This window comes from Shewanella sp. 4_MG-2023 (assembly GCF_030548015.1).
GTDB lineage: Bacteria > Pseudomonadota > Gammaproteobacteria > Enterobacterales > Shewanellaceae > Shewanella.
In genome coordinates this window covers 115,343-173,013 of sequence record NZ_JAUORL010000007.1, presented here as the reverse complement: position 1 = coordinate 173,013, position 57,671 = coordinate 115,343, and the positions used below count along the sequence as shown (strand labels likewise).

At 42.9% G+C, this 57,671-nt stretch carries 48 protein-coding genes (1 of these 48 cut by a window edge); 35 read left to right on the top strand and 13 right to left on the bottom strand.

The annotated features are described in order from the left end of the window. Positions 1-23: 23 nt before the first annotated feature. From Q4546_RS06065 to plsB, 4 genes are all read right to left on the bottom strand, one after another. On the bottom strand, positions 24-290 hold the full coding sequence (locus Q4546_RS06065) for a hypothetical protein (RefSeq protein WP_102440139.1): 267 nt from the start codon (positions 288-290) through the stop codon (positions 24-26). Positions 291-331: 41 nt separating this feature from the next. Beyond that, the gene (locus Q4546_RS06060; protein WP_102440138.1) at positions 332-1,129 is read right to left on the bottom strand and encodes a VOC family protein; all 798 of its coding nucleotides are present in this window, start codon (positions 1,127-1,129) and stop codon (positions 332-334) included. 368 nt (positions 1,130-1,497) lie between these two features. Beyond that, a complete protein-coding gene (gene mtr, locus Q4546_RS06055; RefSeq protein ID WP_198589323.1) occupies positions 1,498-2,742 on the bottom strand; it encodes a tryptophan permease in 1,245 nt (414 codons plus the stop codon). Between the two features lie 11 nt (positions 2,743-2,753). Continuing rightward, a complete protein-coding gene (plsB, locus tag Q4546_RS06050; RefSeq protein ID WP_102440136.1) occupies positions 2,754-5,174 on the bottom strand; it encodes a glycerol-3-phosphate 1-O-acyltransferase PlsB in 2,421 nt (806 codons plus the stop codon). A 378-nt stretch (positions 5,175-5,552) separates the two neighbouring features. Between plsB and lexA the strand changes: the two genes are divergently transcribed. From lexA to Q4546_RS06020, 6 genes are all read left to right on the top strand, one after another. Beyond that, positions 5,553-6,170 (top strand): transcriptional repressor LexA, encoded by a 618-nt coding sequence (gene lexA / locus Q4546_RS06045; RefSeq protein WP_076538206.1) that lies wholly within the window; start codon positions 5,553-5,555, stop codon positions 6,168-6,170. Continuing rightward, positions 6,167-6,673 carry a cell division inhibitor SulA gene (locus tag Q4546_RS06040; protein WP_303445901.1) on the top strand — a complete coding sequence of 169 codons (507 nt, stop codon included), beginning with the start codon at positions 6,167-6,169 and terminating at the stop codon, positions 6,671-6,673. The genes lexA and Q4546_RS06040 overlap by 4 nt, the downstream gene beginning before the upstream one ends. Before the next feature lie 430 nt (positions 6,674-7,103). Next, positions 7,104-8,720: a cytochrome c oxidase subunit II gene (gene coxB / locus Q4546_RS06035; protein WP_102477281.1), complete on the top strand. Its 1,617-nt coding sequence runs from the start codon at positions 7,104-7,106 to the stop codon at positions 8,718-8,720. A 9-nt stretch (positions 8,721-8,729) separates the two neighbouring features. After that, positions 8,730-10,334, top strand: a complete 1,605-nt coding sequence (ctaD, locus tag Q4546_RS06030) for a cytochrome c oxidase subunit I (RefSeq protein WP_303445900.1) — start codon at positions 8,730-8,732, stop codon at positions 10,332-10,334. A 1-nt stretch (position 10,335) separates the two neighbouring features. Beyond that, entirely contained in the window at positions 10,336-10,899 is a 564-nt protein-coding gene (locus Q4546_RS06025; protein WP_102440132.1) for a cytochrome c oxidase assembly protein, read from the top strand. After that, a complete protein-coding gene (locus tag Q4546_RS06020) occupies positions 10,896-11,771 on the top strand; it encodes a cytochrome c oxidase subunit 3 (RefSeq protein ID WP_076538215.1) in 876 nt (291 codons plus the stop codon). Before Q4546_RS06025 ends, Q4546_RS06020 begins: the two co-directional genes overlap by 4 nt. Before the next feature lie 10 nt (positions 11,772-11,781). Here Q4546_RS06020 and Q4546_RS06015 read toward each other — a convergent pair whose 3' ends face one another. Then, complete coding sequence (locus Q4546_RS06015; RefSeq protein ID WP_076538217.1) at positions 11,782-12,009, bottom strand: DUF2909 family protein; 228 nt, start codon at positions 12,007-12,009, stop codon at positions 11,782-11,784. 10 nt (positions 12,010-12,019) lie between these two features. Between Q4546_RS06015 and Q4546_RS06010 the strand changes: the two genes are divergently transcribed. The 6 genes from Q4546_RS06010 to Q4546_RS05985 all read left to right on the top strand — a co-directional run bounded on the left by Q4546_RS06010 (position 12,020) and on the right by Q4546_RS05985 (position 17,560). Then, the gene (locus Q4546_RS06010) at positions 12,020-12,766 is read left to right on the top strand and encodes an SURF1 family protein (RefSeq protein WP_368506616.1); all 747 of its coding nucleotides are present in this window, start codon (positions 12,020-12,022) and stop codon (positions 12,764-12,766) included. Between the two features lie 99 nt (positions 12,767-12,865). Continuing rightward, complete coding sequence (locus Q4546_RS06005) at positions 12,866-13,420, top strand: hypothetical protein (RefSeq protein WP_102440130.1); 555 nt, start codon at positions 12,866-12,868, stop codon at positions 13,418-13,420. Continuing rightward, positions 13,420-14,400: a heme A synthase gene (locus Q4546_RS06000; protein WP_303445898.1), complete on the top strand. Its 981-nt coding sequence runs from the start codon at positions 13,420-13,422 to the stop codon at positions 14,398-14,400. The genes Q4546_RS06005 and Q4546_RS06000 overlap by 1 nt, the downstream gene beginning before the upstream one ends. Positions 14,401-14,414: 14 nt before the next feature. Next, complete coding sequence (gene cyoE, locus Q4546_RS05995; protein ID WP_303445897.1) at positions 14,415-15,320, top strand: heme o synthase; 906 nt, start codon at positions 14,415-14,417, stop codon at positions 15,318-15,320. Positions 15,321-15,432: 112 nt separating this feature from the next. Next, positions 15,433-16,065, top strand: a complete 633-nt coding sequence (locus Q4546_RS05990) for an SCO family protein (RefSeq protein ID WP_102440180.1) — start codon at positions 15,433-15,435, stop codon at positions 16,063-16,065. 484 nt (positions 16,066-16,549) lie between these two features. Continuing rightward, the gene (locus tag Q4546_RS05985; protein WP_303445896.1) at positions 16,550-17,560 is read left to right on the top strand and encodes a hypothetical protein; all 1,011 of its coding nucleotides are present in this window, start codon (positions 16,550-16,552) and stop codon (positions 17,558-17,560) included. 827 nt (positions 17,561-18,387) lie between these two features. Here the strand turns inward: Q4546_RS05985 and Q4546_RS05980 are convergent. Further along, complete coding sequence (locus Q4546_RS05980; protein WP_102439437.1) at positions 18,388-19,434, bottom strand: polysaccharide deacetylase family protein; 1,047 nt, start codon at positions 19,432-19,434, stop codon at positions 18,388-18,390. Between the two features lie 9 nt (positions 19,435-19,443). Here Q4546_RS05980 and Q4546_RS05975 point away from each other — a divergent pair, with 9 nt between their 5' ends. The 3 genes from Q4546_RS05975 (at position 19,444) to Q4546_RS05965 (ending at position 24,831) form a co-directional block, all read left to right on the top strand. After that, positions 19,444-20,781, top strand: a complete 1,338-nt coding sequence (locus Q4546_RS05975) for an MATE family efflux transporter (protein ID WP_303445895.1) — start codon at positions 19,444-19,446, stop codon at positions 20,779-20,781. A gap of 86 nt (positions 20,782-20,867) precedes the next feature. Beyond that, positions 20,868-22,793 (top strand): S9 family peptidase, encoded by a 1,926-nt coding sequence (locus Q4546_RS05970; protein ID WP_303445894.1) that lies wholly within the window; start codon positions 20,868-20,870, stop codon positions 22,791-22,793. Positions 22,794-22,878: 85 nt separating this feature from the next. Next, positions 22,879-24,831, top strand: coding sequence for a S9 family peptidase (locus Q4546_RS05965; protein ID WP_303445893.1), 1,953 nt, complete (start codon positions 22,879-22,881; stop codon positions 24,829-24,831). A gap of 152 nt (positions 24,832-24,983) precedes the next feature. On the opposite strand, the gene Q4546_RS05960 is transcribed toward Q4546_RS05965, so the two are convergent. Continuing rightward, positions 24,984-27,122 (bottom strand): TonB-dependent siderophore receptor, encoded by a 2,139-nt coding sequence (locus Q4546_RS05960; RefSeq protein ID WP_303445892.1) that lies wholly within the window; start codon positions 27,120-27,122, stop codon positions 24,984-24,986. A gap of 565 nt (positions 27,123-27,687) precedes the next feature. Here Q4546_RS05960 and Q4546_RS05955 point away from each other — a divergent pair. Continuing rightward, positions 27,688-28,767 carry a PepSY domain-containing protein gene (locus Q4546_RS05955; RefSeq protein ID WP_102439432.1) on the top strand — a complete coding sequence of 360 codons (1,080 nt, stop codon included), beginning with the start codon at positions 27,688-27,690 and terminating at the stop codon, positions 28,765-28,767. Between the two features lie 99 nt (positions 28,768-28,866). Here the strand turns inward: Q4546_RS05955 and Q4546_RS05950 are convergent, their stop codons facing one another. Further along, positions 28,867-29,454 carry a type II secretion system protein gene (locus Q4546_RS05950; protein WP_303445891.1) on the bottom strand — a complete coding sequence of 196 codons (588 nt, stop codon included), beginning with the start codon at positions 29,452-29,454 and terminating at the stop codon, positions 28,867-28,869. Between the two features lie 156 nt (positions 29,455-29,610). Next, positions 29,611-30,189, bottom strand: coding sequence for a Fe-S biogenesis protein NfuA (nfuA, locus tag Q4546_RS05945; protein ID WP_076538256.1), 579 nt, complete (start codon positions 30,187-30,189; stop codon positions 29,611-29,613). 192 nt (positions 30,190-30,381) lie between these two features. On the opposite strand from nfuA, the gene Q4546_RS05940 reads away from it, so the two are divergent. Continuing rightward, positions 30,382-33,006, top strand: a complete 2,625-nt coding sequence (locus Q4546_RS05940; protein ID WP_303445890.1) for a M14 family metallopeptidase — start codon at positions 30,382-30,384, stop codon at positions 33,004-33,006. A 23-nt stretch (positions 33,007-33,029) separates the two neighbouring features. Here Q4546_RS05940 and Q4546_RS05935 read toward each other — a convergent pair whose 3' ends face one another. Further along, on the bottom strand, positions 33,030-33,746 hold the full coding sequence (locus tag Q4546_RS05935; RefSeq protein ID WP_198589328.1) for a ComF family protein: 717 nt from the start codon (positions 33,744-33,746) through the stop codon (positions 33,030-33,032). Between the two features lie 204 nt (positions 33,747-33,950). Between Q4546_RS05935 and bioH the strand changes: the two genes are divergently transcribed. The 3 genes from bioH to Q4546_RS05920 all read left to right on the top strand — a co-directional run bounded on the left by bioH (position 33,951) and on the right by Q4546_RS05920 (position 35,884). Next, a complete protein-coding gene (gene bioH / locus Q4546_RS05930; protein ID WP_303445910.1) occupies positions 33,951-34,712 on the top strand; it encodes a pimeloyl-ACP methyl ester esterase BioH in 762 nt (253 codons plus the stop codon). 66 nt (positions 34,713-34,778) lie between these two features. Continuing rightward, positions 34,779-35,315, top strand: a complete 537-nt coding sequence (locus Q4546_RS05925; RefSeq protein WP_102439429.1) for a hypothetical protein — start codon at positions 34,779-34,781, stop codon at positions 35,313-35,315. A gap of 278 nt (positions 35,316-35,593) precedes the next feature. Continuing rightward, complete coding sequence (locus tag Q4546_RS05920) at positions 35,594-35,884, top strand: putative quinol monooxygenase (protein WP_102439428.1); 291 nt, start codon at positions 35,594-35,596, stop codon at positions 35,882-35,884. A gap of 109 nt (positions 35,885-35,993) precedes the next feature. Here the strand turns inward: Q4546_RS05920 and Q4546_RS05915 are convergent, their stop codons facing one another. Both Q4546_RS05915 and Q4546_RS05910 read right to left on the bottom strand, forming a co-directional pair. Next, positions 35,994-38,339 carry a Tex family protein gene (locus Q4546_RS05915; RefSeq protein WP_303445889.1) on the bottom strand — a complete coding sequence of 782 codons (2,346 nt, stop codon included), beginning with the start codon at positions 38,337-38,339 and terminating at the stop codon, positions 35,994-35,996. A gap of 243 nt (positions 38,340-38,582) precedes the next feature. Then, entirely contained in the window at positions 38,583-39,548 is a 966-nt protein-coding gene (locus Q4546_RS05910; protein WP_303445888.1) for a helix-turn-helix transcriptional regulator, read from the bottom strand. Positions 39,549-39,718: 170 nt separating this feature from the next. On the opposite strand from Q4546_RS05910, the gene Q4546_RS05905 reads away from it, so the two are divergent. From Q4546_RS05905 to Q4546_RS05880, 6 genes are read left to right on the top strand one after another with little or no spacing between them, the layout of a single operon-like run. Then, on the top strand, positions 39,719-40,666 hold the full coding sequence (locus Q4546_RS05905) for a DmsE family decaheme c-type cytochrome (protein ID WP_303445887.1): 948 nt from the start codon (positions 39,719-39,721) through the stop codon (positions 40,664-40,666). 15 nt (positions 40,667-40,681) lie between these two features. Then, the gene (locus Q4546_RS05900) at positions 40,682-42,673 is read left to right on the top strand and encodes an MtrB/PioB family decaheme-associated outer membrane protein (RefSeq protein WP_102531758.1); all 1,992 of its coding nucleotides are present in this window, start codon (positions 40,682-40,684) and stop codon (positions 42,671-42,673) included. Between the two features lie 44 nt (positions 42,674-42,717). Continuing rightward, positions 42,718-45,231 carry a DMSO/selenate family reductase complex A subunit gene (locus Q4546_RS05895; RefSeq protein ID WP_303445886.1) on the top strand — a complete coding sequence of 838 codons (2,514 nt, stop codon included), beginning with the start codon at positions 42,718-42,720 and terminating at the stop codon, positions 45,229-45,231. An 11-nt stretch (positions 45,232-45,242) separates the two neighbouring features. Then, positions 45,243-45,911, top strand: a complete 669-nt coding sequence (locus Q4546_RS05890; RefSeq protein ID WP_303445885.1) for a DMSO/selenate family reductase complex B subunit — start codon at positions 45,243-45,245, stop codon at positions 45,909-45,911. 46 nt (positions 45,912-45,957) lie between these two features. Beyond that, positions 45,958-46,620, top strand: coding sequence for a molecular chaperone (locus Q4546_RS05885; RefSeq protein ID WP_303445884.1), 663 nt, complete (start codon positions 45,958-45,960; stop codon positions 46,618-46,620). Positions 46,621-46,632: 12 nt separating this feature from the next. Continuing rightward, complete coding sequence (locus Q4546_RS05880; RefSeq protein WP_303445883.1) at positions 46,633-47,085, top strand: hypothetical protein; 453 nt, start codon at positions 46,633-46,635, stop codon at positions 47,083-47,085. A 141-nt stretch (positions 47,086-47,226) separates the two neighbouring features. Here the strand turns inward: Q4546_RS05880 and Q4546_RS19190 are convergent, their stop codons facing one another. Beyond that, positions 47,227-47,391 carry a helix-turn-helix domain-containing protein gene (locus Q4546_RS19190; RefSeq protein WP_368506617.1) on the bottom strand — a complete coding sequence of 55 codons (165 nt, stop codon included), beginning with the start codon at positions 47,389-47,391 and terminating at the stop codon, positions 47,227-47,229. Between the two features lie 341 nt (positions 47,392-47,732). On the opposite strand from Q4546_RS19190, the gene Q4546_RS05875 reads away from it, so the two are divergent. The 9 genes from Q4546_RS05875 to envZ all read left to right on the top strand — a co-directional run. Next, positions 47,733-48,680, top strand: coding sequence for a DmsE family decaheme c-type cytochrome (locus Q4546_RS05875; RefSeq protein ID WP_303445882.1), 948 nt, complete (start codon positions 47,733-47,735; stop codon positions 48,678-48,680). A gap of 14 nt (positions 48,681-48,694) precedes the next feature. Beyond that, positions 48,695-50,689: an MtrB/PioB family decaheme-associated outer membrane protein gene (locus tag Q4546_RS05870; RefSeq protein ID WP_303445881.1), complete on the top strand. Its 1,995-nt coding sequence runs from the start codon at positions 48,695-48,697 to the stop codon at positions 50,687-50,689. A gap of 33 nt (positions 50,690-50,722) precedes the next feature. Then, complete coding sequence (locus tag Q4546_RS05865) at positions 50,723-53,122, top strand: DMSO/selenate family reductase complex A subunit (protein ID WP_102530987.1); 2,400 nt, start codon at positions 50,723-50,725, stop codon at positions 53,120-53,122. A 22-nt stretch (positions 53,123-53,144) separates the two neighbouring features. Continuing rightward, complete coding sequence (locus Q4546_RS05860; protein ID WP_102475946.1) at positions 53,145-53,771, top strand: DMSO/selenate family reductase complex B subunit; 627 nt, start codon at positions 53,145-53,147, stop codon at positions 53,769-53,771. 73 nt (positions 53,772-53,844) lie between these two features. Continuing rightward, positions 53,845-54,435, top strand: a complete 591-nt coding sequence (locus tag Q4546_RS05855; protein WP_102475947.1) for a molecular chaperone — start codon at positions 53,845-53,847, stop codon at positions 54,433-54,435. A 417-nt stretch (positions 54,436-54,852) separates the two neighbouring features. After that, complete coding sequence (gene greB / locus Q4546_RS05850) at positions 54,853-55,329, top strand: transcription elongation factor GreB (RefSeq protein WP_303445880.1); 477 nt, start codon at positions 54,853-54,855, stop codon at positions 55,327-55,329. Positions 55,330-55,630: 301 nt separating this feature from the next. After that, positions 55,631-56,401, top strand: a complete 771-nt coding sequence (locus tag Q4546_RS05845) for a hypothetical protein (protein WP_303445879.1) — start codon at positions 55,631-55,633, stop codon at positions 56,399-56,401. A 195-nt stretch (positions 56,402-56,596) separates the two neighbouring features. Further along, positions 56,597-57,322, top strand: a complete 726-nt coding sequence (ompR, locus tag Q4546_RS05840) for a two-component system response regulator OmpR (RefSeq protein ID WP_102475949.1) — start codon at positions 56,597-56,599, stop codon at positions 57,320-57,322. A 23-nt stretch (positions 57,323-57,345) separates the two neighbouring features. Continuing rightward, positions 57,346-57,671, top strand: the beginning of a protein-coding gene (gene envZ, locus Q4546_RS05835) for a two-component system sensor histidine kinase EnvZ (protein WP_303445909.1). Its footprint extends 997 nt past the window's final position; 326 of the gene's 1,323 nt are visible here — the first part of the coding sequence; it begins with the start codon at positions 57,346-57,348; the stop codon falls past the right edge of the window.

Genomic DNA, 57,671 nt, shown 5'->3' with positions numbered 1-57,671 from the left:
GCCACAAGCTGAATATAAGCTTGTTAGCTTGGTTCACTGAGTACGCCTTGCTTTTCTCGTGCCAGTTGCATCATCCTTAAAAGACCCCAAACCATAATACAACCTCCGACTCCAACCATAGCAAACAGCAGTATTGGCTTCGCCAGCATCGGATAAGCCGCTGTATCAAAACCTGCAAACAAGCCATATAAACCCGCCGCCATTAATAACGTGCCAGGAAAATCAATGACTGCCACCATGGTCATTTTCTTTTGAATTACCGCGAGTTTTTCGTCCTTTGTGAGTGTCATAAGTCTTCCTTGATTAGATTTACAGTTTAACTTTCAAGCAATTATTCTACTTCAGACGCTACCTCGGTCAATGCAATAATTGAAAAAGTGCCGCCTTGGGGATCATCAATCACCGCAAAACGACCAACATCCGGAATATCCGTAGGCGGGACACAAATTCGCCCGCCTAGAGCTTCGGCATCTTGAGCCATAGCATCACAATCTTGCACACTAAAATACAGCATCCAATGGGGCGGGGTATCACCCCACTCGGACGTCATTTGCATCATACCGCCAATGGCTTGCTTATCCACCAGCCATTGCACGTAATCAGCTATGCCCATTGAAGACATATCAAGGCTGTTAGTCTCAAAGCCAAGCGCTTGGGTATAAAAATCGGTTGATGTGGCCAGATCGCGGCACATATATTCAACCCAGCACAAAGTATTGGGCTCAAATGAGCGCTTAATGCCGATATGGTTAATGGCCTGCCAGATTGAAAATCGTGCGCCATCAGGATCTTGGCACACAGCTATAATCCCTGAATCACCAACAGAGTGAGGGCCTGCAATAATTTGTCCACCCGCAAGCCTAATGGCTTTAATTGTCGCCTCAACATCATCAACGGCAAAATAAAGCTGCCAATGGGTTGGCAAACTCTCCATCTCTTTGGGCATTTGATACATAGCCGCAATGTCATCACCCGCTAACTGCAACATAGTGTAATGACCCTCAGGCATGGGCATATCATCAGCCTGCCACTGAAATAGGCTTTGGTAGAATGCTTTCGCGGCATACCAATCATGACTGGCAAGTTCGACCCAACAAGGTTGCCCTTGTTTATAGTGTGACACCTTCATACACCTCACCCTGCTGTTGATAATGACTTATAAGAATAAAGGTTTAAGCTGAACCTAAATGACAACACTCTTTAAGTTAAGACACTTTTAAAGCTAAAGTCGAGTTGGCAATAATGGTTGGTTATTCGTATAAAAAAAGACATTTAAATAATAAATACAACTTAAAATCATAGTCTTATATAGACAACAGTATCAGCAAGCCATGGCTAGTCACTATCGGTCACAAGTCGTAAATTACACACACCTCTAGTCAAAATGCTAACAGTCACATCCTTACTTGCTAGAAAACGCCCATAAAAAAAGCCCTTTTCAAAGGGCTTTTTGGAGGTCATTTCGGTGTTTAAACACCACTTTATCTAGCTAAAGTATTATTTATAAACTGGCAGTAAATCAGCCATCGCCAACAAATGACATGCGCCGGTGATGACACCGAATGCAATAATCACCACAATCAATGGCGTACCACCTGGGACTCTAAAGCTCTTCTCATCAGGGAACATTTTGCGCGATTTGTATGCCATCATGGCTGGCACTATCGCCGCCCAAATGGTCGCCGCTAATGCCGCAAAGCCAATGGCAATCAAGAAACCATTAGGGAATAACAAACCTAATACTGTCGGCGGGATAAAGGTGATCGCAGCTGTTTTAATGCGGCCATTATTGCTTTCTTCAAAGCCAAATAAGTCAGCTAGATAATCAAACAAGCCTAAGGTCACCCCTAAGAATGATGACGCCACAGCAAGATTAGCAAACAAGGTCAACATGGTATTAAGCCATTTACTCGCCATCACATCTGACAGAGCGCCCACTAACACACCCATATTGCCGCCCTGGGCAATAATGTCGCTGAACTGACTACGGGGAATGTTGCCCATGGTTGCCACTAACCAGCAGCTATAAATCACTAAGGCGATAAACGTACCAATAAAGATGGCTTTTAAAATCACTTTAGGTTGTTTGCCGTAATACTTAACTAGGCTTGGCACATTGCCGTGGTAACCAAAACTGGCCAGCCCAAAAGGTAGCGCCGCTAAAATATAAGGCGAGAAACTCGCCTCACCATCTGGCATTAATAATTTTGCGCTATCAATATCAATCAGCAGATTTCCGATGGCGAGAAAAAAGGTAATTAACATCCCGCCAATCATAATGGTGGTAATGCGATCAACCGCTTTGGTACTGATGATCACCACTGCAGCAAGTACGACGGCAAACACTAACCCTGCGATCGGTTGAGGTAAGTTAATCCCCATCCCCGCAAGGGTGTGATTAACAATCGAGCCACCACCACTGATGTAAGCATAGGTCAGGATGTACAACACAAAAGCAATAGATAACCCGTTAATAATCCGCCAAAACTGGCCTAAGGTTACCTTAGTTAAGGTGTCAAAACTGTCACCGGGTTTAAAATGCAAATTGGTTTCAAGTAGCATCAGACCTGACACCAGCATACAAAACCAAATACCAATTAACATGACTAATGAATAGCCAAACCACATGCCTGCACTGACCACAGGCAAAGAAAACATACCAGCACCGACTGTGGTACCGGCGATGATCATAGCACCGCCCAATAAGGATTTATTTTGCGGTTGAGATTGTGTCGAACTCATAAAATTAGTTATTACCCATGTTCCATTGTGACACTATCAACAATGGTTTTTCGAACAGATAAACGCAGCATACCATTGGCATGATCACGTATTCGGATGACTTCAAATTGATTATCGTTAGCGGATAAATACCCTAATTCTTTTAATTTCACACTCAAATTATTGTAGAGCTTTTTATCATAAAACTCAGGCGCAGTAATTCCATGCAAAGCACCTAAACGCTGAGCCAATAAATGGCTGGCGCTTTCTAAATCAGAACGCTCAATTTCTGGTTTGTAAGCCAGTAAATTAAAGATAATCGCGTAACGCTGTAGGGTCTCACTGACCGTGGCGGACAATAACATTAACTGAGTGACATTACTTTGATTGACTTCAAAGTGATCGCTACCGGAAATTAGCTTTTGTTCAACAAACAAATCAAGCACTTGATCCACATAGGCACTTAAATCTTCAATGCCCATAAACAGCTCAGCTTTCAATAATGGGTAAAAATCATTAACAATTTGCTGGATTTTTTCTCGGCTAAATTCTTCATATTGCACCAAGCAACTGGCGATTAATGAAGGCACTGCCATTAGATGAATTATGTTATTGCGATAATAGCTCATCGCAATCACTGAGCTATCTTCAATTGCGATAATTTCGCCGATGGCATCTGTGGTTGAGGTAAATTTATTCAGCGACAAACATTGCTCAACTAGGTCATGAGCTGAGCCCTCAGCCACCGACGCATACTCAGTATAAGGAACATCCTTTAAGATTTTCAGGTAGAGGTCTAGCTGGGTTTCAAGCTCACTGCGCTGCAGGGCGTTTTGCTCTGAAGCCAGCAGCGCCATACTTGCTAATGTCACCGAACTCGCTGCGGCGGCGCCATTGATGTTAGTCATCACTTTATTGGCCAATACATTTACTGCTGGCGTTAACCATGATGGCTTTTGATCCGGATCTTGAGCAATTTCTTCACGCCAATTTGGCGATTGTTGATTTAAAAATTGCTGCACATTGATTGGCTCGCCAAAGTTAACGTAACCTTGGCCAAAGTTGCCTAATTTACGCAGCGCACCAAAGACCTGCCACACTGATTCTTTTTGCTTTTTCTTACCGCTTAACTCTTTATGATAGGTGGACACTTCCATCACATGATCATAACCAAGATAAACTGGCACTAAGGTTACTGGGCGTTCAATGCCCCGCAGTACACAGTTAACTGTCATCGCTAACATGCCGGTCTTAGGCGCTAATAAACGACCGGTACGAGAACGACCACCTTCGGTGAAGTATTCAACCGAATAGCCTTTAGCAAATAACTGATCTAAATACTCACGAAACACTGCGGTATAAAGTTTATTACCGTTAAAGCTACGACGAATAAAGAAAGCACCACCACGGCGGAACATAGGGCCTGCTGGCCAAAAGTTTAAATTAATACCGGCGGCAATATGCGGCGGCACCATGCCTTGGTAATACAAAATATACGACAGCAGTAGGTAATCCATGTGGCTACGATGGCAAGGCACATAGACAATTTCATGACCATCATGATGCAGCTTACGCACTTTTTCAGCGCTTTTAATGCTAATACCGCTGTATAACTTATTCCACAACCAAGTAAGAAAGCGCTCAGCAATACGCACTAAGCTGTCTGAATAATCCGCTGCAATTTCATCTAAATACTGAATCGCTTTTTCGCGGGCTTTGTCTTCAGGAATTTTTTTATTAAGCGCTTCTTCTTTTATCGCTTGAGCAATGGCATCAGACTTTAATAATGAGTTGAACATTGCCTGACGATTTGGCAGTTGTGGGCCTGTCATCACTTTACGTTGGCGTCTAAAGTGCACTCGCGCCACACGGATAAGTTTATGCGCAATACTGACATCAGTGCCGTGTTCATCAGCCATATAACGTAGCGACATAGCATTTGAGAATTGAATAAAGCTATGGCGACCTAAGAACAAAATCATCAACCATTTACGTAACCAGGTCGGGTTTTCACGCTCAAATACGGCTGCGGTCATGGTGTCATCTTCTTTACCAGGGATACGTCCCCAATACAGACTCACTGGCACCAATTGAATATCAAGTTGATCATTTTTTTTATGTAAGGCTAATAAGCTGGTGAAGTTATCAACAAATTTTTCGCCACTTAAACGCTTGCCAAATAGAGGCTTACGACCTTCAATACACACAATTCTAGGGGTATTTAAGCCATCAACGTCTAGTCGCTCATAAGGGCTCGGTAAGCCATATTTGGCGGTCACTTCATTTAATGCCGCAATATCACTGAGTGATTCTGTCTTCATCACATAGACCACTGGTTTATCTGGGTCTAAGTTCAGATCGGCAAAGGGATCTTCAGGCACAACAACCGTGTGCACCATCAGTTTTTGAATCCAACGTAATGATTTTGCTATGATTGAGTCAGGTTTTAACATGAGTGTTCGCATATTCAACATCAATTAATTGGCCATAGAATACCAGATAATGGTTCAGTTTCACTAACAAGGGTCTATACAGAGAATATTTGTTCAGTAAAAATAGCCATATCCGAATAACAACCAACCTATTTTCAATCAACACTACTGTATAAATATACTGTTTAAACAAACGATGTGAGAAATAGCCAATTTCATCGGTTTAAAAAGCTGACTTACCTTCATTAACTAAATAATTAAATTACATATACTTAACCGTGCCCCCATATATAGCCAACAAGAATTAGATGATAATAGTTAAATTAATTTGGTTAATACTTGCGCGACCACCGATACTGTATATAATGACAGTCACTGTATAAAAAAACAGGAATCAATATGAGACCTTTAACGCCACGCCAAGCTGAAATATTAGAGCTAATTAAATGTAATATCGCCGAAACAGGTATGCCGCCAACTCGTGCAGAAATTGCAACTCGATTAGGCTTCAAAAGCGCCAATGCCGCTGAAGAACACTTAAAAGCACTGGCAAAAAAAGGCTGTATTGAAATTATTCCTGGTACCTCTCGCGGGATCCGCATGGTGCAGGTGGAGGAGGAAGTTGAAGCAGGCTTACCACTTATCGGCCAAGTTGCTGCAGGTGAACCTATCCTTGCTCAAGAGCATGTTGAACAGTATTTCCAAGTTGACCCAGAAATGTTTAAGCCCAATGCTAATTTCTTACTACGCGTTCGTGGCGACAGTATGAAAGACATTGGTATTTTAGAGGGCGACTTATTAGCAGTGCATAAAATGCAAACTGCCACCAATGGTCAAGTTGTAGTGGCACGTCTTGAAGACGATGTAACCGTGAAAAGATTTGAAAAGAAAGGCAATATTATTTATTTACATGCTGAAAATGCAGAGTATGAGCCGATTAAAGTTGATTTAAGTTGCCAAAACCTAACGATTGAAGGGCTTGCTGTTGGCGTTATTCGTAATGGAGGTTGGTTATGAACACATTAATAGGCAATGCACCGCGTCACCCTGGATTATGGGTAGATATGGCATCTGATCCCTTACCCACTAAACAAGGGATTGAAACCAAGCGCACCCAAAACCAAGGCTTAACTGAATTGACTCAATTATGCAGTCAGTTAGCCATTTTAAGTCAGCAAGGCCGTTGGATTGTACTGATTAATCCGCCGCATATCGGTTATAAGCAAATTCTTGCTAATGCCAATGTTCGTATGGACAGAGTATTGTTAGTTCACACCAAAGATGAAGTCGAAACCCTGTGGGCGATGGAAAAAGCGCTCACTAACGGTACTTCAAGTGCAGTAATTACTTGGACACCACCATTAGATGCCCGCGACAATCGCCGCATTCAATTGGTTGCCAAAAATGCCTTAGCCCAAGGGCTTATCATTGAAGATGTAAATACTCACTTACCTGAAGGCGACCCATTAACGCAAACTTTAGCAGTACAGACTCGGGTAAACCTTACCTCGTTTCACTAGTAAAATATGACTAAAAAAGCCCTTCACTACGCTGAGGGGCTTTTTTTTGCACTTTTTTCAGCAAATTAGATGATAAAGTGATCTTGATCAATATTTAATCTCCAAGTAATGTAGTTAACAAGGTAGTAACAATTTATCGTACTGCCGAGAATAAATGTCAAAAAGATACAAACGCTATTAAAAGATTGAGCTGGTACCGTGCGGTATAGAAAGCCTTGAATGTAAAGCGTCAAATATAATTGATAAGTTCAGTATTAGGTACAAGTGTGGCACCGTAACGTAATAACATAATTGAGTTTTCAAGCTCAAAGCCACCGTGTACTTTGAAATGATCAAACTTTTTCGGGTATGAAAAGTTTGCATAGAGCAGAGTATTACTGTGTGGCTTTTCTTTGTAATTGCAATTCGCAATTAGCAGAGGAGTAGTCTTGTGAAGCGATTGTTGTACGGATTAATGGTGGCGTTGCTTGCAACCCCACTCACAGCGGCAGAGATGCCCTTAAACATGACTCAAGGTGTAACAGAGATCAGTGGCCAGGTTTACGACCTGCATATGATTATTTTGTATATCTGTTGCGCCATTGGTGTCGTGGTCTTTGGGATCATGATTTATTCCATGATCTATCACAGAAAATCTAAGGGTGCAGTTGCAGCCGACTTTCATGACAGTACCAAGGTTGAAATAGCTTGGACAGTATTGCCATTTCTAATCCTAATTGGCATGGCAATCCCAGCAACAAAAACGCTGATTGCTATGGAAGATCCCAGCGATGCTGAACTGACAGTCAAAGTGACGGGCTCTCAATGGAAATGGCATTACAGCTATTTCAATGAAGATGTCGAGTTTTTCAGTTTATTATCTACCCCAGCAGACCAAATTACTGGCACCGCAGATAAAACCGACACCTATCTTTTAGAGGTCGATAAGCCGCTGGTTTTACCAATAAATCGTAAAGTACGTTTTTTAATGACCTCGGATGACGTTATCCACTCTTGGTGGGTACCAGCATTTGCCGTTAAAAAAGATGCAAATCCTGGTTTCATCAATGAAGCTTGGACTAAAATCGATAAAATAGGTACTTATCGAGGCCAATGTGCCGAACTATGCGGTAAAGATCATGGCTTTATGCCTATTGTTGTTGAAGCCGTTTCAGAAGCAGACTTTGACCAATGGCTAATCGACCAAAAGCAATTTGCTGCTGATGCTAAAGCCGCTGCACAAGCCTCACTGAGCCAAACCCTTAGCTATGACGAGTTAATGGCCCAAGGCGAACAAATCTACATGGGTCGCTGCGCGGCTTGCCACCAACCTAATGGTGCTGGTTTACCTGGCGTCTTCCCTTCCCTAATTGGCAGTCCAATGATTAAAGGCCCAGTGTCTGGCCATATCGATATTGTCGTTAATGGTAAGCCTGGCACTGCGATGCAAGCGTTTGCCAAGCAGCTAACGGCAACTGAAATTGCTGCAGTAGTCACTTATGAGCGTAATGCTTGGGGTAATGACTCTGGCGATACCGTGCAAGCGGCTGATGTGAGTGGCAATGGGACAAATTCTAGCGCTACACCAACCACTGCTGACGCTCCTAGTGCAGGCACTTCTACCGCAGACACGTCAACGCCTGTGACTTTACCAGCAAGCTTACCTACAGCTGAACAACTTGAAGACACTGCAACACAAGCTGTGACTGAAGCGGCAACACAAGCAGCAGAAGTTAAAGCTGTGGTATTGGATGACTTGACGATGGATGAGTTAATGACCATGGGCGAGCAAGTCTATATGACTAGCTGCGCTGCATGTCACCAAGCTGCTGGTACTGGCTTACCTGGCGCGTTCCCTTCATTAGTAGGCAGCCCACTCATCGTCGGTCCAGTGACGGATCATCTTAATATTGTCATCAATGGTAAACCTGGCACGGCTATGCAAGCATTTAACTCGCTACTTACGCCACAACAGCTTGCTGCAGTGGTGACTTATGAGCGAAATGCCTGGGGTAATAACTCTGGCGATGCAGTTCAGGCTGCTGATGTTGTTGGTCACGGAAAGTAAGGGATTAAAATGAGCACAATTACACAAGATTCACCAGCCGCTCACGACGATCACCATGATGACCATCATCATGGGGCGCCAAAAGGCATTATGCGCTGGGTTTTAACCACTAACCATAAAGATATTGGTTCAATGTATCTGTGGTTTAGTTTCATTATGTTTTTAACCGGCGGCGCAATGGCCATGGTCATTCGTGCTGAGTTATTCCAACCCGGTTTACAGTTAGTTGAACCTAACTTTTTTAACCAAATGACCACAGTCCATGGCTTGATTATGGTATTTGGCGCAGTCATGCCAGCCTTTACCGGCTTAGCTAACTGGCTCATTCCAATGATGATTGGTGCGCCAGATATGGCACTACCGCGGATGAATAACTGGAGCTTTTGGATTTTACCTTTCGCGTTTGCGATTCTACTTAGCTCGCTATTTATGGAAGGTGGAGGACCCAACTTTGGCTGGACTTTCTATGCACCACTGTCAACAACCTATAGCCCTGATAGCACAGCATTATTTGTGTTCTCAGTACACATTATGGGCATAAGCTCGATCATGGGTGCCATTAACGTGGTGGTGACCATTGTTAATATGCGTGCTCCGGGTATGACTTGGATGAAGCTGCCATTGTTCGTCTGGACTTGGCTGATTACCGCCTTCTTGCTAATAGCAGTGATGCCGGTATTGGCAGGTGTAGTAACCATGGTACTGACTGATAAATACTTTGCCACCAGCTTCTTTGATGCTGCTGGCGGCGGCGACCCTGTGATGTTCCAGCATATTTTCTGGTTCTTTGGCCACCCCGAAGTCTACATCATGATTTTACCTTCATTCGGGATTATCTCGGCCATTATTCCCACCTTTAGCCGTAAAAAGCTTTTCGGTTATGCCTCCATGGTATACGCCACCTCAAGTATTGCGATTTTGTCCTTCCTAGTTTGGGCGCATCACATGTTCACCACCGGGATGCCAGTATTTGCAGAGCTATTCTTCATGTACTGCACCATGTTAATCGCAGTACCTACTGGGGTGAAAGTGTTTAACTGGGTTGCAACTATGTGGCGCGGCTCAATCACCTTCGAAACCCCGATGCTGTTCGCCATTGCATTCATCATCTTATTCACCATCGGTGGCTTCTCTGGCTTGATGCTAGCGATCACCCCAGCGGATTTCCAATACCATGATACGTACTTTGTGGTAGCGCATTTTCATTATGTACTGGTGACTGGCGCAGTATTCTCCATTATGGCTGCAGCATATTACTGGCTACCGAAATGGACAGGATACATGTATAGCGAAACATTAGGTCGTTGGCATTTCTGGTGCAGTGTTATTTCAGTGAATGTACTGTTTTTCCCAATGCACTTTTTAGGCTTAGCAGGCATGCCACGTCGTATTCCAGACTATGCAATTCAATTTGCTGACGTAAACCAAATTGTCTCTATTGGTGGTTTTGCCTTTGGTTTATCACAACTGATTTTCCTCGCTGTGGTACTGAAATGTATCAAGGGCGGCGAAAAAGCTGCGGATAACCCATGGGAAGGTGCTGAAGGGTTAGAGTGGACTATTGCCAGTCCTGCGCCTTATCACTCATTTACCACCCCACCAGAGGTTAAATGATATGAGCCAGCCAACAAAATCAAACCGTAATTTACTTATTGGCCTAGTACTGGGTTCAATAGGTATGTTCGGCTTTGGTTTTGCGCTAGTGCCTTTGTATGACGTGCTTTGCGATGCCTTGGGGATTAATGGAAAAACCCAAAGTACTGCCAGCAGTTATGAGGCTGTGGTGATTGATAAAGACCGTACTGTAACCATTGAGTTTATTGCCCAAGTACAAAGCAATATGCCGTGGGAGTTTGTGCCAAAAGTGAACCGCATGCAGGTTCACCCCGGCGAACTCACACGTACTGCGTTTTTAGCGAAAAACTTATCTTCAAATAACCTCGTAGGCCAAGCAATACCCTCGGTATCGCCAGGCCAAGGCGCGGCTTATTTTAATAAGACCGAGTGCTTTTGCTTCAATCAGCAACCCCTAGCAGCAATGGCCGATGCTGAATTACCGTTAATTTTTTACGTGGATGCGGATTTACCTGAATCCATTAACACATTGACTCTCTCTTATACCCTCTATGATATTACAGACAAGCAGACTGCAGCCATAGAGCAAGGAGCAGCAAGATGACAACAAAACATGAAAACTATTACGTGCCAGCGCAAAGTATCTGGCCAATTACCGGCGCTATCGGATTATTTCTGATTGCATTTGGCGCAGGTACCTACATCCAACAACTTTCAACTGAACAATCTTCTGGCGGCTACACCCTAATCGCGGGTATTGCTGTAATTATATTTATGCTGTTTGGCTGGTTTAAAAATATCATTGATGAGTCAATGTCAGGTTTATATTCAGCGCAAATGGATCGCTCTTTTAGACAAGGCATGAGCTGGTTTATTTTCTCAGAAATCATGTTTTTCGGGGCATTTTTTGGGGCATTGTTTTACGCTCGAATGGTAGCAATACCTTGGCTCGGCGGTGCATCAAATAATGCCATGACCCATGAGGTATTGTGGCCAACATTTGAAGCCATTTGGCCGCTAGTGAAAACCCCAGATGGTACCACCACTGAAGCCATGGGTTGGGGCGGATTGCCGCTGTATAACACCCTCATTCTACTGACCTCTTCAGTCACCTTGCACTTTGCCCATGTGTCGTTAGAAAAATCAAAACGTGGCGCACTGAAGGTTTGGTTAGGACTGACTATTTTGCTGGGTATCGGCTTCTTGTTTTTACAAGTTGAAGAGTATGTCCATGCCTACCAAGAAATGGGGCTCACACTCACCTCAGGGATTTATGGTAACACCTTCTTTTTGCTAACTGGCTTTCACGGTATGCACGTCACCTTAGGCACAGTATTTCTAATAATCCTGTTCTTTAGAGTATTGAAAGGTCACTTCACCCCAGATAATCATTTCGCCTTTCAATCCGGAAGTTGGTATTGGCATTTTGTTGATGTGGTGTGGTTATGCTTATTTATTTTCGTGTACGTCTTATAAGGCTGCAAAGCTAATAAGGTCTAGGATTTGGGCTTATCCAGCCAAATCCTAAGGCCAGTAACAATAACAACATCACTAACGCAGAAAAGATCACTCGACGACCTAAATATTGGCTCATAGATTGTTTATTTTCCGCTTTAACCATAATAAATAGGGCTCTGGCTAAATTAAATAATATGAATACAAGCAGCAGTACTAAAACAAGCTTGAAAATAACTAAGGTATCTAAGGTTCCCACGGGCTCTCCTTTGCGCGTTTGGCGACTTTCTACTGGGTTATTGCTAGTTGTTACTGTGAGTGTGTTTTCTATTTTGGTCAAGCTCGGTTTATGGCAACTTGATAGAGGAATTCAAAAACAAGCTTGGCAAGCCACCTTAAGTGAAAGGCAAGCGTCCAGTGAATTGGATTACCACACTTTTTTAACGCTAGATAGCAGCGGTCCACTAACGGGTTATCGCATTAAAGTCACCGCTAAGCCCGTTAATGAACAAATATTACTGCTTGATAATCAAGTTTATAACGGCCAAGTGGGTTATCTGGCTTATCAAGTATTTGCAATATCAGCCACAGAGCCATGGCTACTGGTTGAACTAGGCTTTACTGCAGCGAATAAAGACCGCCGCATATTACCCGATTTAGCGCCATTGCCTGCGGCGCAATATCAGCTCACAGGTCGAGTGTATCAGCGCCAAACCAATCCCTTAAGTGACCAACTTTATGTGGAACAATTTACAGTAGAAAACCGTGACGTGATCCGTTTTCAAAATTTAAATCTCGTGGCCTTAGCAGAGAAAATAGGTCATCAACTGGCACCGGCAGTACTGCAGCCAGATATAACACCGAACATGACACTAGCAAAACCATGGACACCTATTCCACTGTCAGCCCAAAAACACCAAGGCTATGCATTGCAATGGTTCACCATGGCAGCAGTATTTTTATCGCTAATGCTATGGCTTGGTTGGAAAACATTTAAGCCTAAAATTAAGACCTAAAGTTAAAACCTAAATACAAGAGTAACTAAATTAAAAATAGTGACTTAAGTAAAAAAAACTCATCCTATAACAAAAACAGTCGTAACAAGAGGAGCAAGTATGAACTCCCCAGCAAAACCTAAAGGTAACAAGACATTATATCTACTGCTGCTGGTATTTATTTTACCGGTGGCTATGGCTAAATTAGTCTTGAGCCTAGATTTATATAACGGCGCCGCCACTAACAAAGGTGAGCTAATCGGCGCACAACTTAATTATCAAACCTTAGCCATGACCAACCCGCAGCCGCATATGTGGCAGCTGGTGTATTTATTACCAAACCAATGCCTAGAACAATGTCAGCAACGTTTGTATGTCATGCATCAAAGCCATATCGCCTTAGGTAAACATCAAGATCGCGTCAGCCCAATTATTTTACTCACCCCAGATAGCGACACCGCAATTTTAACTAAACTGCAAGTGCCGTTTGCTACAGCCAGTGCCAGCCCTGCAATGGCCGCATTACTGACAGAGCAGCAAATGATTATTGTCGATCCCCTTGGCAGCCTAGTCATGAAATACCCAGGTATTATGGGCGAGCAAGAAAATATTGCCCAAGGTAAGTCGATGATTGGCGATTTACGTAAGATGCTTAAACTATCGAGGGTCGGGTAATGGTGATAAAAAACCTGCTCAAATTTACCTTAGTATTTACCTTTACGGTGATATTAATGGGTGCCTACACTCGGCTGTCAGATGCAGGGCTTGGCTGCCCTGATTGGCCAGGTTGCTATGGTCATCTTGTGGTGCCTAGCGCGCCTGATGCAATAGCAAAAGTTGAGACTGCATTCCCAAATCAAACGCTAGAGCCTGACAAGGCGTGGCTGGAAATGATCCACCGCTATATCGCTGGCACTCTTGGATTACTGATTTTAACCATCCTTATCATCTGCTTAAAAAGAGCCGATGCGCCCAAAAAGCTACCCATACTGATTTCCGCCCTACTGCTCTTTCAAGCCGCCTTAGGTATGTGGACCGTCACCATGAAATTAATGCCCATCGTAGTCATGGGGCATTTAATTGGTGGCTTTAGTTTATTCGCTTTACTGCTACTGCTGTATTTACGTACCCGGCCACTGCGGATCCCTGGTGGTGACACTTATGCCAGAAAACTCGCCCCCTTTGCCATGTTCTGCTTAATTGTACTGGCGGTTCAAATTATTTTGGGCGGCTGGACGTCATCGAATTACGCAGCATTAGCCTGTACCGCCCTGCCAATATGTGAAGGTAACTGGGTCGATAATCTGCAATTTGCTGATGCTTTTTCACCGTTTCAAGGGACACATCCAAGCTTTGAATATGGCGTATTGGAATACCCTGCCCGCATGACAATCCATGTTACTCATCGTATTTGGGGCGTGATTACCGCTGCCTGTTTAGTGTGGTTAGGATTTAAATTACTTAAAGCACGCTCTCGCACAATACGTAAAAGTGCTTGGCTGTTATTTGCCCTAGTGATCATTCAAGTGGGCCTTGGCATCAGCAATATTGTCATGCATTTGCCTTTAGGGATTGCTGTATCGCACAACGGCGGCGCAGCGCTATTGTTACTTACCGTTATTTTCATCAACTACGCGCTGTGGCGTAAAGCTTAAGCAAGGATTCTATTATGGCTAAATCTCTGTCTATACCAGCAAGCACCAGCAGCGCGCAATTACCTTGGCGCGCCTATTTTGAAATGACCAAACCCAAAGTGGTCGCCCTGATGTTACTGACAGTACTAGTGGGAATGTGCTTAGCATTGCCCGGCGCAGTGCCATTGCAGCCGCTTATCTTTGGCATGATAGGCATAGCCATGATGGCGGGGGCAGCGGCGGCTTATAACCACTTAATTGATCGCCGCATTGATGGTTTAATGGCGCGTACCTATAACCGCCCATTACCAAAAGGCAAGGTCTCGGTAATCAAAGCCATGACCTTTGCCACTTCTATCGGCTTAGGCGGTTTTGTTATTTTGTTTACCTTAGTTAACCCACTTACCGCATGGTTAACCTTTGCCAGCTTAATCGGTTATGCAGTGGTGTATACCGCTTATCTTAAGCGCGCTACCCCGCAAAACATTGTCATTGGCGGCTTAGCTGGGGCAATGCCACCTTTATTGGGTTGGACTGCTGTCACCAACGAATTACATGGCAACGCACTATTACTGGTTATCATCATCTTCACTTGGACGCCGCCGCATTTTTGGGCACTGGCGATTCACCGTAGAAAAGAATACGCCAAAGTCGATGTCCCAATGCTGCCAGTCACCCATGGGGTTGAGTTTACTAAAACTTGTATCTTGTTATATACCTTGTTACTGGCTATTGCCTGTTTATTGCCAGTACTGGTTGGCATGTGTGGCCCCGTTTATCTTGTGGGTTCAACCATTCTAAGTTGTGGCTTTATTTATAAAGCCTGGCAACTTAAGTATCACGACAAACCAGGGCTGGCGATGGATGTGTTTAAGTTCTCGATTTATCACTTAATGATTTTATTTTTAGTGCTATTAGTTGATCACTACTTATGGGTATAACTCGCTTTATCAGTGCTTATCGCCATGGTGAAGTTGAAGATAAAAACAGTGAACGTAAAGATAAAAATAATGGAGTGAATGAGTGAAAAAAATTATCGCGTTAGCTTTCATTATGCTGGGCTTGGGCGTCGCTGTTGCTACGCTTTTCCCTAGTCAAAAAAGTTCATCCGCAACAATCGCCACTGCCACTAAATCAAGGCCGGATCTGGCACTTGAAACAAGTTATTTGTTTGATAACCCAAGACCACTGGCACCTTTTAGTATGCAAGACCAATTGGGGAATACCTTTACCAATGAGCAGCTTTTAGGTAAGTGGAGTTTAGTATTTGTCGGCTTTACTTCATGCCCAGATGTTTGCCCAACAACCCTTAATAAACTCAATGCCGCCTACCCAGAGTTGCAAGCAGTAAGCGACAATATTCAAGTGGTGTTTGTGTCAGTGGACCCCGCAAGGGACAGCCAAACTAAACGTTTAGATTACATCAATTTTTTTAACCGCGATTTCAAAGCCGTTACTGCCGATCACGCTCAGCTATTTCCTTTTACTCGTGATTTAGGTTTTGCCTACGCCATGGTTGGCGACGGCGAAGATTACCAAGTGGATCACAGCGCCAGCTATGTTTTAGTATCACCACAAGGGGAAAAGTTTGCAGTGTTTAAACCTAAAGCCCAACCCGGGAAAATACCACAGATTTTGAATAAAGAGCTGGTTGCGGATCTAAAGCAGATTATTGAAAGTGCTTAAGGTTTTTATATAGGTATTGAAATATAACAAAGCCTCAATATGAAAATATTGAGGCTTTTTGTTTTGACGAGGACTGATGTAGTAACTCATTTGTGGACAATTCCGAGTTACGATGAACAAGTGCAGCTGAACTTTCTGATAACTTATTCTATGCCAAACACATCAATTGACTACAAAAGTAGTGGCCAGTTTTGCTGAACCACTACAAGAGAAGCTCTGATCAGTTTTTGTTGACCAGAGCACCTCGGGTTTGAGCTTGCCTTTGAGTACACATAACGGTAACATTTAATACTTTAGTGCTACAAGTTGACCGCTGAATAATACAAAATTATTGTCTGGGCATGCGGTTCAATACTTCAAGGGTGAAATATAGCCATTAACCTATATAGCTAGCTGCCGATTTAAAAATCAAACAGCGCTCTTTTAGAAGTTTTTATTCATTAACCCTCGACGAATTAACATTTTTATAAAGGAAAAAACATTAATGAAAAAAGCAGTCTGTATGCCGTTGCTATTTACTATGGCTGTATCCATGAGTGGGTGCAAGAGTATGGATCTACAATCATATTTGGGTGATTTTGAACCCAGTGCTAACGACATATATAATGGAACCATTGCTTTTTGTTCAATACCCTACGACAGCTTAACTAGTAAGGTTGGAAATAGCTCATCTAAATCGCCAGAAGAACGAAAAGCTTACAAGGATCGCGTTTGGAGTAATTGGGAAGATAAGAGAAAAGAGTTAATTGCACATTTCGAAAGTAAACAATTTACAATGTCTCAATCCGCAAGTTTTTCTACTTTCGACGAAGCAACAGGGTTGATGAAATTAAGTGAAAAAGGCCACGTTACAGGAAAAGCATCTTCGGAAAGAAGCGCAATTCCCAATAAAGTAGCCTTTAATACCTATGATGGCTGGTTTTCACCAAAGTTACCGACAGGATGGGTCCCTTATCAAGCTGGTACCAGCAGACAACATGAAGATGCCCGTAAAGTAAGGTTTGCTCTTAACACATTTGGTAAATCAGTTAATGGTTGGGGTAATGATGTTTACGTTATCAATGATTATGATGATTTCAGTAACCCATATCATGAGACGCGAATAGCTGACTACGGTGGCACAGGTTTGAACAGACTAAGTGTTTCTCAGAGTAACAGTAAGCATCCTTTAAGCATCTCGGTAGGTGGTACAGGTTCAGTAAAAAACGTTCGTTATCCTAATAAATTAATGAGCGTTTTGTTTGATACAAATAGATGGTATGAAAATATCGAGTCGCCTGTTTTATTAAAAAATGAATCTTTTTATTTAGATACTAAGAAAGTCAACATTTACGATACATTTGGTGTCTATCCTGATATAGGTAAAGCGTCCATTGATATAACTTACACCTTTAAGTTTACTGGGTGTAGTCAAGGTCAGCTATTAGCTGAAGTGAATGAGATCTCCATAACTCCCATAAATAGCTTCAAAGAGATATACAAAGCTAATCTGTAATTTAGTCGTTTCTTATTAAAGGCAGGAACCCTTACAGAGGTGTTCCTGCCTTTACTTCAATCGTTTCCACTATCTGTAGTGGTACAGCAAATGTGGCCACATAGGCAGAGTTCTATGCATGAGGAAAAGTAACTCAAACTTCTAGGCTTAAAATTTGATGAAATTCCTTTCTATCAAACTTTGGGGCATAAACGAGTTACCAGCACCAACTTTATACTTCATTTTTATTGGCTAAATTACGGAAGACCATAACTTCAACTTAATCCATTGCCTGCCGCAGGTGATGTATAGGATATACAAATGTCGCGATCACATGGATGTGAAAGAGCGACCTTATGTGCAGATACAACTGCGAGACGCTGCAAGTACGTCCATGTAAGCTCTGTCAAAACATCCCTGTTTTGGAAGCTCGCTGCTGCATCTACACTGGGATTTTCATTTCTTCGATTTGACTGTATTCGTGATAAATTTAAGAGCTAAAAGGCTCAAAAGATCAAGAGTCTAATCTGCTAAAAGGCTCAATTTGAATTGAGGGCGTTGAAGAAAATAGCGTGATGCTCACATGGATGTGAGCATAGCTTTCGCGGTGCATGGATGCACCATCGGAAGCGTTAGCATTTTCGAATAAGTCTGAAGTTAGCAAAAAACGAAGTAAAAAGCTGGATCAATCCCCATCGAAAATCATGCGCTTTTCAGCATTTTTCGTCGGGGGCGGCAGGGTGATCCAAGAGGGTATTGCTGTTGATACCCTTTTGGTCGGGTGTGGGTGGAAAACCCACGATGTTAATCCAAACGGAGATTGGAAAAATAGCACCCAAAGAAAGAAGTTATTCTGTCGGCCAACTGCCATCATTATTCGGTCTTAACCAGGCTTGCGAAAACCAATAATAACCTGACTTAGTTTTACTCGGTGCAGTGCAGTTATAACGGCTTCGACCTGCAGGTAAGTTTGCTGAAGCTTGAATATTAAACTCAGTTTCAGAAACCCAAGTCGGCTTTTTAGCGCCTTGGCCTTGGACAAAACACATCACCTGATGCGGGTAAATATCAGTGGTGTCCAGCTCAACGGTTAGCTCAGGTCGCCACTGACCTTGGCTTAACTGTGGGTCAGTGATATTTTGCTTCACCACCGGCATATTGAGGCTAGTAAACTTGACTTTTAAACTGTCTAAATCAGCATAAGGGCCCGCCACAGGAAAACGTGGCAGCGCAGTCAGTATTGAGTATTTTCCCGCGGCGCCAGATTGTTGCCCTAAACCAATAAAGGCGTGCTTTTTCAGAATATCTTCAACATCGCTATTGTACTCACCATATGGGTAAGCCAGCATTTTTACACTCTGACCGGTATGCTTGTTAATTTCCGCTTCCGTTGCTAGCAAGTTTGCTTCGATTCTATCAAGCCATTGCTGCTTAGATTCGCCATCAAGCTTACGATTTAGATGCTCATGGGCCCAGCTATGGTTGGCGATTGTAGCGCCCTTTTCAGTGAGCGTTTTAATATCATCCCAACTCATCATGCCGCGATAGCCTTTTTCAATCGGCTCTACTGACACAAATACTGTATAAGGAAAATCATATTTGGCTAATATGGGCGCCGCAGCCATACCGATACTGTCATAGCCATCATCAAAGGTAATAACGATGCTTTTATCCGCTAATGGCGTGTTATTCTTTAGCGCATTTACCGCTTGGGTTAATGGAATGATGGTAAACTCGTTTTCAGCAAGGTATTGCATTTGCTCTTCAAATTGAGCTGGCGTCACACTGGTACTTGCAGGTGTAGTTTCTGACACATGATGATATTGCAAGATCACCACGGCATTGGCATTAAGTGATATTAACCACAATAACCCCAATAGAGTTCGTTTTAACATATTATTCCTATGTCCATAAAAGCATTACTTTTTAACAGCCAAAAAAACCGGCAGCTTTTTGCTTTAGCCTTGCCGATGATTTTATCGAATATCACCATACCGTTATTAGGTTTAGTCGATACCGCAGTCATCGGCCATTTAAGTGAGGCCTATTATTTAGGCGGGGTGGCGCTTGGCAGCACAATTATTACTTTAATTGTCTGGTTGCTGGGCTTTTTGCGCATGTCCACCACGGGGCTGGTCGCCCAAGCTTACGGCGCCAATGATACCGTAACTCAGCAAAAATTGCTGGTGCAAGGCGCTTGCCTTGCATTGCTGTTTGGTGGCGCAGCAGTGTTATTGCAGCAACCGCTGCTCGATTTTGCCATGTCTTTAAGCCAAGCCAGTGCGCAGGTGCAGCAATTTTGCCGCGAGTACGTAGAAATTCGTATTTGGTCGGTGCCATTTGCACTCTTAAATTTGGTGTTACTTGGCTGGTTACTGGGCAGGCAAGCGCCCAAGGCGGCAATGTGGCAGTTAATCATCGCCAATATCGTCAATATCGTTTTAGATGTAGTGTTTGTGATTGGCCTAAATTGGAATGTAAAAGGCGCCGCGCTTGCCTCTGTTATCGCTGATATGTGTGCCTTTACCGTTGCAGCTGTCATTGTAAAACGCGCTTTATATCAACAGGCTGATTTTAGTTTGCGTCAGTTAATGGTTCATATCAGCTTAAAAGGCTATTCACGCTTATTAAAATTAAATCGCGATATCTTTATTCGCAGTTTATGTTTGCAAGCCAGCTTTACCTTTATGACTTTTTACGGTGCGGGCTTAGGTGATGACATCATTGCCGCTAATGCGGTGCTGCTTAATTTACTGATGCTGATCTCTTACGCCTTAGATGGCATAGCTTATTATGCCGAAGCCGAAGTGGGCCGCGCGGTGGGGCAAAAAAACCTCAATTTATTACATGACTCAGTGACCCTTGCTGCGAGTTGGTCAGCGCTATTTGCCTTAGGCTTTAGCCTGTTATTTTATTTTGCGGGTAGCAATATCATTGGCTTACTCACCAATATTGAGCTGGTGCAACAACAAGCCGAGCATTACTTGATCTGGTTGGTATTCATGCCATTGCTGGCATTTGGGTCCTACTTATTTGATGGGGTTTATATTGGCGCAGCTCAAGGTAAAATAATGCGTAATAGCATGATTTTATCGACCTTTGGGGTGTTTTTTCCCTGTTGGTATTTACTTCAAGAATACGGCAATAATGCCCTGTGGGCCGCCATGAGCGCCTTTATGTTATGCCGTAGCCTGTCGTTAGCACTGCATTACCGCTACAGTGACTGCTTTAAACAGCTATAAGCGCTCTTTATTATTGAATTAACAGTAGATTTATCAGCCCCGCGACTGATAACATCTAGTTAACAACAATAATAGGGATGATTTTAATGAAACGGATTTTTAGCTTACTAGTGACGCTTTGGCTATGCTCAGCTTCAGTTAGCGCCCAACAATTACCGCTGGAAGCATTTGCCAGCATTCCAGATGTTAGCCATGTGACCATGTCACCTAATGGCAAAAAAATAGCTTCTTTAGTCCGCTTAAATACCAATGAAATGAAAGGCTCTATTATTAATATCCTTGATATTGATAGCCGTGAGTCTTTTTATCCACTGCAAACAGATAATGAAAAATTTGTGATTTTATCACTGCAATGGGCCAGTGATGATGCCTTATTAATCAAAGCTAAATTCCCTGCTGTACGCTACGGCACGCCAACTACAGAAACGAGGTTGATGAAGTATTCTATCAGTAAAAATAAAACCTCTAGCATTATCAGCAGTCGCTCTCTTAAAAAATTCAAATGGATGCCGCAAATCCAATCTAACATCATCGACTATTTGCCAAATGATAAAGAAAAACTGTTACTGGGCATTAGTGGTTTAGGTAACAAGCCCAATTTTGAGTCGGTTATTAACATCAACTTGAACAATGGAGCTTTCAAGTTTGTGCAACCAGCAGAACCAAATATCCAAGACTGGATAACCGATAGACAGCATAAAGTCAGAATTGGCATTTATCACAAAGATAGTCAGTTCAGAATTTACGAACAAGCTGACACAGGTGAAGATAGACGTGTTTTATGGGAATTTGAGGCCTTTGCTAAGGAACAAGTTTGGCCGATGGGCTTTGCGCAAGACCCCAATATTCTTTATGTAAAAGCATATCATGATGACTTATTGGCTATTTTTAAGGTTAACTTAACCGACCCAAAACTAACTAAAGAATTGGTGTTTAGCAGAGAGTCCTATGACGTTGAAGGCTCATTAATTTACTCAAGTCTCAAACAAAGAGTCATCGGCATTAATGACAGTGACGAATCTGAATATACATTTTGGGATGACGAATACGTTCGCTTAGCTAATGGGCTAAATAAAGCGTTACCAGACTATCGTAATTACATCACCCAATTTAGTGACGATGAACGCCGCTATATTGTCTACTCAACCAATGCCAAAGAAGCGGGTATTTATTTCTTTGGTGATCGTGATGCCGGTGAGTTACTCCCTATCGCATACCGCTATAAAGAGTTAAACCCTGAATTATTAGCTGATACTAAAACCCTGACTTATAAAGCCAGAGACGGCTTAGAAATCGAAGCTTTTCTAACGACGCCCCAAAACAAAGAAGCTAAAAACCTACCTACTATTATTTTCCCCCATGGCGGCCCTATTAGTTATGACTCAAATAGCTTTGATTATTGGACCCAGTTTCTAGCCAACAGAGGCTATGCAGTACTGAGAATGAACTTTCGAGGTTCATCTGGTTACGGCTTTGACTTTATGCAAGCAGGGTTAAAAAGCTGGGGCTTGGATATGCAAAACGATGTTGAAGATGGTACCCGCTGGCTGATGGAGCAAGGTATTTCAGACCCTAAAAAAATATGCATTGTCGGCGCCAGTTATGGCGGTTATGCCGCACTCATGGGTGTGGCTACCACCAAAGATTTATACCAATGTGCAGTCAGTGTGGCGGGTGTCACCGATGTGGAGTATTTAGTCAAGTCTTCAAGACGTTACACTAATTTTGAAATCGTTAAAAAACAAATTGGTGATGACTATGATGCCCTATATGAGCGCTCACCATTAAGCAAAGCTAAAGACATTCATGTCCCAGTGTTACTTATTCACGGCGATAAAGATCGCGTGGTGCGCGTGCAGCACAGTGAAGATATGTTTGATAAGTTAGACGACCTAAAAAAGCCTGTGGAATATATCGAACTTGAAAACGGCGATCATTATTTAAGTAATAATGATCATCGGATTCAGACCTTTATCGCCATTGAAAAGTTTTTACATCAAAATTTACATTAAGCTTTAAATTCAGAACAGTACCCAGTAAATCAACACTGTGGTACTGATTCTTTATCAAAAAAACGTTTAAGAGAAACAATCAATAATGAAATGGATTTCCATACTAATCACCACTTTGGTGCTAAGTCAGCAAGCTTTGGCTGCCGATAATACTCCCCCAAAAACTGCCCCTAAACTCCCCGTTGAAGCCTTTGCCAGTATTCCCGATGTCAGCACTGTAAAGCTGTCACCAAATGGTAAACACATAGCATCGTTAATTTTGGACGATAGCGCCGAAGAGCCACATAAGATTGTGGCGCTGTTTAATACCGAAACGGGTCAGTTTCATATACCGCTTAAAAATGACCATGAACGCTATACCATTTTTAATTTAACCTGGGCCAGCGATGAAATCTTGCTCATTGCAGCCACTTTGCCTTCGAAACGTTTTGGAAAAAATGCTAATGAAAGTTTGCTGATAAAGTACAATATAAAAACCGGTGATGTGGGCAGCGTATTAACTAAAAAAGCCCTTAAACGTTTTAAGTTTAATCCTCAATTTCAGCATCACATTATCGATTTACTCCCTAAAGATCCTCAGCACATTTTGCTATCTGTTGCCGGATTTAGTGAGCGAGTGAATGAAGATAGCGTGGTAAAAGTTAACTTGTATTCCGGTAGGGTTTCCACTGAACAATACTATCGAGAGCATGTTATCGGATGGATGACCGATCAACAACACAAGGTGCGTATTGCCACTTATCGAGACCCTGATACCACCGAATATAGAACCTACGAGCAAAGTGAAGCCAATGGTGAATTACGTTTACTTTGGAAACACGAAGCATATTCAGAAGACAGCGTTATTCCTCTAGGATTTGACGTAAACCCCAATATTCTCTTCGTCAAAGCTTACCAAGATGGTTACTTTGCCATTTTTAAAGTTGATCTTAGGGATCCTACACTTCATAAAGAACTCGTATTTAGCGAAGACAATAGTGACGTTAATGCACAATTGCTGCACTCTAATATCACTCGAGAGGCCATTGGTATTGCCGCAGGTATCGATAATGAATATCACTTTTGGGATCAAGATTATCAAAAACTGATCAAGCGCTTAAAAAGCGCATTACCCGAAACCCAAAACTACCTGACTCAGTTTAGTAAAAATGAACGCCGTTATATTGTTTTTGCTACAAGTCCTACTCAACCAGGGTTGTATCTTTATGGCGATCGCGATGCAAACAGGCTAGAAGTGATTGCGACCAAGTATTCGCAACTCACGCCAGATGTATTAGTCCAACCTCAAGCAATGAGTTATACCGCCAGAGATGGTTTAGAGATACCTAGCTACCTTACATTGCCCAAAGGACGTGAAGCGAAGAACTTACCTACCATTATTTTTCCCCATGGTGGCCCTCACTCTTATGTTGTTGAAAAATTTGATTATTGGGCACAATTTTTTGCTAACCGCGGCTATGCGGTGTTGCAAATGAACTTTAGAGGCTCTGCCGGTTACGGACTTGAGTTCACGACTGCAGGACATAAAAACTGGGGTAAAGAAATGCAAACTGATGTGGAGGATGGCACCCGCTACTTAATCGACCAAGGTATCGCCGACCCTAAAAGAATATGCATAGTCGGGGCAAGCTATGGTGGTTACGCCGCCATGATGGGCGCAGCTATGACCCCTGAATTATACCAATGTGTGATCAGTTTTGCAGGAGTCTCTGATGTAGAAGACCTCGTCAAGCTATCCCGTTTTTATACTAGTCATGAGATGGCTAAAAAGGTGTTAGGAGATGATTATGACGACCTGTATGAACGCTCTCCGATTTATCATGCTGATAAAATTAATGTGCCCATTTTATTAATCCATGGTGATAATGACAAAGTGGTACAGGTGAGCCAAAGCCGAGATATGTATCGAAAATTAACCTCGTTAGATAAACAAGTCGAATATGTTGAAATCGATAATGCCAATCACAACTTATCCAACAACCAACACCGTTTAATGACCTTTAAAGCTATCGATAAGTTCTTATCTAAAAACCTATAATTGAAGCAATGAAAAAGGCCCGCACATATTGGTATATGTGCGGGCCTTTCTATTAAAAATTTTTACCCTATTACTTAACGCAAGTTCTCAGCTAAAGCATTTAACTAAAGCACTTAACTAAAGCACTTAACTAAAGCATTTAACTAAAGCGATTAAAACTTAGCTTCAAATGCAAGGCTGAAATGTCTGCCATCACCTACGGTGACGTCGGTGTTGGTGCCGCCATCTAGGTATTCAGTATCAAATAAGTTTTTGATATTAAAGCGTACATTCATATCTGTATTGTGAACCGCAAATGAGTAAGCTGCGCCAAAATCAAATCTAACATAGTCATCTTTAACTATGGTGTTTTGAGTATTGGCAAAACGCTCACCGACATAGATAGCACCAAAGTTAAGTGCGACATCATCGGTAACTTCGTAACGAGTCCAGATATTTGCTGACCATTCAGGTGCATCTACCGGGGTTTTACCGTCTAGCTGTTCAGTATCTTGGCTGCTAGTGACATATTTTGCATCTAGATACATCATTGAGCTGGTGACGAATACATTGTCACTGACTTGTCCTTGAGCGCCCATTTCAAAACCACGGTGATGCTGCTTACCGCTTTGGGTGGTGATGTACTCATGCTCGCCAATAGGTTGCTCTAATTGTTCGCGCACTGTAACGTTGGTCACTGTGGTGTCAAAAACTGCACCAGTTAATAGTAAGCCGCCATCATACAGTTCCCATTTGGTACCGATTTCATATTGCTCACCGTACTCTGGGTCTAAGTTCATACCATTATTTACATCGTCTTCATTGTTAACGATTGACTGAGGATTGAAACTTTTGGCGTAGTTTACATAGATGCTGCCGTTATCTGAAGGCGAGTAAATAACCCCAAACTTAGGTGACACGGCATAGCTATTTTCACCATCGCCGTCTTTTTTCTGCTCGTCATAACGCAGGCCTGCCAGTACTTGCCACTGATCATTAATGGTCATTAAGTCTTGTACATAAAAACCATAATGCTTATAGCTTGACTCTGACTTAGTGGTGTCTCTGTTGTAATCCAGATCAGGTCTAGGTACATAACCACCCGGCTGAACCATCTGCGCGTCATCGCGGTCAATAAGTTGACCATAGTAATAATCGAGAATGTTAGCACCAACTAACAATTGATGTTCCATGCCAAAGCCATTTACGACACCAGTGAAATCCATATAAGCGGTTTTAAGCTGCCAATCATCGTGGCGATCAAACGCCTTAATTTGGTAACCATCGGTAGTTGGATCCATACCTGCCACCATCGATGGAGACGAATCTAAGCGCTGACGGGTAAATGATTGATGGTTATAACCTGTGGTCATTTTCCAATCATCTGATACATACCAGGTTAAATCAGCACCCAGGTTTTGCACCTCGTTGTCAGTAAAGGCCCACGACATATCCCAGATATCTTCGCGATCACCAACTAAGTCACCGTTACCATCTAACCAGCCACCGCTATCGATACCGGTTTTATCATCGGTGTAATCATAGGTCAGTGATAACATCACATCATCATGCAGGTCGAATTCAAGGTTTAAGTACCCTAAGAAACGGTCACGTTCTTGAGTATCATCGCCCTCACCGTCCTGGTATTCACGCCAGTATTTTGTATCTTGCTTAACTAATACAGTGCGGTAACGGATTGACTCAGCATCATTTAACGCGCCGCCTGCATCAAGTTGAAAACGAGTTGAGCCGTTCTCATCGGTATCGAACCCAAAGTCAAACATGGTTTCAGAGGTGGCCTTTTTGGTCACCATATTAATCAAGCCACCTGGGCCTGATTGGCCATAAAGCATGCTTGATGGGCCTTTTAAGACTTCGACTTGCTGCAAGGTTTCAATCGGCTGCACATAGTGCGAAAACTGCTGCTGACCATTAATTAAAAAGCCACTGCCAGAATCTAATTCAAAGCCACGAATATTAAATACTTGGCGGTTCCACTTTTCACTGCCGCCGGTCACACTTGAGTCGTTAACTAATACTTCAGATAAATTAGTTGCTAACTGCTCATCAGTGACAAAATCTGGAATAACGTTCACTGATTGCGGCGTATCCATCAAGGCAATATCACCCCGCATGGCGCCTGATGACGAGCCTACTTTGTAATTATTAAAATTCATGCCTGTTACTTGAATTCGCTCAATGTTCAACTCGAAATCTAAGCCGTTATCAGTGTCATTAGTTGCTTCTTCAGCCGCTAATGAAGCTGAGGCTAAACTGGCAACAACAGCAAATGCAATAGGTGAGATTTTCATACAAAGTAGCCCTTTAAATGGCAGTAGTCGTTAATGAGATGGATTATCATTTGCATTACGGCGAAAGTGAAGCCATTTATTTAACAGAAGTAAATAACTGTGAACAAGGACACTGTTGTAAGTAAATTGTAGAAAGTTTACCTGAATAAATGTTGCATAAATGGATTAACTAATGTTCATCCAAGCTAGATGAGTTTAATCGCCAAAACTAATACAGATATTAATTATTTAAACAAAGTTACACAAAATCAGAAATTAACAAATATTAAACATGTGTGTTTGTTAGCTTAAATTTCATTATTTTTCGAAAACCTCACTTAATAGCAGCTAAAAAAATTCATTACCAAGAATTTTTATTCAAATAAACTTTTAGCTTTATACGCCCTCTACAGCTTTAAATGTGACCTCGACAACACAATGACACTTATATGCCACTCTTTACATTTCTTTAATTGCAGTTGCAAATGAGATTAATTATCATTACCCATATAGCGTGTCAGTCATAATTGTTAGCTGCTAACTTTTGTCATTGTCATCCATAAATATTTAACCTGAGAACGTAAATATGAAAGTTGTACCCGCTTTAAAGTGGTTCCATAATTGGGTCGGTTTTGTCATTAGTATTTGTATGCTGATAGTGCTGACAACGGGAGTGTATCTCGGCGGCATGGACATGCTAAAAAGAATGGATGATAAAGGCCAAACCTATGTGCCGTTAACCATTGAGCAAAAAGCACAAGCCACTGAGTATATTTTTGAGCATTACCCAAAAATGAGCAGTGTACGTTTTCCTACCGAACATACCCCTTACCTTGAAGCTGCTACCCGTGGGCAATCTATCGCTTTTGATAGCGAGTTCAATGAAATCTCCCATTACAAGGTGACAGAAATTCCGCTTTGGACCACGATGTTTTGGTTGCACAGAAACTTCTTACTGGGTGATATTGGTAAATACGTTAATGCATGGGCATCGTTCATTGGTGGCGTCATTACCCTAGTGGGTATTTACCTTTGGTGGCGAGTACGTAAAGGTTTTAGACTCAAGCACTCTATTCCAAAAGACACCAAATCAAGCAGCCTAGTTAAAAGCCACATTCAATTAGGTTTATTCATATCAGTGCCACTGTTTTTACTCTGTATTACCGGCTTTTTGATTACTTATAAAGGCTTATGGATGGATGCGCTCAAGCACAAGCCAACCGCAGAAATTAATTATCCAGTAAGTAAAGCTAACGATTGGCAAAGCCAGCTACAAACCGCGCAAGATTTATGGCCTGAATCGTTATTAGTATCGGTTAATAAACCAAGGCAGAAAAAACCCGATCCTGATGCACCAAAGGCGGCTAAACCTCAAGCGATGAATTACAGTATCAACTTTGATAGTCATGCTGATGTCTGGCTTAGAAATGCTGACAGTATCACCATGGATCATCAGCACGGCAAAATCGTATCAAGCCTGAAGCACAGCGATAGAAACTTGTCAGGTCAAGTGGCCAGCTTTGTTAGACCACTGCATGACGCATTGAATATGCCACTTAAATACGTTGTATTTATTACATTAGTCGCAGTGGTTGGTACCTTGATTCTATTATTCAGCACAGTCACTTTTTATCGACGTATATTCAAGTCAAAAAAGAAAAAGTAGCCACCTAAATTCATTTGATATTATTAAATTACAGCTATAAAAATAGCGGCTTAAAGCCGCTATTTTTATTATGTCGCATTTGATAAATAACTATCCGATTTATTCATCGATATAGGCTTGAACAGTCCCTTCTACCGAGTCATAGACAATTTTTATCTCTGCACTATTTCGACCTGCAGTATCACCAAGCGTTCGCAGTACATAAGTACATTGGGTCTCACCTGTACCGCCCGCAGCTGCATGTCGATATGATTCAAAATCCACATCATCCGAAGTATTTCTAATGGCAACCGATGGTGGGCTTTCTATCAAAGCGTTCCAAAGATCGACACACCCTTGCTGACCTTGACCAATATTGACAGGGTTGGCCATAGGGTTGTTTTTACCTGTGCCTAACGGATAGCCAAAAGCATTCATGTCGAGATCGTTATTGGCAAAGTCAGGTAGATCATTCATTGGATCGCTGCCACCAATAATTTGCCAACGTGTATGGGAAAAAGTAACCGACTGCTCAAAGGATGCCGCTACCGCCTTTACTCGGCTTATTTCAGCATCACGTTTTACATCTATAAATTTACTCGCCGCTATTACTGCTAAAATAGCCAATACAATAATAACCACTACCAGCTCAATTAAGGTAAAGCCTTGCATTTTTAACGGTTTAAATTGAGTTGTTTTTTCTGCCATGAAGTTATCCTGCTCCGTTTTCATACTTAAGTTATAGCACAAGGCTCCCACTCAGCGTAAGTGACGGCCAATAAAAAACGCGACCATATTGGCCGCGTTTAGTGTAAAATTTGAATTAGCTATTGCTGTATTTTACAACAATAAAACCTTGCAAATTTACTGGTAAGAGTGAGAACCATGTTGATGGTCAGTCACATCTTTCACACCAGAGAGCTCACCAGGGAACATCTCCAGTAACTGTTTCTCAATGCCATCTTTTAAAGTGATATCAACTTGAGAACAACCATTACAACCACCACCAAACTGCAGTACTGCAACTGCATCTTCCGTGATTTCAACTAGCATGATGTTACCACCATGGCTTGCTAACTGCGGGTTAATCTCTGATTGAATCACATATTCAATACGCTCTTTTAATGGCGCATCTGAAGACACTTTACGCATTTTAGCGTTTGGCGCTTTTAAGGTTAGCTGCGAACCTAATTGGTCAGTAACAAAATCAATGCTCGCTTCTTCTAAAAATGGTGCGCTTTTTTCGTCAACCATGGCACTGAAGCCGTTGAAAGGTAATTCAGTGTCATCCGCTTCTACAGCGTCAGGTGGACAATAAGACACGCCGCACTCAGCTTGGGCAGTACCCGGGCTGATTACAAACACACGGATATGCGTGCCTTCAGGTTGATCGGCCAGTAATTTAACAAAATGCGCCTGAGCCGTATCAGAAATGTTGATCATAAAAACTGCTCCGTTAGATAGTACTTTAAAGTGTACTAAAAATAGTACTTGAGTAATTTAGTAAGAATTAGCGCTATGATACTCCTAGTTGCGACGGCTTTGTAGTCCTGCAGTGAGCAAGTTGCATAAAAAACACCGAGAAATTGCGCTTTTTAATGGCGATTTAAGTTTAATCACTTTATGGTGATTGTATTGTTTTCTTTTTATGATGTTGTTTCTTATATGATTAGCTTCAATGCATTGTTTACTCGTCTCGCTAAAGGCACCTTTTTCGGCTTCATTATCTGTATGCCATTATTTACCGTGGCGCAGGCTGATTCCCGCATTGAGCAGCGCCTCGGGGCTGAGAAAATTAATAAAAAAATCACCCAACCTACTGAATATTTAGGTTATCCATTGGGCGAGTGGCATTTAAGACATGATCAAATTAATCACTATTTACAACTATTAGCCAGCCAAAGTTCGCGAGTTTCTTTAGATTCTGCTGGTTACTCCTATGAAAAACGCCAGCAACTTAGCGCGGTCATTACCTCAGATGACAACCAACAGCGGCTAGCTGAAATCCTCGCCCAGCGCAGCCAAGTAAAATACGGTGTCAAACAACAAGGTCCATTACAGCAAAGCCCATTGATTATCTGGTTGGCCTATTCAATTCATGGCGATGAAGCCAGTGGCGCCCATGCGGCGGTGGCGTTAAGCCATTACCTTGCCGCATCTGATGAAGATTGGGTAAAAGAATTACTCGATAATACGGTTATTTTACTGACTCCGACCCAGAACCCTGATGGTTTTGATCGCTTTGCTAACTGGGCAAATAGCAATCGAGGCCAAGTGATTATTACCGATCCTAATCATCGTGAGCATAATCAAGATTGGCCCGGCGGACGTTTTAATCACCATTTCGCTGACTTAAACCGTGACTGGCTATTTCTGCGCCACCCCGCCTCTCAAGGCAGAGTGGCGTTTTTCCATAAATGGCAGCCCCATTATGTAGGGGATTTCCACGAGATGTGGCAAGACCAAACCTACTTCTTTCAACCTGGCGTCGCTGATAGAGTCAATCCGCTGACCAATCCTGCCAATCAAATGTTATCCAATGAGCTAGCGGCCTATCATCGTAAAGCGCTGGATGAGGTTAAGCAGCCATATTTTAGCGGGCAGATGTTTGATGACTTTTTCTATGGTAAAGGCTCAACCTACCCAGATATCAATGGCGCTGTGGGTATTTTGTTTGAGCAAGCTAGCTCCCGTGGTCAAGCCCAAGAGTCCCCCAATGGTGTGGTCACCTTGCAAAATAGTATTGATAATCAATTTTCTACTTCACTATCAAGCCTGCAAGGCGCCCATGCGCTACGTAAAAAATTGATGACATACCAAAGTGATTTTTTTGCTCGCAACAGTAAGCGCACCCGTGACGGTAAACAAACTGGCCGCCTTATCAAAGCCCATGGCGGTAATGCCCATATCACTGAGCTTGCAACGATATTGCAGCAACACCAAATCAGCTTCAAATATCTAAACCGTGAACTGGAAAACGATGACATACTCTTTAAGCCGTCAAACAGCCTGTTCATTCCTCAAAGTCAGCCACAGCATGACTTATTGCAAGCATTGTTTGATAAGCGCACTGAGTTTAAAGATGAAACCTTTTATGATATTTCCACTTGGAATTTTGAATCAGCTCTGGGCTTAAGTATCAGTGAAAATGCTAAACCCAACCCCAAATATCTCACCAATAACACGCCATATGTCGCGGCGACTGAGCAGCTAGATAACGCCAGCAATGTGGCCTTTATTATTGACTGGCAACAAGCGGCCTCGGCGCCCATGTTGCAGCAATTACTTAGCCAAGGGGTACAGGTTAAATACGCTAAAAAGCCCTTTAGCCTGCCTGATCGCAGCTCTAACGCCAAAAAGTCAGCAGCAATAGACTTCACAGCGGGTAGCCTGCAAATTCCCTTACGCCAGCCCAACTACAAAGGCAATATCGCCTTACTTGTTAGCCAGCTTGCCAAGCAATACCAAGTAGATGTCACTGCAGCAAGCAGCTCACATACCTTAGCGGGAATGGATCTTGGCAGTGATGAATTTAGCGTGATCAACCCCATTAAGCCGTTACTGCTCACAGGCATAGATACTAACGCCTCAGAAACCGGGCAAATGTGGTATTACCTTGATCAAACGCTTGCCGCGCCTGTCACTATGGTGGACAGCAATCGACTAGCAGGCATTGATTTATCAGGCTATAGCCACATTTTTATGGCTGATGGGCCTTATCATTTAATCAGTGATGCCAGCGCAAGAAAGCTGGGCAAATTTGTAATGGATGGCGGCACTATCGTGGCGCAAAAGCGGGCGCTGGTATGGCTCAATAAGCGCAATATTCTTAAGTCTCAGCCTAAAACCAGACTAGAGCTGAATAAATTATTTAGCACTTCAGGGATGAGTTATGCGGATAAGTCTAAATTAAATGCCAGACAATCCATCGGCGGCGCCATTGTGGCGTTAACACTGGATGAAACCCATCCAATCAACTTTGGTTTACCTAACCCGCTGCAAGTGATGAAAAACCGTGAGATAAGCTTTAACCTCACTTCCACGCCATTTATTGTGGCGGCGGACTATACCAATGAGCCACTGATGAGCGGTTACCTTGCTAAGGAATATCAGCGCGCTTTTGCCAACACCCCAGCAATGATTGTTGAGCCCAAAGGCAAAGGGCATGTTGTGGCATTAACAGATAATTTTTTGTTTAGAAATATATGGTTAGGCTCTGAAAAAGTCTACGCCAATGCGCTGTATTTTATCCAAAAATAACTGACTAATTTACAGTCTGCCTTTCATAATAATCCCGGTGCTTCAGCCCTTGCTAAGCACCAAGTTTGCACATGGGTATAGTGCGCCGCAAATAAGCGGCTAATTTCATTCACCGTGGTGCCTGTGGTCACCACATCATCGATAAGCGCCACCCGCTGGTAGGGGTTATCTCGCTGCAACGTAAATGCATCGGCGCAATTTAAGCGTCGCTGCTTACCATTAAGTCCCGCTTGGGCCTTGGTATCAACGCAGCGCACCAATAAACTATCGTCCATCGGAATACCAATTTGCGCACTGAGCTCTTTAGCAATCAGCCAAGCTTGATTAAAACCGCGCTGCTTTAAGCGATTGCGATGTAGCGGCACCGGAATGAGCACTTGGGGAAGTTGAATTAAACCTCTGGCCGCCAAATCCATCACCCTTACGGCTAATACTTGCACCAAGGCCGCTAATGGCGCGCATTGCTGCTGATATTTAATCCCAGCTATTAACTCCCCTAAGCCTTGATGATAACTGCAAGGGGCAATGACTAACATGGGTTCAATATGCTGGCAGTGGCCGCAATACACTTGCAATAACGGCATCGATTTACCACAACCTAAACAGACTTCCTGCTGATAAAGCCCCGCCACAAGGCAGGTCTGACACACCCCCGTATGCGGTTTAGCTGCAGAGTACTGAATGATATCTTGTTGACATAACAAGCATCGGTTAGGCAGGTTAGCTGCCACTGCAGCCATCAATGAAACTAACCGCGCTGTATTATTGTGCAAATTGAGCTTGAGGAGTTTTGAGAGTTGCCAAGCCATAGAATATCCTTATCCTGTATGACAGTTGTTTTAACCAGCGATCATTTATTAATCGCCACTTTTTGAGGTTAGCCTTTGAATCCACCAGCGCTGCACATTACTACTATTACGCCTAAAGCTATTTCTCATACAGATATGACTCATGAAAATAGCACCGACGTTATTGATATCGTATTGCTACATGGCTGGGGGGTGAACTCTGCGGTTTTTCAGCCGCTACAAACCGCATTATCAGAGTATAGAGTGCATTATGTCGACTTGCCGGGCTTTGGTGATAGCCAAGCAAATAGCGATAATATTGAAGCATGGGCAGCGGCGTTAGCTAAAGCTCTACCAGAAAATGCCATCTGGCTTGGTTGGTCATTGGGGGGCTTAGTTGCCACTCAAATTGCCCTAAATCATCCTCAGTCGGTAAAAGCGCTGATCACTGTAGCCTCTTCGCCTTGCTTTATGGCCCAAGAGCAAAATCAGTGGCCGGGGATCGCCCCTGAAGTGCTCACGCAATTTCACCAGCAATTAAATGTCAATCTAGCCAAAACTGTCGAGCGATTTTTAGCGATTCAAGCCATGGGCAGTGACTCGGCCAAACAAGATATTGTAGCGATAAAAAAATTAGTGTTGGCTAAACCTTTACCGACCCAAGCAGTACTCGATCAAGGCTTAGATATGCTCAAAGAGGTTGATTTGCGGCCCCAGCTTAACGATATCAGCCAGCCATGGTTACGTATTTGGGGCAAATGCGATGCCTTAGTACCCAGAACCATCATCCGCCAGTTACCCCAAGCCAGTAATATTACTGACATTGTCCACAATAAAGCCTCCCATGCGCCGTTTATTTCACACCCACAGGCCTTTATAGATGGCTTATTGCCATGGATAAAAAAACATCAAATATAGGCTATAAAACCTGCTAGCGTTTGGTTATAATTTAAACATTAACTGTTTGTTTTTTAAGTGAGTGTTATGCTAATTGTCACTAATTATCCCCAAGTACCGCTGGCAACAAGTAATGTTGCAACGGATCTTGCTCGGGCGGATAATCAGCAGGCAAAGCCAATATTACCGCCACAAGCGTTAACTAAGCCCCACCATGAACGGGCGCTAAATCAAAAAAACGAATCATTATTCCGTTTAAATACCATAGAGGAAAAGCATCGCCAGCAGCGACAATCCTCAGATCAACAGAATCAGCAGCATCTATCCCAACAATCAGCTTTACAACAGCAAGCACCTCAAAGCGCACCGTTAACCGGCTTATTGCCACAACTGCTGCGAGTAGCAGCCAGAAATAATCCCACTGTTAGCCGTCGTGACATTCAGCCCCAAACGCCCACTAAGTCGACTGCAATTAACAGCGATAACAATAAAAAAACCGAAGTTAAACAACAGATAAAGCAGCATTCTGATGAGTTTTATAAACAGTTTGGCCAGCACATAGCCACATGTTACCAGCAATGCACCACCCCTTCGCCACTCGCTCATCTGCTGATATTAGTCTAACCCTGCTCTCACTTTAATTAACGGGCTTGATGTCTTCACTTATTATGGCCGAACGATTACTAACTAATCATTATTACCCGCTAATCATTGTATTAGGTAATAGTCGTTATTTAGGCCATAAGCATCAATCACACATTCACTTCAAAAGATTATCTATTAATTTTTGATAATAACTCAAATGACAGCCTATTTATTCACCAGTAAGTAATGGCTAATATAGCTTCATCAGCAACAGGGCTGAACCAAATTCAACTTGATACATTATAGGAACTATCATCATGGCTAGCTTAACTATCGTAGCAAACATCATTACCAAAACTGACAAAGTAGAGCTGGTTAAAGCGGAACTACTAAAACTTATGGATATAACTCGCGCTGAAGCCGGTTGCATCAATTACGACTTACATCAAGACAACGAAAACCCTGCACATTTCATGTTTTATGAAAATTGGGAAAGCCGTGAATTATGGCAAGCACACATGGGTAACGCACATTTAGCCGAGTATATGGTGGCAACCGAAGGTGCTGTTGAGCAGTTCATTTTAAACGAAATGACTCATATCGCTTAATTGGTCGCACTATAAATTTTACAAAATAAAAAGGCCTTAACAGTCACGAGTATTCTCACGATGTTAAGGCCTTTTTTGGTTTAACCCTAAGCCAAACACATTAGCGGTGTTACTTTTTCAGCTTAGCAAAGGCGTCAGCAAAGGCATTACCCATAGCGGCATTAGCTGGGGCCTTTTGCGGTTTATGGGCTGACTTTTGCCCTGATTTATTCCCGCTAGCTTTATGTGTAGGCTTGCTGTTGGCTGATTTAGATTGATTAGCGGTTTTCGCTGTGGGTAGTGCTTCATCAAGGCGCATACTTAATGCGATACGGCGACGCTCTACATCCACTTCCATCACTTTAACTTTAACCACATCACCCGCTTTAACTATGGAGTGAGGATCGCTAACAAACTTGTCAGTGAGTGACGAAATATGCACTAAACCATCTTGATGTACGCCTACATCGACAAAAGCGCCAAAGTTAGTCACATTGGTGACCACGCCTTCTAGGATCATCTCTAGCTTCAGGTCTTTAAGCTCTTCAACACCTTCTTTAAAGCTGGCGGTTTTGAACTCACCACGAGGGTCACGCCCAGGCTTGTCTAGCTCTTTCAAGATATCGCTGATGGTGGGTAAACCAAATTCATCAGTAACAAACTCGGCAGCATTTAGCTGGGATAACAATTCGCTATTACCCATTAAGCTGGCCACAGTTTGCTGCTTGGCACTGGCAATGGCTTCAACCAATTTGTAGGCTTCAGGGTGAACAGATGAACCATCTAATGGATTTTTAGCATCGCTAATACGTAAGAAACCGGCTGCTTGCTCAAAGGCCTTTGGCCCTAAACGCGCCACTTTAAGCAATTGTTTACGGCTTTCAAATTTACCGTTTTCATCGCGGTAGTTAACCACGTTTTTAGCTAAGGTTTTATTTAAACCGGCCACCTGCGCCAATAATGGTGCTGATGCCATATTTAAATCAACGCCCACGCCATTTACACAATCTTCTACGACCGCTTCAAGCGAGCTTGATAGTTGGCTTTGGCTCACATCATGTTGATATTGGCCTACGCCAATGGATTTTGGCTCAATTTTAACGAGTTCAGCTAATGGATCTTGTAGTCGACGGGCAATTGATACGGCGCCGCGGATCGATACATCTAAGTTAGGGAACTCCTCAGAAGCCAGCTCTGATGCTGAGTACACTGATGCGCCCGCTTCACTGACCATCACCTTGGTCAAGCTTGGATGCGTCTCTTTCATAAAGCTCATCACTTCAGCGGCTAATTTATCCGTTTCACGTGAGGCGGTACCATTGCCAATGGCGATGATCTCCACTTTATGCATTTTTATCAGGTTCGCTAAAGTGCGGATTGACTTGTCCCACACGTTTTGCGGCGCATGAGGGAAGATAGTGGTATGGGCCACAAACTTACCGGTGTTATCGACAATCGCCACTTTAACGCCGGTGCGCAGCCCAGGATCTAAGCCCATGGTTGCTTTAGCGCCAGCAGGCGCTGCCATTAATAAATCACCTAAATTACGGGCAAACACATTAATGGCTTCAGCTTCAGCGCGCTCACGCATTTGGCTAATAAACTCGGTTTCCATTTGCAGCGCAATCTTGATGCGCCAAGTGGCGGTAACCACAGTTTTAAGCCACTGATCGACACTCGAGTCTGAAAACTTTAGTTTGAAATGATCGGCAATAATCACCACGCAATAACTGCTTTGCGCCACTTCAGCTTTAGGGTCTGCATTCATCGATAAATTGAGCGCACCTTCATTGCGGCCGCGCAGCATGGCCAGGGCCCGATGGGAAGGCACTTTGGTAATAGCTTCAGTATGCTCAAAGTAATCGCGAAATTTTGCGCCTTCTTTTTCTTTACCTTTAACTAGGCGGCTTTCAAGCACTGCCTGTTGGCTTAAATGCTTACGCACTTTTTGCAGTAAATCTGCATTTTCAGCAAAACGTTCCATTAAGATAAAACGCGCGCCGTCTAAAACCGCTTTCGCATCGCCAAAGCCGGCGTCGGCATTGATAAATTCAGCCGCTTTTGCTTCAAGATTAATACTACGATTAGCCAGTAAAAAGTCAGCTAAAGGCAACAAACCAGCTTCAATAGCAATTTGACCTTTAGTGCGGCGTTTCGGTTTAAAAGGAAGGTATAAATCTTCTAAGCGGGTTTTGCTGTCAGCGGCATTTATGGCTTGCTGCAATGCTGGGGTTAATTTGCCTTGGGTATCAATGCTAGAAAGAATAACTTGTCTGCGCTCGGCTAATTCACGTAAATAGCTTAAGCGACTATTTAGGGTTCGCAGTTGCGCATCATCTAAACCACCAGTGGCTTCTTTACGGTAGCGGGCAACAAAAGGAACGGTAGAACCATCATCGAGTAAGTTAATCGTCGCTGAGACTTGTTGCTCACGAACATTCAGTTCTTGAGCGATTATTTGAGCAATACTTGGCATAAAAGGTCTATTTGGCTTTGAATAACAAATGAGGTCAAAGATAGCATAATCAACCGCAAACGTTTATGAACAATCGATGATTTTGTGCTATTTATCTAAGCTAACTTTAGCCGTTAGCAAAGCCACACACTGTTAAATAACCGCTAAATCAGCCGCTAAAACTGCGAAATTTAATTAATAATATTACTTATGATTAATTTAATTAATAACCATTCTCATTAAACTTATTATATTAAATGCTGGTTACAGATTGTTGCAAATATTATTGCGCACATATTGAGTTGGCGTGCAGCCTGTTGATTTAGAAAAATATCGGCTAAAACTTGGTAGATCTTTAAAGCCACTTTCATATGCTGACTTTTTTATATTACCTTTATTATTTTTCAAAATAGTTATAATAGAATTCATTCTGGTATTTTGAATCATGTCTTTTACACAGCAGTTTTCAGTTCTAAGTTCACGCTGTAAACCCCTTTCTGAAACCCCAATTGAATTGGCAAGATTGGGTAAACTTAATGCTGACGGTGGCATGCTATTCGCGGCAGCTTTTACCCGGTCACTACTAGAAAGTGTTAGCTTATTTTCAGCCATTACCGGGTTAACATCTCGTTCATCTTTTGCCACTATCACTGACATTGACTGACAGTTAAAGGTCACATTATCAAACAAGTCTACATCAACACCATAGAATGACCGTTCGAATGGTAACTCAATAATTATGCTAGACTTTTTAGTGAGTGAGCAACCTAAAATATGCGTAAGACAGGCATAAATAAACAAGTCATCATATTTAGATGCAATCGCTTGAGGAGCCCGTTTAGCCACCAAACCTAGGCTATGTTGCGTTTCAATATTATGCCAATTCAGATCTGATACTTGATTATAAAATTGGGTAAATGCCAGCAGCTTTTGTGCATCACTTACCTCTGCTGAAAAGTCGATATCAGTAAACTTGATGATCCGCTGAATAAAATATTGTATTAAATCAATAAAGAAATACTTATTGTCACAATTATTTTCTATATAACGTAATAAGTTAGTAATGGTATTAAAACCAATCAAATCTGTATCTGCAAGATATTTAAAGTGGTTATATTCATCAGGTAATGGAAAATTAATTAACTCGCAATATTCACACACAATCTTGGTGTGAACAGCTGGCCGGCACTTATATTTTATCATCTGAAAACATCTAAATAATATCCACATTTATTGGACGGTTATTTTATTTGTTTTTGCTACTCAAGATGCTGACGCGGATCACATATGTCGTTTTCTGATAATTCAATTGCATCGATTAGATTTCTACACATCCCTAGAATACCCCCTCTTAATTAGTACACTTTTTAACGTTTGATTTAATAAGGTCAGGTAACTTAATGAACTGGTATCGTAAATTCATAACCTATATCAGCATAACGCTCTGTTTATGCTCATTTAGTGCTATCTCTTCGCCATGGGATGACATGCCAGCAGACCAATTAGAGCAACAATTAGTTGAAAAGTTCGCTGCCGGTAAGTATTCCCCTAAAGGGGCAGACAGCTGCTTAATGTGTCATCGTAAAAATGAAAAAGTAATGGATATCTTTAACGGTGCCCATGGCGACTTAAATAACAGCAACTCACCAATGGCGGGTTTGCAGTGCGAAGCTTGTCATGGACCACAAGGTAACCATAACCGTGGTGGCAAAGAGCCAATGATTCAATTTGGCCAAGACAGCAAATTATCTGCCCCAATTCAAAACACCGTCTGTCAGGGATGTCATAACGACCCTGAGCAAATGGCGTGGCATACCAGTACCCATAATCTGGAAGAAATTGCCTGTGCTGATTGTCATAACATTCACGCTGCCACTGACCCTGCATTAGACAAAATGTCAGTGAATGACACCTGTACCTCATGTCACACCCAAGAAAAAGCCGACATGAATAAGCGTTCATCACACCCACTAAAATGGGACCAAATGACCTGTGTTGACTGTCATTCTCCCCATGGTTCTATGACTGAAAGCGCGTTAAATAAACCTTCTATTAATGACACTTGTTATAGCTGTCATGCAGAAATGCGCGGCCCAGTGTTATGGGAACATGCTCCAGTGACTGAAAATTGCGTCACTTGTCATAACCCACACGGCAGCGTTAACGAATCTATGCTCAACAACCGTGCTCCGCAGCTTTGTCAGCAATGCCATGCCGATGATGGCCATGCAAGTCGCGTAGTACCACAACCAGGAATGGATGCCTTTGGCGGCGGAAAAAGTTGTTTAAATTGCCACAGCCAAATTCATGGTTCTAACCATCCAGCTGGCAGCTTGCTGCAACGCTAAATGAGGGCAACAACAATGAACTTTAAACTCAATATTATTACTGCCTCATTAGTGATTGCCTCAGCGCCCGCTATGGCGGCTGATTTTGCGGTAGGTAAAGCTAATACCGCTAATGTTGATCAGCAAAAATATCAATGTCAGCGCTGTGAAGCAAACACTGGCTATAACGGCAGTGTCAGTGTTGAAGCGGGTTACATTAGCAGTGATGATGTTCATGCTGCTAATGCCTTTGGTACTGATCAAGACGGTTTTGTCACTGCCGTTAGCGGTGATGTGAACTACCAAGGCGATAGCGGCTATCAGGCGAGCATTCAAGCTAACCAACTGGGGTTTGAAAACAGCTCAGCGAATGTCAGCGTCGGTAAAGCGGGACTGTTTTCAGTTGATGCCGATTACCAATTACTGACCACCTATCAGTCAGGTGATGCTCAAAGTCAGCTTTATTATGACGATGGCATGATGGTGCCAAGTGACGAGCCATACACCTTTGAGCTATCACAGCAACGTGAAAAAATGGGCTTTGGTGCCAAAGTTAAGCAAGATTTTTATCAAGGCTACCTGCGTTATGAAACCGAAGATAAAAGCGGTTACAAGAGCAGTAGCATTGTTACCCCAAGCCCAGTAAATATTGGTTTAGTTGTCGACTCGACCACTGATTCATTTACCGCAGGCGCAGCGCTTACTGGCGACAACTGGTTAACTGAGCTGAGCTACTTTGGTAGCCAGTACAAAAATAATGTTAACGATCTGAGCTTACCGTATTCATACGACTTGTATGCTGCAACCCCAGACAATGAAGCCCATCAAGTATCACTGTCGGGCCAATATCAATTAAATCGCACTGTGATGTCAGGGCGCTTTATTGTTGGCCGCATGATTCAAGATGATGACCTCATTCAAGTGGCTGGTAATCCAATCCAAAACTGGGATGGTGAAGTCGACACCACAGACGCCAGCTTCAATATCACCTCAATGTTGAGCAACCGTTTACGTCTGGGTGCCAGTTATGACTACAGCAACCGTGAAAACAACAGCTCGGTATTTGAATTCCAGCAATACGACTTTAATAGCTTAAGTGGCAGCTTCAAAGAAAACGTTGCCACTGATATCGAACGCTCAAGCTATAAAGTGAATGCCAGCTACCGCATCAGCAGTGGTTACCGCTTACAAGCAGGTTACGATCGCAAAGATGTTGAACGTACTTACAGCGACCGCGAACAAACTAACGAAGACAACCTATGGGCCAAGTTCAGTATTCGCGCCATTGATAACGTCAATATCAATGTTAAAGCCAGCCACAGCAATCGCGGCGGCTCTGAGTATTTAACCAATGAGCTAACGTCATCTGAAGATAACAGCCTAATGCGTAAGTACTATCTTGCTGATAGAACCCGTAACGATATCGAGCTGCGCGTTAATCACAGCCCACTTGATTGGTTAAGCATCGACTTCACTGGACGCTACGCCATAGATGACTATAACGATACTGTTATCGGCTTAACGGAATCAGAAGATTACGGTTACGACATCAATGTAAACCTACAACTTAGCAAGCAATTATCAGCTTATGGTTTTGCCGGACAACAGTGGATTAATTCAGCTCAAGCTGGCAGCCAAAATTATAGCGACCCTGATTGGTACGCCGATATTGAAGACAAATTTATCAATATGGGCGCCGGCGTGAGCTACGGCGGATTAATGCAGGATCAACTGACTTTAGGGGCTGATTACCTATTCAGTAACTCAAGCAGTGATACCTACGTTACCAGTGATGGCACCACGCCATACGGTGATTATTATTCTTATAACCATAGCGCCAGCTTATATGCCAACTACGCCTTAAGTGACGACATGGCCTTAAAGCTGACGTACCGCTACGAACGCTATTACGACACCGATGATGCTCAAATATCGCCAAATGAAGTCCCTGTAATGGTGACGCTAGGCGAGCTTAATCACAATTATAACGCCCATCAGATCATGCTGAATTTCAGCTATCTGCTGTAGTCGTTACCAACGCGCTGAAAAAATTTTAGTAAGAGGATTTAATAATGGAACGCAGAAGTTTCTTGAAAATGAGTGCGGCTTTAGGTTGCGCTGCAACAGTAACCGGCTGTAACACCAGCTCAAAAGATGCCGAGCCACTACCACCAGAAGTACCTGTTGATGAGACCTTAACTTGGTCAGCATGCTTAGTAAACTGTGGTTCAAACTGCCCAGTAAAAGTATTTAGTCAAGACGGCATCATTACTCGCGTTGAAGCGGATCATGAAGTAGAAGATGAATACGGCCTACATCAAATCCGCGCCTGTGCCCGTGGTCGTTCATTACGTCAACGTACCTATGCAACTGACCGCTTAAAAACCCCAATGAAGCGTATTGGCGAGCGTGGTGAAGGCAAATTTATTCCTATTACTTGGGAAGAAGCAGCATCAACTATTGCTACCCAGCTAAACAAAACCATTGCTGAGCATGGTAACAAGTCTATCTTTAGAAGTTACGGTTCAGGTGCTTATTACGGTTTTGCATCAAACGCCTGCTTTAACCGTCTATTCAACTTAGTTGGCGGCTGCTTAAGCTACTACGGTAACTACTCTTGGGCGCAGCAAATTGAAGCGGCTAAGCATACCTTTGGTACTAGCAGTACTGCTGGTTCTTCAACAGTAACCTTAGATCAAAGTGACTTCTTATTAGGTTTTGCTTATAACCCAAGTGAAATCCGTCAATCAGGTTCAGGTGAAGGTTATGATTATCTTAATGCACTGCAACGTAACAACGGCCTAAAAGTAACCTTAATTGACCCGCGTTATACCGACTCAATGTTAGGTAAAGAAAGCACTTGGTTGCCGATCCGTCCAGGAACAGATGCTGCGCTTGCTGAAGCAATGGCATACATCATGATCAGCTCTGGTTGGGTTGAGCGCAATAGTATCGACTTCATTAATAACCATACTGTTGGTTATGATGCAGCGTCGATTCTTGCTCAAAAGCTAGCGTTTGAAACCAGCGGCGATGCCACTAAAATTGAATATGCCCAGCATATGAACTCTGAAGATAACTACTATGATTACATCATGGCGCAGGGTATCTACAGCGATCGCGCCCCGCGCACTCCAGAATGGGCCCAATCTATTACTGGTATTCCAGCAGCTAAAATAAAACAGCTTGCTGACGATTTAATGGCAGCCCAAAAACCCTACATAGTTGCAGGCGCTGGCGTTAACCGTCAGGCAAATGGTGAGCAATCAGTCCGCGCCATTTATATGCTTAGCGTATTAGCTGGTAAGTTAGGTGTTGAGGGCTCATCAAACGGTGAGCTACCAAACATGACAAGCGCATACCGTGCAGGGATCCCAACTGGCGCTAACCCAGTTAAAGAACAGATTTCATTCTTCTGCTGGTCTGAAGCGATTCACAATGGTGAAACCATGACTGCTCGTACTCATGGTGTTACCGGTACTGACGGTTTAGATACCCCACTTGGAAACAACATCAAAGTGATCATCTCTGCATCTGACAGTTCACTACTGAACCAACACGCAGACATTAATGGTACGGCTGAAATCTTAAAAGATGAAAGCGGCGTTGAATTAATTGTCTCTTGTGACTGTTGGATGACGCCTGGTGCTAAATTTGCCGACATCATCATTCCTGATACCTCTTGGTTAGAATCAAATGACTTAGTTAATGACTCATATGCATCTGGTTCGCTTGACTATATTACTGCAATGAAAGCAGCTGTAGAGCCAATTTGGGACTGTAAGTCAATGTACCAAGTATCAGCAATGATTGCTGATGCTATGGGTGTTGGCGCCGAATTTACCGAAGGCAAAACTGAAGATGATTGGTTAGAAGAGCTTTATCAGCAAACGAAAGCAAATGCCGGTAACGCAGATATCAAACCAGCCTTCCCAGCAACGTACAAAGAAGCACAGGACATCGGTTTATTCCGTAACAACACTCATAATCGTCACGTGGCACTAGAAAGCTTCGTCAATGGCGGCGAAGCACTATCAACGCCATCAGGCAAAATTGAAATCTATTCAGCTGAACTTGCTTGGCGCGCAGCGAACTGGGAACAAGACAAGTACAAAGGCGACATCATCACACCACTACCACAGTACACAGTGACTTGGGACGGTTACGAAGATGAAGACACTAAAGAAGATTACCCACTGCAATTAGCGGGTTACCACACTAAAGGTCGTACTCACTCAAGCTATCACAACGTACCTTGGTTACGTGAAGCGGTAGAAGATGCGGTATGGATTAACGCCATTGATGCCCAAGAATATGGTGTAACTTCGGGTGACAAAATCGAAATGTATAACGAACGCGGCTCAATTGAAGTGGTAGTACGTATCACCCCACGTGTTGCCCCTGGCATTGTTGCTTTAGGTCAAGGCGCTTGGTTCTCTCCCGATCCAAATGGTCGTACAGGTTCAACAGGTAAAGTGATTGATATTGGCGGCGCAATTAACTCGCTGACCAAATACGCACCGACTCCTATTGCTAAAGGCAATCCACAGCACACAAACCGTGTCCAAATTCGTAAAGCTATTTAATGGAGGCTACCATGACCGAATCAACTCAATACAGTTTCTACCTTGATACGACTAAATGTACAGGTTGTAAAGCCTGCCATATTTCTTGTAAAGACCGTCAAAGTGGTATTATTCGCGAAGGCAATAAACCGACTGAAGGTGGCGTACCGGCATTAAATGGCGTTAATTGGCGTCGTGTTTATGAATACGGTGGCGGCAGCTGGAATGTAGACCCAGCAACAGGTTCATTTGAGCAAAATGTGTTTAGCTACTATGTTTCTATTGGCTGTAACCATTGTAGTGAGCCTGTTTGTGTTAAGGCGTGTCCTACGGGGGCGATGCACAAACGTCGTGAAGACGGCTTAGTTCATGTGGCAACTGACTTATGTATTGGCTGCAGCAGCTGCGCCAAAGCTTGTCCATATGATGCACCGCAATTAGACCAAGAACGTAAAGTGATGACCAAGTGTGATGGTTGTTACGACCGACTAGCAGAAGGCCGCAAGCCTATGTGTGTTGACTCTTGCCCAATGCGCGTAATGGATTTTGATACCGTTGAAAACATTAAAGCTAAATATGGTAATGGTGATGCCCATATCGCCCCCCTACCATCAGAAGGTATTACTTCACCTAATTTGATAATTAAAGCGAATAGAAATGGCGGCCAACAAGGTGACATCCTCAACTTTGCAGAAGTATAACTAAATGATGGCGCCCTTCGGGGCGCCTTTTAACAGGAATGACATAATGACCGACACTACCACTGATGACGCTTATCTAGAGCTACAAGCTATTGCACGTTTACTGCATAACGTTTTATTGGACTATCCAACCGAAGATTCAATCCAGTATTTTGTCAGCAATCAATTAAACCTGACCTGGCCTGCACTACAAGACTCTGAGGCCAATAAGCAAGGTAAGTCATTATTAGGTCAATTCTTCTCACAATGGCACCCTGAAAAAATCAACGACATTAAGCTTGATTACGGCCAGCTTTATTTTGGACCAGGCGAGCCTAACGCTATGCCTTGGGGATCCACTTACCTAGGCGAACAACAAATTCTCAATGATAAGTCGACCATTAGCTTAATGAACTTTTACAAGCAATTAGGCATTATTTTCGAGTTGAAATTTAACCAACCCGTAGACCATATCGCTTTGTTCTATGCGGTTATCGATCAATTATTGCAGCAATTAATTGATGAACCAGACAATAAGCCAGCTAAAGAAGCGCTTATGGTGTTATTGCAACAACACATGTTGCCATGGTCGGGCCGTTGTCACGAACTCGCCATAAAACATGCTGAAACCGATTTCTATAAAGGCATCGCCCTACTAGCAGGCGATTTTGACACAGTACTCGCTAACACATTAAATATCATCCCAATGCCAATGCGGTTATTTCGCTAGTAGGAAAAGCTTATGAGTGTCATTCGATCAGTCGCCCAGCAGTGGAACAAAGCAGATTTTGCCCTGCAATTACAACAGTACTTTGCTCAAGATAAGGGCATTGGTGAGTTATTTGTCGGCGCAACGCCTTGCTCGACAGTCTGTAGCCTCATCGCCGCGATGATCGAATTACCGCCCAAGCCTAAAAATGAACATTACAGCATGGATATGGAGCAGGTTTTTGATACCTTGTTTCAGTGCTTTTTATTGATGTTTATTAAGGAGCTGGAACATAAACTGCTGACACAACCCGAGCAGTTAATTATGTCGCTGGCGGTGCATTATGCACAAACCATTAGTGATGATGCGCAATACGCCAACTCAAAGCTACAAGACAACAGCCAACGAGTGTTAACCGCCATGGCGCGTTTAGAATCTGAGCGCAAGCAACAGCGTAAACAGCAATATAATATGGGTAAATGTTAACTGCGATAGTAGTTGAAACGATAGTAGTTGAAGTGATACTAGCTGAAGTGATAGCAGTTGAAGTAATTAGGACTGTAGCAAAAGCGGCTCCACTGGTGAATAACTAACGGATTCACCAGTCACTCATCGGCAGCTAAGGTATTATTTAGTCAGCAAGAATTCACTTGGGGAAATGCCCATAGTTTGATTAAAGATTTTAGTTAATCTGCCCTGATCGGTAAAACCACAATCACACGCGGTCAGCTTAATATTGCCATTATTCATTTCTAATAATCTGCGCGCTTTTTTATATTTAACATTATTAATTAATGTAATTGTGAACCAGATCTTACATCTTTGATTGCTAAATAAACACTTGAAGATAGCAAGATCAACACAAAGCTCAAACTATAAAGAAACAACTTTTTTTTAAGACATAAGTTAGTACCTGATTGTGGGTATTAAATCAAAAAAATTGCTTTAACTACAAATGAAAACTATTACCAACTAAAACCCACTACAAATCACATTTAAATCTCTTTCTTGCTGAACTCCACAAAATTAAACCATCAATATTTAACAAATGAATAATCGTTAATATCTCACCTAAAATAGCGCCCATATAAAACACCTAATGACTTATTTAATAATTTAAGGGAATGACATTTATGAAAAAAATGATCCTTGCATTAATAATTGGCGCTTCTTCAATATTAATTCCCCATACCAGCGCTAATGCCACCCCATGGGATGACCTCAGCTCAACACAATTAGAACAACAGTTAGTTGAGAAGTTCGCTGAAGGAAACTACTCCCCTAAAGGCGCCGACAACTGCCTAACCTGTCACCGTAAAAATGAAACCGTCATGGACATATTTGATGGCGTGCACGGTAACATTGCCAGCAGCGACTCACCTATGGCAGGCCTACAGTGTGAAGCTTGTCATGGCCCACAAGGCCAGCATAATCGCGGCGGTAAAGAGCCGATGATTGCTTTTGGTAAAGACAGCAAATTGTCTGCCCCAACCCAAAACACCGTGTGCCAAGGCTGTCATAACGACCCAGAGCAAATGGCGTGGCATACCAGCACCCATAATCTCGAAGAAATTGCCTGTAGTGATTGTCACACCATTCACGCAGCCACAGATCCTGCATTAGATAAACTGTCGGTTAATGACACCTGCACCTCATGTCACACCCAAGAAAAAGCCGACATGAACAAGCGCTCATCACACCCAATGAAATGGGACCAAATGACCTGTATTGATTGTCATGCTCCCCACGGTTCAATGAGTGAAAACGCCTTAGTTAAACCAACCGTTAATGACACTTGTTATAGCTGTCACGCCGAAAAACGCGGCCCATTCCTATGGGAACACGCCCCGGTGACTGAAAGCTGCGTGTCATGTCATAACCCCCACGGCAGCGTCAACGACAATATGCTTGATAGCCGCGCACCGCAGTTATGTCAGCAATGTCATGCACCCGATGGTCACGCCTCTCGCGTTGTACCTGAGCCGGGGATGGATGCCTTTGGTGGTGGAAAAAGCTGCCTTAACTGTCACAACCAAATTCATGGTTCTAATCACCCAGCTGGCAGTCTGCTGCAACGCTAATGGAGAGCAAGATTATGTCATTTAAATTGAATCTTATTACCCTGTCACTGCTGGCGGTATCGACCTCTGGCATGGCAGCGAACTTCGGGGTTGGCAACGCCAATACCACCGCGGTTAATACCCATAAATATGAATGTAAACGCTGCACTAACCTAGTCGGTTATAGCGGTGAAGTCAGTGTTGCTGCCGGGTATAACGACATCGGCGATATTCACGCTGGTAATGCCTTAGGCACTGCCAAAGATGGCGGCATTGCTGCCGTCAGTGGTGATGTGCGCTACCAAAGCGAGTCAGGTTATCAAGCCCGTATCCAAGCCCATCAGCTAGGCATGGATAATGGCTTTGCTCACGTGTCTGGCGGTAAAGCTGGCTTGTATGAATTTAGCCTCGATTATGATGCGATTAAAACCTATAAAGCCGGTGATGTAGAAAGTAGTCTATGGCACAACGATGGCATGTTAACCCCATCTGATGCCATCAACAGCTTCGACTTAGCTCAGCGCCGCGAAAAAGTGGCCCTCGGCATGGAGTACGGTCAAGACTTCTATGGCGCCTTTGTGAAATACAGCCAAGAAGATAAAACCGGCCATAAATCAGCCAGCCTGGTATCACCAAGCCCGATTAACTTTGGCTTACCAACCGATTCTCGCACTAAGCAGTTAGATGCTGGGGTGAACTTATCTGGTGAAAACTGGCTCACTGAGCTGAGCTACTTTGGCAGTTATTATCAAAACAATATCGACCACTTAAGCTTGCCTTATGCCAATGATGTGTACTCAGCAGCGCCAGATAACCAAGCCCACCAGGTGGCGTTATCAGGTCAGTACCAGCTCAATCGCACCGTGATGAACGGCCGCATTGTGACAGGCCGGATGATACAAGATGACAACCTCATTCAAGTAACGGGTAACCCGCTACAAAACTGGGATGGTCAAATTGACACCCTTGATGGTCGTTTTGCGCTGACCTCGATGCTCACTAACCGTTTACGTTTAGGCGGCAGCGTTGATTACAGCAAGCGTGATAATAAAAGCTCAACCGCTGAATTTGCCCAATACAACTTCAATAGCTTAACTGGCGCCTTTAGACAAAATACCCCGCAAGATATTGAACGTAACACCTATAAAGTCAATGCCAGTTACCGCATCGCCAGTGGCTACCGCTTACAAGCCGGTTACGACCGCAAAGAAGTGGAACGCACCTTCAGTGACCGCGAGCAAACCAATGACGACAACCTATGGCTAAAATTCAATGTCCGCGCCTTAGACAAGGTTAATTTTAATCTTAAAGCCGAGCACGCTAATCGCAGTGGCTCTGACTATGAAGCCAATGAGCTGACCTCATCTGAAAATAACGCCCTGCTGCGCAAGTACTATTTAGCTGACCGCACCCGCAACGCCGTTGAATTAAAGGTGAACTACACCCCTATCAACTGGATGAGTCTGGACATCAGCAGCCGTTATGCCCAAGACGAGTATGACGATACCCAAATCGGCCTGACTGAATCTGAAGATTACGGTTATGACGCTAACCTTAACATCGCCTTTAATCAGCATGTTGATGGTTACGTGTTTGCTGGACAGCAATGGATTAACTCCAATCAAGCAGGCAGCCAAAGCTTTGGCGCAGCAGATTGGATGGCTGACATTGAAGATGAATTTATCAACTTAGGCGCAGGCGCAAGCTACAGCGGCCTGATGCAAGACAAGCTCACCTTAGGCATTGATTACTTATTCAGTAACTCAATCAGTGACACTGATGTCACCGCCGATACCACTAATCCGTATGGGGATTACTACTCATACAACCACAGTGCCAGCATGTACGCCGATTACGCCTTGAGCGAGCAAATGGCACTGAAATTAACTTACCGCTATGAACGCTATTTCGATACCGATGCAGCCAACGTAGGGGTCAATGATATTCCGGGGATGATTACTCTGGGTGATATCAACCATAACTACAACGCACACCAAGTGATGTTGTCGTTTACCTACCAATTGCGCTAAGCCGCATCGTTAATGCTACGAGAGGATATACCAATGGAACGTAGAAGTTTTTTAAAAGCCAGCGCCGCATTAAGCTGCGCAGCAACGGTAACTGGTTGTAAAACCAGTTCAGATGATGCCAATGTCACCCCAACTCCGCCACCTGTTGATGAGAAAATAGATTGGTCTTGCTGCACTTGTAACTGTGGCCATAACTGTCCATTAAAAGTTATTACCGTTGACGGTAAAATTACTCGTGTTGAAACCGATGATGTCGGTGGTGATGAGTTTGGTACGCACCAAGTGAGAGCCTGTTTAAAAGGTCGCTCAAGCCGTAAAAAAGTTTACTCTCCAGACCGACTTAACGGTCCGATGAAACGTGTTGGCCCACGTGGTCATACGAGCAGTTTCGTTCCTTGTTCATGGGATGAAGCTTTCAGCACCATAGCTGAAAACCTTCAAAAAGTGTACAACGAAGCGGGCCCTTCAGCGGTATATCCTCATTACGGAACCGGCCGCCTATACGCTAATTATTCTGGCGGTGACTGGCGCTGGGCAGGTCAATGGGGCGCTAAATTATTATGTGAGATGGGCGGCTACTTAAGCCACTACGGTACTTATAGTTCATCACAACAATTAGCTGCTATGTCGCATACTTATGGTGGGAATGCTTCAAGTACTTACACTGAAATGTTCCACAGTGATTTAGTGGTCGCATTTGGTTTTAACCCTGCTGAAACTCGTATGAGTGGCGGTGGCGGTACTTATGATTGGAGTACTTGTACAAAGGGTAAAAAGGTCATCATGATCGACCCTCGCTACTCTGACTCATCTTTGGGAAAAGAAGACAAATGGCTGGCGATTCGTCCAGGTACTGATGCAGCGCTATGTGAAGCTGTTGCCTATGAGATTATTAACCAGGGCAAAGCTGATAAAGCCTTCTTAGACAAATACAGCATCGGTTTTGATAGCGATACCTTACCTGCAACTGCAAAAGCTGGGAGCGATTATAAGTCACACATCCTAGGTTTAGGTGAAGATGGTATTGCGAAAACCCCACTTTGGGCTGAAAAAATTACCGGTATTGCAGCTAGTGATATTGAAGATCTAGCACGAGATTTGATGAATGCATCAACCCCATTTATTTGCCAAGGCTTAGGTCCACAACGCCATGCTATTGGTGAGCAAAGCGTACGTTCAATTGTAATGCTACCTCTACTACTAGGTAAGGTGGGCATTCAAGGTACAAACTCTGGTACCTGGCCTGGTCACGGAAGAAGTTCAATTAGCCTTTCTCCTAAAGGTAATAATCCTTACCCTGGCAGCATTTCGTTCTTCACTTGGAGTGATGCTATTGAGCGTGGTACTGAGTTCACGCCTGAGAAAGATGGCTTAAAAGGCGTTGATAAACTTGATAGTAATATCAAATTCATTTGGAACTATGCAGGCAACGCACTGATAAATCAGCATTCAGATTCATTTGCAACACATGAGCTTTTAGCTAGCAGAGAAACGGATGAGCTATTTATTTTAGTACACGATGTCTTTATGACACCAAGTGCAAAATACGCCGATATCCTGTTACCTGATTTCACTGATTTAGAACATACCGATGTCAGTGCATTTGGTGGGACTAACCAAGAGACGGTTATTCCTATGACTACTTCTGTAGACAGCCCTGTAGATGCTAAAGGCTGCTTTGAAGTGACCTATGAAATAGCGAAACGCTTGGGTAAAGAAGGCGCTGTATTTGAGGGTAAAGATTACAACCAATGGTTAACTGAGCTTTATCAGCGCGATCAAGCTAACAATACCAAACTACCAGATTATAAAGATCTTGTAGAAGGCGGTTTATATAAAATAGCCAACCCTGAATTTAAAAACATCGCATTTAGTGCATTCTTCTCGGATCCAGATGCAAATAAATTAAACACGCCAAGCGGTAAAGTTGAAATTTACTCAGAAACATTAGCTGAAATGTCAACGAGTTGGGATCTACCTGAAGGTGACTCTATTCCAGCTATCCCTATGTATCATAAAACTTGGGAAAGCTACGAAGACACTGAAACACGTGAGCAATACCCGCTACAGCTAATTGGTCATCATACCAAAAGTCGCACTCATTCTAGTTTCCATAATATTAAATGGCTTCAAGAGTCCTATGAAGATGCCGTGTGGATCAACCCTAAAGATGCAGCTGAACGCGGTATCACTGATGGCGCTAAAGTTGAAATTAAAAATAGTCGAGGCAGTGTCATTATTGCCGCTAAAGTCACTCCATTGATCATGCCAGGTGTCACCTCGCTGGCTCAAGGTGCTTGGTTAAATAGCGATAACTTGACTGGCAAAGTCGACATTGGTGGCAACGTTAACTCATTAACCAAATATCACCCAACACCTATTGGTAAATGTAACCCACAACACACTAACTTAGTTGAAATCCGCCTAGCATAACTGACGGTAACGAGAAGATATTATGAATAATTCTACCCAATATGGTTTTCATATAGATACACAAAAATGTAGTGGTTGTAAGACATGTCAAATTAGCTGTAAAGATAAGAATGATATCGATATAGGGCCACTTTTACGCCGCACTTATAAGTATGGCGGCGGTAGCTTCCAAGAAGTCGCTGATGGCGTATACATTAATGACGTATTTGCTTACTACGTTTCTATTAGCTGTAACCATTGTAATACTCCTGTTTGCGTAAAAAGCTGCCCAACAGGTGCGATGCATAAGCGCCGTGAAGATGGTTTAGTCGACATTGCAACAGATCTTTGTATTGGTTGCTCTAGCTGTGCACGTGCTTGTCCATATGATGCACCACAGCTGGATACTCGACGTAAAGTAATGACTAAATGTGACGGCTGTAAAGACAGAATTGCACTTGGTAAAAAACCGTCTTGTGTTGAGTCATGCCCACAACGTGCGTTGGACTTCGACACTATTGACATCCTAGAGCAAAAATATCCAGAGGCTGTAAGAGGTGAAGCAAATCCACTACCAAGTAGTAGCATTACTGACCCTAACTTACTGATCACCGTTAATCGTTATAATGACCGCTCTGACGGTTCGATTCAAAACATAAACGAAGTGTAAGCCTTGTAAGTAATAAAGCATGGGTGGGTATCACCCATGCTTACTTTAAGTGAAAATAACTACAGAGATAGAAATGAACCAAGTCGACTTTGAAAATTCAGCTGCTATCTGTAATGTACTATCTTGTATGCTATTAAATACGCCTACTGAAAATATGTATCAACGCATTAACGATGAAATCATCTTAAACTGGCCTCAGCTGATCACGCCTACAGAAGATATTTGCGATGAAATGAAACGTTCGTTGAACAAACACAGTTTCACTGAATTGCGAAATGATTTTAACCAACTCTTTGTTGGTCCTGGCGTTAAATCGGCTTACCCATGGGGCTCTGTTTACACAGATAAAGATAACCTAGTTTGTGGGCAAAGTTGTGTTGAATTTGAACAGTTTTGCAAACGAAATAAAATCGACGTCACACCACCTCAAAAAGGGCCAAGTGATCATATTGGGTTAATACTTGCGGTACTTGCAAATTTGCTCAGTGAAAATAGATCCGATTTGGCATCTATGCTCATCTGCGATCACTTAAAGCCATGGTTACCTCAATTTATTCGATGTGTCGATACACATTCACAAACTGAGTTCTACCGCGGAGTCGGTCTGTTAATCGGTATCACTCTGAACGATTTACAAATAAAACTCCAAACAGAAAATTCATAAACCAGCGTCATAAATCAGAGTCATAAAACATTGGCTTAAAAAACAGCCAACAGATAGGACTACCATGAGAGCAATTAACCAAATTTGATTGCTCTTAATATTTTAAAAGCAAAGCTCACAGCATGCCATTCTGCGCAAATGTGGCCCAGACATAACCTAAAAGAAATGACTTGTAGCCATTATCAGCTAATGCATACTGTCCAATTTGGATCTGGATGCACAGCCAGTAAGCCCCCCCTCTTTCATATCACAACTAAAAATGGCTATGTAACGTATAACTTCGTAAAAATGCGTTTGCTGTCGTAAAAATGTTCACCTGCTAAGCTATTTTCATAAACTCATCATTACGCCATTGGCGATCCTCTTAATACCCAGTATATTTACCATTCGTTGATTCATTTATTCAAGGCTAGCAACGTGAAAACCAATCTCATCACCCCTGAAGGGATGACCAAACTCAAAACTGAGCTGAACTATTTATGGCGTGAATATCGCCCTGAAATCACCAAAAAAGTGACTTGGGCGGCGAGCCTTGGTGACCGCTCCGAAAACGCTGACTACAAAGAGAATAAACGTTTATTACGACAAATTGATGGCCGAGTGCGGTTTTTACGTAAGCGTATCGAAAACTTAAAAGTGGTTGAGTATGCTCCTGAGCAAGAAGGTAAAGTGTTCTTTGGCGCTTGGGTCGAAATTGAAAATGATGCTGGCGACACACTGGCATTTCGTATAGTTGGTCCCGATGAAATTTATGGCGATGCCAAAGGCTATATCTCCATTGATTCACCCATGGCGCGGGCATTATTGAAAAAAGAAATCGATGATGATGCCGTTGTTCCCACCCCCAATGGCCCCCAAGATTGGTATATCAATAAAATATCCTACACCGTTTAGCTAATAGAAAACCTCAAAGCCTCAAACAAAAGTAGAATTTTGCACTGCAAAGCATGCAGTTTAAGGCTGTTTTAGCGACTAACATTTGCCCTATCGATATATTTAACTAGACTTAAAGTTGTATTTATTTAGCTGGCCTTAACGATATATAGTGCTTTAGCGCTTAGTTTTTAATCTTGGTTCAAGCGCTGATAATAGTACTGTCTATAGCCAAATCGCTGAGCTTTCAAGCAAAAGTCCATTCACCCCCTAATACCTGCATGGAAGCGAGCTTTGAATAAGATGAATAAAAGGATTTTTTATGTACAGTAAAATCTTTTGGGCTGTTGGACTGCTTGTTGTTAGCTTTAAGCTAATGGCGCTGAGCTATGTACCGCAAAATATTGTCGGTAACTGGCTCAATCAGCAAACAGATTACATTGAGCTATTACAAATCAATGAAGACGGCTCCTACCTGCAACTGGGGCTTGACCTACTCCAGCCTGAAAATAGCTTTGCCGAATGGGGCAGTTATACCTTATCTGAAAGCAGCAACTTTGCTGACTTACCGCTGATCATTAGTTTTAACCCCACCTTCAGTAATAATCCTGCAGAAGGCTTGATAACATTGCTCACTGACCGTAGTAAAAGCCATGTCTATATCAATGCCAGTGCCGAGCGCTTACAGCTCAATATGGACTCCCAAAGCGACAGCTCAATTGATGTCATTATTGAATATCATCAGCTGCAGGCTCAAAGTATTGAAGGTTATTGGTACAATCAGGAGTTCGATGATTTATTTGCGGTATTGATGCTCAATAATGGCTTGTATGTGCAATTACAAATCAACTTGGATCATGATGATGAAAATACCGGCATGGAGTGGGGTCAATATCAACACCAAATGGACTCAGGCGAAGTCTACTTTCAAGCTGAATACGATGATAACCAACAAATCGGCTTTAACCGCTTAAATGATATCGCCGCTGCCGCGTTTAATATTAAGCTGCACGATAACCAGCTTATTTTTTTATTGGACAGTAATGATGATGGCGTGATTGACTCCTGTTCAACCTTATTGCGTAAAAACTGATTTAGTTACAATTTCCCTTAATCAATTTAATGCCATTAAAATCACTTTTTTTCATAGACTTAATCCTTGTTATTGATCATATTACCCCTCACAATTAGCAAACAATTCATCCAGCGCTTGTTTGCACTCTTATAAAGTCGCTATATTTAGCTTAATAACTGTATTTAGTGCCGAAATTTAGCCAAAGGATATGTCATGGGCCAAGAAACATCTAAAATTCTCGTTGTCGATGATGACATGCGACTCAGATCATTATTGGAACGTTATCTGCTGGAGCAAGGTTACCAAGTTCGCAGTGCAGCAAATGCCGAGCAAATGGACCGCTTATTAGAGCGAGAAAACTTCCACCTGTTAGTGTTAGATTTAATGCTTCCCGGTGAAGATGGATTATCGATTTGTCGCCGCTTACGCCAACAAGAAAATCCCATTCCTATTATTATGCTGACCGCCAAAGGCGACGAAGTTGACCGTATTATTGGTCTAGAGCTTGGCGCTGATGATTACTTACCTAAGCCGTTTAATCCGCGGGAATTGCTCGCACGTATTAAAGCCGTTATGCGCCGTCAAACGGCTGAAGTACCAGGTGCGCCAGCGCAACAAGAAGAAGTCATTAGCTTTGGTGAGTTTTCCCTTAACCTCGCCACTCGTGAGATGTTTCATGAAGATAAAAGCATTGCCTTAACCAGTGGCGAGTTTGCGGTATTAAAAGTGTTGGTTTCACACCCTAGGGAGCCACTATCGCGGGACAAACTAATGAACCTTGCCCGTGGCCGTGACTACTCTGCACTTGAGCGCTCAATTGACGTACAAGTATCCCGTCTGCGCCGCTTAATTGAAGTCGATGCTGCTAATCCCCGCTATATCCAAACGGTTTGGGGTTTAGGTTATGTGTTCGTGCCTGACGGCACCGCTCGAGGTTAAGCCTTATTAGCCAAGCTCAAGCCATAAAACTGAAGTGGTGGCAGCGTTTCCTGCCACGTAATTCATTCAGTCAAACCGTACTATTAATTGGTAGCTTGCTACTGATTAATCAGTTGGTGTCTTATTTATCTGTGACGGTTTATTTCATTAAACCCAGTTACGAACAAATCAATCAACTGATCGCACGGCAAATCAACTTATTATTTATTGATGGCGTAGAGATCAGCCGTGAACACCTCACCATTGTCGATGCCCTAAACGCCAAAGTGCGTGACGATGAGATGAAAGTCTATAACCAACAAGGCGCCATTGAAGCTGGGGTAGACAGTGCGACCTACTATGGATTTTT

What these genes read in the sequence shown, in the direction of transcription:
- Q4546_RS06065 (WP_102440139.1), bottom strand. Translation starts at nt 290, where the DNA reads ATGACACTCACAAAGGACGAAAAACTCGCGGTAATTCAAAAGAAAATG.
- Q4546_RS06060 (WP_102440138.1), bottom strand. Translation starts at nt 1,129, where the DNA reads ATGAAGGTGTCACACTATAAACAAGGGCAACCTTGTTGGGTCGAACTT.
- mtr (WP_198589323.1), bottom strand. Translation starts at nt 2,742, where the DNA reads ATGAGTTCGACACAATCTCAACCGCAAAATAAATCCTTATTGGGCGGT.
- plsB (WP_102440136.1), bottom strand. Translation starts at nt 5,174, where the DNA reads ATGTTAAAACCTGACTCAATCATAGCAAAATCATTACGTTGGATTCAA.
- lexA (WP_076538206.1), top strand. Translation starts at nt 5,553, where the DNA reads ATGAGACCTTTAACGCCACGCCAAGCTGAAATATTAGAGCTAATTAAA.
- Q4546_RS06040 (WP_303445901.1), top strand. Translation starts at nt 6,167, where the DNA reads ATGAACACATTAATAGGCAATGCACCGCGTCACCCTGGATTATGGGTA.
- ctaD (WP_303445900.1), top strand. Translation starts at nt 8,730, where the DNA reads ATGAGCACAATTACACAAGATTCACCAGCCGCTCACGACGATCACCAT.
- Q4546_RS06025 (WP_102440132.1), top strand. Translation starts at nt 10,336, where the DNA reads ATGAGCCAGCCAACAAAATCAAACCGTAATTTACTTATTGGCCTAGTA.
- Q4546_RS06020 (WP_076538215.1), top strand. Translation starts at nt 10,896, where the DNA reads ATGACAACAAAACATGAAAACTATTACGTGCCAGCGCAAAGTATCTGG.
- Q4546_RS06005 (WP_102440130.1), top strand. Translation starts at nt 12,866, where the DNA reads ATGAACTCCCCAGCAAAACCTAAAGGTAACAAGACATTATATCTACTG.
- Q4546_RS06000 (WP_303445898.1), top strand. Translation starts at nt 13,420, where the DNA reads ATGGTGATAAAAAACCTGCTCAAATTTACCTTAGTATTTACCTTTACG.
- cyoE (WP_303445897.1), top strand. Translation starts at nt 14,415, where the DNA reads ATGGCTAAATCTCTGTCTATACCAGCAAGCACCAGCAGCGCGCAATTA.
- Q4546_RS05990 (WP_102440180.1), top strand. Translation starts at nt 15,433, where the DNA reads ATGCTGGGCTTGGGCGTCGCTGTTGCTACGCTTTTCCCTAGTCAAAAA.
- Q4546_RS05985 (WP_303445896.1), top strand. Translation starts at nt 16,550, where the DNA reads ATGAAAAAAGCAGTCTGTATGCCGTTGCTATTTACTATGGCTGTATCC.
- Q4546_RS05980 (WP_102439437.1), bottom strand. Translation starts at nt 19,434, where the DNA reads ATGTTAAAACGAACTCTATTGGGGTTATTGTGGTTAATATCACTTAAT.
- Q4546_RS05975 (WP_303445895.1), top strand. Translation starts at nt 19,444, where the DNA reads ATGTCCATAAAAGCATTACTTTTTAACAGCCAAAAAAACCGGCAGCTT.
- Q4546_RS05970 (WP_303445894.1), top strand. Translation starts at nt 20,868, where the DNA reads ATGAAACGGATTTTTAGCTTACTAGTGACGCTTTGGCTATGCTCAGCT.
- Q4546_RS05965 (WP_303445893.1), top strand. Translation starts at nt 22,879, where the DNA reads ATGAAATGGATTTCCATACTAATCACCACTTTGGTGCTAAGTCAGCAA.
- Q4546_RS05960 (WP_303445892.1), bottom strand. Translation starts at nt 27,122, where the DNA reads ATGAAAATCTCACCTATTGCATTTGCTGTTGTTGCCAGTTTAGCCTCA.
- Q4546_RS05955 (WP_102439432.1), top strand. Translation starts at nt 27,688, where the DNA reads ATGAAAGTTGTACCCGCTTTAAAGTGGTTCCATAATTGGGTCGGTTTT.
- Q4546_RS05950 (WP_303445891.1), bottom strand. Translation starts at nt 29,454, where the DNA reads ATGGCAGAAAAAACAACTCAATTTAAACCGTTAAAAATGCAAGGCTTT.
- nfuA (WP_076538256.1), bottom strand. Translation starts at nt 30,189, where the DNA reads ATGATCAACATTTCTGATACGGCTCAGGCGCATTTTGTTAAATTACTG.
- Q4546_RS05935 (WP_198589328.1), bottom strand. Translation starts at nt 33,746, where the DNA reads ATGGCTGCAGTGGCAGCTAACCTGCCTAACCGATGCTTGTTATGTCAA.
- bioH (WP_303445910.1), top strand. Translation starts at nt 33,951, where the DNA reads ATGACTCATGAAAATAGCACCGACGTTATTGATATCGTATTGCTACAT.
- Q4546_RS05925 (WP_102439429.1), top strand. Translation starts at nt 34,779, where the DNA reads ATGCTAATTGTCACTAATTATCCCCAAGTACCGCTGGCAACAAGTAAT.
- Q4546_RS05920 (WP_102439428.1), top strand. Translation starts at nt 35,594, where the DNA reads ATGGCTAGCTTAACTATCGTAGCAAACATCATTACCAAAACTGACAAA.
- Q4546_RS05915 (WP_303445889.1), bottom strand. Translation starts at nt 38,339, where the DNA reads ATGCCAAGTATTGCTCAAATAATCGCTCAAGAACTGAATGTTCGTGAG.
- Q4546_RS05910 (WP_303445888.1), bottom strand. Translation starts at nt 39,548, where the DNA reads ATGTGGATATTATTTAGATGTTTTCAGATGATAAAATATAAGTGCCGG.
- Q4546_RS05905 (WP_303445887.1), top strand. Translation starts at nt 39,719, where the DNA reads ATGAACTGGTATCGTAAATTCATAACCTATATCAGCATAACGCTCTGT.
- Q4546_RS05900 (WP_102531758.1), top strand. Translation starts at nt 40,682, where the DNA reads ATGAACTTTAAACTCAATATTATTACTGCCTCATTAGTGATTGCCTCA.
- Q4546_RS05895 (WP_303445886.1), top strand. Translation starts at nt 42,718, where the DNA reads ATGGAACGCAGAAGTTTCTTGAAAATGAGTGCGGCTTTAGGTTGCGCT.
- Q4546_RS05890 (WP_303445885.1), top strand. Translation starts at nt 45,243, where the DNA reads ATGACCGAATCAACTCAATACAGTTTCTACCTTGATACGACTAAATGT.
- Q4546_RS05885 (WP_303445884.1), top strand. Translation starts at nt 45,958, where the DNA reads ATGACCGACACTACCACTGATGACGCTTATCTAGAGCTACAAGCTATT.
- Q4546_RS05880 (WP_303445883.1), top strand. Translation starts at nt 46,633, where the DNA reads ATGAGTGTCATTCGATCAGTCGCCCAGCAGTGGAACAAAGCAGATTTT.
- Q4546_RS05875 (WP_303445882.1), top strand. Translation starts at nt 47,733, where the DNA reads ATGAAAAAAATGATCCTTGCATTAATAATTGGCGCTTCTTCAATATTA.
- Q4546_RS05870 (WP_303445881.1), top strand. Translation starts at nt 48,695, where the DNA reads ATGTCATTTAAATTGAATCTTATTACCCTGTCACTGCTGGCGGTATCG.
- Q4546_RS05865 (WP_102530987.1), top strand. Translation starts at nt 50,723, where the DNA reads ATGGAACGTAGAAGTTTTTTAAAAGCCAGCGCCGCATTAAGCTGCGCA.
- Q4546_RS05860 (WP_102475946.1), top strand. Translation starts at nt 53,145, where the DNA reads ATGAATAATTCTACCCAATATGGTTTTCATATAGATACACAAAAATGT.
- Q4546_RS05855 (WP_102475947.1), top strand. Translation starts at nt 53,845, where the DNA reads ATGAACCAAGTCGACTTTGAAAATTCAGCTGCTATCTGTAATGTACTA.
- Q4546_RS05845 (WP_303445879.1), top strand. Translation starts at nt 55,631, where the DNA reads ATGTACAGTAAAATCTTTTGGGCTGTTGGACTGCTTGTTGTTAGCTTT.
- ompR (WP_102475949.1), top strand. Translation starts at nt 56,597, where the DNA reads ATGGGCCAAGAAACATCTAAAATTCTCGTTGTCGATGATGACATGCGA.